This is a genomic window from Novosphingobium chloroacetimidivorans (assembly GCF_014204535.1).
Lineage (GTDB): Bacteria > Pseudomonadota > Alphaproteobacteria > Sphingomonadales > Sphingomonadaceae > Novosphingobium > Novosphingobium chloroacetimidivorans.
Window position 1 is genome coordinate 56,836 of sequence record NZ_JACHLR010000015.1, and the last position, 55,215, is coordinate 112,050.

At 66.3% G+C, this 55,215-nt stretch carries 58 protein-coding genes and 2 tRNA genes (1 of these 60 only partly in view); 43 read left to right on the plus strand and 17 right to left on the minus strand.

What is annotated here, in order from left to right:
• The 5 genes from rplK to HNO88_RS15970 form a co-directional block, all read left to right on the plus strand.
• Positions 1-91, plus strand: the 3' end of a protein-coding gene (gene rplK, locus HNO88_RS15950; protein WP_184247716.1) for a 50S ribosomal protein L11. 341 nt of this gene lie to the left of the window's left edge; only the last 91 of its 432 coding nucleotides appear in the window; its start codon lies beyond the left edge, outside the window; the stop codon is at positions 89-91.
• A gap of 4 nt (positions 92-95) precedes the next feature.
• Positions 96-797, plus strand: coding sequence for a 50S ribosomal protein L1 (gene rplA / locus HNO88_RS15955; protein WP_184247719.1), 702 nt, complete (start codon positions 96-98; stop codon positions 795-797).
• A 215-nt stretch (positions 798-1,012) separates the two neighbouring features.
• On the plus strand, positions 1,013-1,684 hold the full coding sequence (locus HNO88_RS15960) for a murein L,D-transpeptidase catalytic domain family protein (protein WP_246381882.1): 672 nt from the start codon (positions 1,013-1,015) through the stop codon (positions 1,682-1,684).
• Positions 1,685-1,801: 117 nt separating this feature from the next.
• On the plus strand, positions 1,802-2,869 hold the full coding sequence (locus tag HNO88_RS15965) for a L,D-transpeptidase family protein (RefSeq protein ID WP_376768780.1): 1,068 nt from the start codon (positions 1,802-1,804) through the stop codon (positions 2,867-2,869).
• Between the two features lie 136 nt (positions 2,870-3,005).
• A complete protein-coding gene (locus tag HNO88_RS15970; protein WP_184247722.1) occupies positions 3,006-3,854 on the plus strand; it encodes a TauD/TfdA dioxygenase family protein in 849 nt (282 codons plus the stop codon).
• 438 nt (positions 3,855-4,292) lie between these two features.
• Here the strand turns inward: HNO88_RS15970 and HNO88_RS15975 are convergent, their stop codons facing one another.
• The 6 genes from HNO88_RS15975 to thyA all read right to left on the minus strand — a co-directional run bounded on the left by HNO88_RS15975 (position 4,293) and on the right by thyA (position 10,628).
• Positions 4,293-4,841: a chorismate--pyruvate lyase family protein gene (locus HNO88_RS15975; protein WP_184247725.1), complete on the minus strand. Its 549-nt coding sequence runs from the start codon at positions 4,839-4,841 to the stop codon at positions 4,293-4,295.
• Between the two features lie 149 nt (positions 4,842-4,990).
• On the minus strand, positions 4,991-5,752 hold the full coding sequence (locus HNO88_RS15980; RefSeq protein WP_184247728.1) for a competence/damage-inducible protein A: 762 nt from the start codon (positions 5,750-5,752) through the stop codon (positions 4,991-4,993).
• Positions 5,753-5,852: 100 nt separating this feature from the next.
• The gene (locus HNO88_RS15985; RefSeq protein ID WP_184247732.1) at positions 5,853-7,232 is read right to left on the minus strand and encodes a dihydrolipoamide acetyltransferase family protein; all 1,380 of its coding nucleotides are present in this window, start codon (positions 7,230-7,232) and stop codon (positions 5,853-5,855) included.
• Between the two features lie 4 nt (positions 7,233-7,236).
• Entirely contained in the window at positions 7,237-8,289 is a 1,053-nt protein-coding gene (locus HNO88_RS15990) for an alpha-ketoacid dehydrogenase subunit beta (RefSeq protein WP_184247735.1), read from the minus strand.
• On the minus strand, positions 8,286-9,605 hold the full coding sequence (locus HNO88_RS15995) for a 3-methyl-2-oxobutanoate dehydrogenase (2-methylpropanoyl-transferring) subunit alpha (RefSeq protein ID WP_184247738.1): 1,320 nt from the start codon (positions 9,603-9,605) through the stop codon (positions 8,286-8,288). Before HNO88_RS15995 ends, HNO88_RS15990 begins: the two co-directional genes overlap by 4 nt.
• 90 nt (positions 9,606-9,695) lie before the next feature.
• Positions 9,696-10,628 (minus strand): thymidylate synthase, encoded by a 933-nt coding sequence (gene thyA, locus HNO88_RS16000; protein ID WP_184247741.1) that lies wholly within the window; start codon positions 10,626-10,628, stop codon positions 9,696-9,698.
• A 169-nt stretch (positions 10,629-10,797) separates the two neighbouring features.
• Between thyA and HNO88_RS16005 the strand changes: the two genes are divergently transcribed.
• Both HNO88_RS16005 and HNO88_RS16010 read left to right on the plus strand, forming a co-directional pair.
• Positions 10,798-10,874 (plus strand) — tRNA-Pro (locus HNO88_RS16005).
• A gap of 148 nt (positions 10,875-11,022) precedes the next feature.
• Complete coding sequence (locus HNO88_RS16010) at positions 11,023-12,219, plus strand: diguanylate cyclase (protein WP_184247744.1); 1,197 nt, start codon at positions 11,023-11,025, stop codon at positions 12,217-12,219.
• 29 nt (positions 12,220-12,248) lie between these two features.
• On the opposite strand, the gene recG is transcribed toward HNO88_RS16010, so the two are convergent.
• Positions 12,249-14,318, minus strand: a complete 2,070-nt coding sequence (recG, locus tag HNO88_RS16015) for an ATP-dependent DNA helicase RecG (RefSeq protein WP_184247747.1) — start codon at positions 14,316-14,318, stop codon at positions 12,249-12,251.
• A gap of 104 nt (positions 14,319-14,422) precedes the next feature.
• On the opposite strand from recG, the gene HNO88_RS16020 reads away from it, so the two are divergent.
• From HNO88_RS16020 to HNO88_RS16035, 4 genes are all read left to right on the plus strand, one after another.
• Positions 14,423-14,845 (plus strand): host attachment family protein, encoded by a 423-nt coding sequence (locus HNO88_RS16020; RefSeq protein WP_184247750.1) that lies wholly within the window; start codon positions 14,423-14,425, stop codon positions 14,843-14,845.
• A 216-nt stretch (positions 14,846-15,061) separates the two neighbouring features.
• Entirely contained in the window at positions 15,062-15,349 is a 288-nt protein-coding gene (locus tag HNO88_RS16025) for a succinate dehydrogenase assembly factor 2 (RefSeq protein WP_184247892.1), read from the plus strand.
• Between the two features lie 253 nt (positions 15,350-15,602).
• The gene (gene mfd / locus HNO88_RS16030; protein ID WP_184247754.1) at positions 15,603-19,082 is read left to right on the plus strand and encodes a transcription-repair coupling factor; all 3,480 of its coding nucleotides are present in this window, start codon (positions 15,603-15,605) and stop codon (positions 19,080-19,082) included.
• Between the two features lie 268 nt (positions 19,083-19,350).
• A complete protein-coding gene (locus HNO88_RS16035) occupies positions 19,351-20,883 on the plus strand; it encodes an ArnT family glycosyltransferase (protein ID WP_184247756.1) in 1,533 nt (510 codons plus the stop codon).
• 15 nt (positions 20,884-20,898) lie between these two features.
• Here HNO88_RS16035 and HNO88_RS16040 read toward each other — a convergent pair whose 3' ends face one another.
• Positions 20,899-22,269 carry a bifunctional diguanylate cyclase/phosphodiesterase gene (locus HNO88_RS16040; protein ID WP_184247759.1) on the minus strand — a complete coding sequence of 457 codons (1,371 nt, stop codon included), beginning with the start codon at positions 22,267-22,269 and terminating at the stop codon, positions 20,899-20,901.
• A gap of 98 nt (positions 22,270-22,367) precedes the next feature.
• On the opposite strand from HNO88_RS16040, the gene HNO88_RS16045 reads away from it, so the two are divergent.
• Both HNO88_RS16045 and HNO88_RS16050 read left to right on the plus strand, forming a co-directional pair.
• On the plus strand, positions 22,368-23,150 hold the full coding sequence (locus tag HNO88_RS16045; RefSeq protein ID WP_184247762.1) for an NAD kinase: 783 nt from the start codon (positions 22,368-22,370) through the stop codon (positions 23,148-23,150).
• A gap of 84 nt (positions 23,151-23,234) precedes the next feature.
• Positions 23,235-23,309 (plus strand) — tRNA-Asn (locus HNO88_RS16050).
• Between the two features lie 68 nt (positions 23,310-23,377).
• Here HNO88_RS16050 and HNO88_RS16055 read toward each other — a convergent pair.
• A complete protein-coding gene (locus tag HNO88_RS16055; RefSeq protein WP_184247765.1) occupies positions 23,378-23,800 on the minus strand; it encodes a PaaI family thioesterase in 423 nt (140 codons plus the stop codon).
• Positions 23,801-23,818: 18 nt separating this feature from the next.
• Positions 23,819-25,504 (minus strand): FAD-binding protein, encoded by a 1,686-nt coding sequence (locus HNO88_RS16060; protein ID WP_184247768.1) that lies wholly within the window; start codon positions 25,502-25,504, stop codon positions 23,819-23,821.
• Between the two features lie 170 nt (positions 25,505-25,674).
• Between HNO88_RS16060 and HNO88_RS16065 the strand changes: the two genes are divergently transcribed.
• A complete protein-coding gene (locus HNO88_RS16065; protein WP_184247771.1) occupies positions 25,675-26,484 on the plus strand; it encodes an enoyl-CoA hydratase/isomerase family protein in 810 nt (269 codons plus the stop codon).
• 126 nt (positions 26,485-26,610) lie between these two features.
• A complete protein-coding gene (gene chrA, locus HNO88_RS16070; RefSeq protein WP_312857096.1) occupies positions 26,611-27,834 on the plus strand; it encodes a chromate efflux transporter in 1,224 nt (407 codons plus the stop codon).
• 61 nt (positions 27,835-27,895) lie between these two features.
• On the opposite strand, the gene HNO88_RS16075 is transcribed toward chrA, so the two are convergent.
• Positions 27,896-28,102: a hypothetical protein gene (locus HNO88_RS16075; protein ID WP_184247773.1), complete on the minus strand. Its 207-nt coding sequence runs from the start codon at positions 28,100-28,102 to the stop codon at positions 27,896-27,898.
• 172 nt (positions 28,103-28,274) lie between these two features.
• Here HNO88_RS16075 and HNO88_RS16080 point away from each other — a divergent pair, with 172 nt between their 5' ends.
• Both HNO88_RS16080 and HNO88_RS16085 read left to right on the plus strand, forming a co-directional pair.
• Positions 28,275-29,468: an MFS transporter gene (locus HNO88_RS16080; protein WP_221420058.1), complete on the plus strand. Its 1,194-nt coding sequence runs from the start codon at positions 28,275-28,277 to the stop codon at positions 29,466-29,468.
• Between the two features lie 190 nt (positions 29,469-29,658).
• Positions 29,659-31,485: a putative bifunctional diguanylate cyclase/phosphodiesterase gene (locus HNO88_RS16085; protein ID WP_184247779.1), complete on the plus strand. Its 1,827-nt coding sequence runs from the start codon at positions 29,659-29,661 to the stop codon at positions 31,483-31,485.
• A 53-nt stretch (positions 31,486-31,538) separates the two neighbouring features.
• On the opposite strand, the gene HNO88_RS16090 is transcribed toward HNO88_RS16085, so the two are convergent.
• Both HNO88_RS16090 and HNO88_RS16095 read right to left on the minus strand, forming a co-directional pair.
• Complete coding sequence (locus HNO88_RS16090) at positions 31,539-31,724, minus strand: hypothetical protein (RefSeq protein ID WP_184247781.1); 186 nt, start codon at positions 31,722-31,724, stop codon at positions 31,539-31,541.
• A gap of 43 nt (positions 31,725-31,767) precedes the next feature.
• The gene (locus tag HNO88_RS16095) at positions 31,768-32,103 is read right to left on the minus strand and encodes a DUF4286 family protein (RefSeq protein ID WP_184247784.1); all 336 of its coding nucleotides are present in this window, start codon (positions 32,101-32,103) and stop codon (positions 31,768-31,770) included.
• A 181-nt stretch (positions 32,104-32,284) separates the two neighbouring features.
• On the opposite strand from HNO88_RS16095, the gene HNO88_RS16100 reads away from it, so the two are divergent.
• Positions 32,285-32,887, plus strand: a complete 603-nt coding sequence (locus HNO88_RS16100; protein ID WP_184247788.1) for a response regulator transcription factor — start codon at positions 32,285-32,287, stop codon at positions 32,885-32,887.
• Positions 32,888-32,947: 60 nt separating this feature from the next.
• Here the strand turns inward: HNO88_RS16100 and HNO88_RS16105 are convergent, their stop codons facing one another.
• Complete coding sequence (locus HNO88_RS16105) at positions 32,948-33,469, minus strand: MarR family transcriptional regulator (RefSeq protein WP_184247791.1); 522 nt, start codon at positions 33,467-33,469, stop codon at positions 32,948-32,950.
• A 134-nt stretch (positions 33,470-33,603) separates the two neighbouring features.
• A complete protein-coding gene (locus tag HNO88_RS16110) occupies positions 33,604-35,292 on the minus strand; it encodes a putative glycosyltransferase family protein (protein ID WP_221420059.1) in 1,689 nt (562 codons plus the stop codon).
• Positions 35,293-35,763: 471 nt separating this feature from the next.
• Between HNO88_RS16110 and rpsL the strand changes: the two genes are divergently transcribed.
• The 25 genes from rpsL to HNO88_RS16235 all read left to right on the plus strand — a co-directional run bounded on the left by rpsL (position 35,764) and on the right by HNO88_RS16235 (position 50,781).
• Positions 35,764-36,135 carry a 30S ribosomal protein S12 gene (gene rpsL, locus HNO88_RS16115; RefSeq protein ID WP_159870488.1) on the plus strand — a complete coding sequence of 124 codons (372 nt, stop codon included), beginning with the start codon at positions 35,764-35,766 and terminating at the stop codon, positions 36,133-36,135.
• Positions 36,136-36,282: 147 nt separating this feature from the next.
• Positions 36,283-36,753 carry a 30S ribosomal protein S7 gene (rpsG, locus tag HNO88_RS16120; RefSeq protein WP_159870491.1) on the plus strand — a complete coding sequence of 157 codons (471 nt, stop codon included), beginning with the start codon at positions 36,283-36,285 and terminating at the stop codon, positions 36,751-36,753.
• 141 nt (positions 36,754-36,894) lie between these two features.
• Entirely contained in the window at positions 36,895-38,979 is a 2,085-nt protein-coding gene (gene fusA / locus HNO88_RS16125; RefSeq protein WP_184247797.1) for an elongation factor G, read from the plus strand.
• A gap of 91 nt (positions 38,980-39,070) precedes the next feature.
• Complete coding sequence (gene tuf, locus HNO88_RS16130; RefSeq protein ID WP_184247800.1) at positions 39,071-40,261, plus strand: elongation factor Tu; 1,191 nt, start codon at positions 39,071-39,073, stop codon at positions 40,259-40,261.
• A gap of 204 nt (positions 40,262-40,465) precedes the next feature.
• Positions 40,466-40,777 (plus strand): 30S ribosomal protein S10, encoded by a 312-nt coding sequence (gene rpsJ, locus HNO88_RS16135; protein ID WP_159870500.1) that lies wholly within the window; start codon positions 40,466-40,468, stop codon positions 40,775-40,777.
• Between the two features lie 293 nt (positions 40,778-41,070).
• Positions 41,071-41,826, plus strand: coding sequence for a 50S ribosomal protein L3 (gene rplC, locus HNO88_RS16140; protein WP_184247803.1), 756 nt, complete (start codon positions 41,071-41,073; stop codon positions 41,824-41,826).
• A gap of 4 nt (positions 41,827-41,830) precedes the next feature.
• Positions 41,831-42,475, plus strand: coding sequence for a 50S ribosomal protein L4 (gene rplD, locus HNO88_RS16145; RefSeq protein ID WP_184247808.1), 645 nt, complete (start codon positions 41,831-41,833; stop codon positions 42,473-42,475).
• Positions 42,475-42,789: a 50S ribosomal protein L23 gene (locus HNO88_RS16150; RefSeq protein ID WP_058737546.1), complete on the plus strand. Its 315-nt coding sequence runs from the start codon at positions 42,475-42,477 to the stop codon at positions 42,787-42,789. The genes rplD and HNO88_RS16150 overlap by 1 nt, the downstream gene beginning before the upstream one ends.
• Positions 42,790-42,793: 4 nt before the next feature.
• Positions 42,794-43,630: a 50S ribosomal protein L2 gene (gene rplB / locus HNO88_RS16155; RefSeq protein ID WP_184247811.1), complete on the plus strand. Its 837-nt coding sequence runs from the start codon at positions 42,794-42,796 to the stop codon at positions 43,628-43,630.
• Positions 43,631-43,636: 6 nt separating this feature from the next.
• Positions 43,637-43,915, plus strand: a complete 279-nt coding sequence (gene rpsS, locus HNO88_RS16160; protein ID WP_058737548.1) for a 30S ribosomal protein S19 — start codon at positions 43,637-43,639, stop codon at positions 43,913-43,915.
• The gene (gene rplV / locus HNO88_RS16165) at positions 43,915-44,292 is read left to right on the plus strand and encodes a 50S ribosomal protein L22 (RefSeq protein ID WP_159870531.1); all 378 of its coding nucleotides are present in this window, start codon (positions 43,915-43,917) and stop codon (positions 44,290-44,292) included. The genes rpsS and rplV overlap by 1 nt, the downstream gene beginning before the upstream one ends.
• A gap of 3 nt (positions 44,293-44,295) precedes the next feature.
• The gene (gene rpsC, locus HNO88_RS16170; protein ID WP_184247814.1) at positions 44,296-44,991 is read left to right on the plus strand and encodes a 30S ribosomal protein S3; all 696 of its coding nucleotides are present in this window, start codon (positions 44,296-44,298) and stop codon (positions 44,989-44,991) included.
• A gap of 35 nt (positions 44,992-45,026) precedes the next feature.
• On the plus strand, positions 45,027-45,461 hold the full coding sequence (gene rplP / locus HNO88_RS16175) for a 50S ribosomal protein L16 (RefSeq protein WP_159870537.1): 435 nt from the start codon (positions 45,027-45,029) through the stop codon (positions 45,459-45,461).
• Positions 45,461-45,664 (plus strand): 50S ribosomal protein L29, encoded by a 204-nt coding sequence (gene rpmC / locus HNO88_RS16180; RefSeq protein ID WP_184247817.1) that lies wholly within the window; start codon positions 45,461-45,463, stop codon positions 45,662-45,664. Before rplP ends, rpmC begins: the two co-directional genes overlap by 1 nt.
• An 11-nt stretch (positions 45,665-45,675) precedes the next feature.
• Positions 45,676-45,963: a 30S ribosomal protein S17 gene (gene rpsQ / locus HNO88_RS16185; RefSeq protein ID WP_159870543.1), complete on the plus strand. Its 288-nt coding sequence runs from the start codon at positions 45,676-45,678 to the stop codon at positions 45,961-45,963.
• A 112-nt stretch (positions 45,964-46,075) separates the two neighbouring features.
• Entirely contained in the window at positions 46,076-46,444 is a 369-nt protein-coding gene (gene rplN / locus HNO88_RS16190; protein ID WP_159870546.1) for a 50S ribosomal protein L14, read from the plus strand.
• On the plus strand, positions 46,444-46,764 hold the full coding sequence (gene rplX / locus HNO88_RS16195) for a 50S ribosomal protein L24 (protein WP_184247820.1): 321 nt from the start codon (positions 46,444-46,446) through the stop codon (positions 46,762-46,764). The genes rplN and rplX overlap by 1 nt, the downstream gene beginning before the upstream one ends.
• Positions 46,757-47,344 carry a 50S ribosomal protein L5 gene (rplE, locus tag HNO88_RS16200; RefSeq protein WP_184247823.1) on the plus strand — a complete coding sequence of 196 codons (588 nt, stop codon included), beginning with the start codon at positions 46,757-46,759 and terminating at the stop codon, positions 47,342-47,344. Before rplX ends, rplE begins: the two co-directional genes overlap by 8 nt.
• Positions 47,345-47,372: 28 nt before the next feature.
• The gene (gene rpsN, locus HNO88_RS16205) at positions 47,373-47,678 is read left to right on the plus strand and encodes a 30S ribosomal protein S14 (protein ID WP_184247826.1); all 306 of its coding nucleotides are present in this window, start codon (positions 47,373-47,375) and stop codon (positions 47,676-47,678) included.
• Positions 47,679-47,690: 12 nt separating this feature from the next.
• Positions 47,691-48,086, plus strand: a complete 396-nt coding sequence (gene rpsH, locus HNO88_RS16210) for a 30S ribosomal protein S8 (protein WP_159870558.1) — start codon at positions 47,691-47,693, stop codon at positions 48,084-48,086.
• Positions 48,086-48,619 (plus strand): 50S ribosomal protein L6, encoded by a 534-nt coding sequence (rplF, locus tag HNO88_RS16215; RefSeq protein WP_184247829.1) that lies wholly within the window; start codon positions 48,086-48,088, stop codon positions 48,617-48,619. Before rpsH ends, rplF begins: the two co-directional genes overlap by 1 nt.
• Positions 48,619-48,957, plus strand: a complete 339-nt coding sequence (rplR, locus tag HNO88_RS16220; protein WP_159870564.1) for a 50S ribosomal protein L18 — start codon at positions 48,619-48,621, stop codon at positions 48,955-48,957. Before rplF ends, rplR begins: the two co-directional genes overlap by 1 nt.
• Positions 48,958-48,959: 2 nt before the next feature.
• The gene (rpsE, locus tag HNO88_RS16225; RefSeq protein ID WP_184247832.1) at positions 48,960-49,727 is read left to right on the plus strand and encodes a 30S ribosomal protein S5; all 768 of its coding nucleotides are present in this window, start codon (positions 48,960-48,962) and stop codon (positions 49,725-49,727) included.
• 6 nt (positions 49,728-49,733) lie between these two features.
• Positions 49,734-49,910 (plus strand): 50S ribosomal protein L30, encoded by a 177-nt coding sequence (gene rpmD / locus HNO88_RS16230; protein WP_184247835.1) that lies wholly within the window; start codon positions 49,734-49,736, stop codon positions 49,908-49,910.
• Between the two features lie 412 nt (positions 49,911-50,322).
• Entirely contained in the window at positions 50,323-50,781 is a 459-nt protein-coding gene (locus HNO88_RS16235) for a hypothetical protein (protein WP_184247838.1), read from the plus strand.
• A 200-nt stretch (positions 50,782-50,981) separates the two neighbouring features.
• Here the strand turns inward: HNO88_RS16235 and HNO88_RS16240 are convergent, their stop codons facing one another.
• Complete coding sequence (locus tag HNO88_RS16240; RefSeq protein WP_184247841.1) at positions 50,982-52,433, minus strand: aromatic ring-hydroxylating oxygenase subunit alpha; 1,452 nt, start codon at positions 52,431-52,433, stop codon at positions 50,982-50,984.
• 209 nt (positions 52,434-52,642) lie between these two features.
• Positions 52,643-55,159: a PhoX family protein gene (locus tag HNO88_RS16245; RefSeq protein ID WP_184247845.1), complete on the minus strand. Its 2,517-nt coding sequence runs from the start codon at positions 55,157-55,159 to the stop codon at positions 52,643-52,645.
• Positions 55,160-55,215 lie beyond the last annotated feature (56 nt).

Consider the following 55,215-nt stretch of genomic DNA (forward strand, 5'->3'; position numbering starts at 1 on the left):
GGCCGACCTCAACGCGAACGACATCGACCAGGCAACCAAGATCATCGAAGGCTCCGCGCGTTCGATGGGCCTTGAAGTGGTGGAGGGCTGATCCGATGGCCAAGCAGACCAAGAAGCAGCAAGCCCTCGCCACCAAGCTGGGCGACAACCAGCAGCTCTATCCCGTCACCGACGCGATCACCCTGCTGCGTGACCTGGGCACCGCCAAGTTCGACCAGACTCTCGAAGTCGCGCTGAACCTGGGCGTCGATCCGCGCCACGCCGACCAGATGGTCCGTGGCATGGTCTCGCTGCCCGCGGGCACCGGCAAGACCGTGCGCGTCGCCGTGTTCGCCAAGGGCGACAAGGCTGCCGAGGCCGCTGCCGCGGGTGCCGACAAGGTGGGCGCCGAAGACCTGATGGAAGACATGCAGGCCGGCAACCTCGACTACGATCGCGTGATCGCGACCCCGGACATGATGGGCGTCGTCGGTCGTCTGGGTAAGCTGTTGGGTCCCAAGGGCCTGATGCCGAACCCGAAGCTGGGCACCGTGACGCCGAACGTTACCCAGGCGGTCAAGGACGCCAAGGGCGGCCAGATCGAGTTCCGCGTCGAGAAGCAGGGCATCATCCATGCCGGTCTCGGCAAGCTCTCGTTCTCGGACGCCGACCTGAAGACGAACTTCGACGCTTTCGTCGACGCCATCGTCAAGGCCAAGCCGTCGGGTTCCAAGGGCAAGTACGTGAAGAAGATCACGCTCTCGTCGTCGATGGGCCCGGGCCTGAAGATCGACACGACGGAAATCGCCGGCGCCTGACGCCAGCGCTTCCTAGCTGACAAGAGCAGGCCGGCGGGAGCGATCCCGCCGGCCTTTCTCGTCTTGGTTCCAGCAGCTTGGCGTTTCAAAGTGCAATTCGTCGCTACTATCCCGCATGCTGGCGCAAATAGCGGCTGCCGCGCGGCCCATCGGCAATCCGGGACTCCCGGAGCAGGCGAAAACGCCTTATATTCAAGGCAATGCTACACTCCCTTATGATCGGACGACGTGGGCTGGTGATGTCCGGCGCGGCTGCTGCCGTGAGCGCGCTCGCGGGCTCGTCGAAGCACTTGGTGGCTCCGGCAGCCAAGCCGACGGCTGCGCCTCAGGCGCCTTCATTGGCGCAGGCCCGCCCTGCAATGGTTCCCGCGGCACCGACACCCGAGCCACAGATCGTACGCGAGGCGCTCGCGGCGCTTGACGGGCACGGACGCCGGGTGCCGCATCATGACCGCATTGCCGTCGTGGACTTTTCCGTGCCCTCGGCGCAGCCGCGCATGAAGGTCATTGATATCGCCTCGGGCAAGGCGAAGGATTTCCTCGTGGCGCATGGCTCCGGATCGGACCCCGGGCACACCGGCTATCTGCACAAGTTCTCGAACGTGCCCGATTCAAACGCGTCCAGCCAGGGCGCCTTCGTGACCGCGGACTACTACGTGGGCAAGCACGGACGCTCGCAGCGCCTGCTCGGGCTGGATCCGACAAACAACAATGCGTTGGAGCGTGCGATCGTGGTGCACGGCGCCTGGTACGCCAACGCGGACATGATCCCCGCGCACGGCAAGCTGGGCCGCAGCCAGGGCTGCTTCGCCGTCGGCGAGACCGAACTTGCGGCACTGTTCGAACATCTCGGCCCCGGGCGGATGATCTACTCGGCCAAGGCCTGAGCCCGCGCGCTCCGCAGAGCCCGCTTCGGAACAGGGGTTTACCCCCGAGCGTTAAGCACCTGGAATCACGGGAGCAGGCGCTTGAGACATCACTTACTTCTGACGTGTGCGGCGTTGATCGGCCTGTCTGCGTGCAACCAGGTCGCTCCTGGCGGGGACAATGGCAAAGACGGCCAGCAGGCGGCCGCACCCGCAGCGGCGAACCAGAACGCGGACCAGTACAAAGGCTTCGTATTCACAGACGCGCCTGAGGCTGGACAGCCGTTCCAGGCACCGGCCAACATGGCGATCGAAGTGGCGCTGGATCGGCTCGGCTTCTCGTCCGGCGTGATCGACGGCAAGGCGACCCGGCTGGACACCGCGGCATTGAAGGGCTTCCAGCTCGCCAACAACCTGCCCGAGACGGGCAAGCTGGACGATGCGACCAAGCAGGCGCTGGGCGCTGCGGCTCAACTGCCCGCGACACGGATGGTGACCATTCCGGAGGAGTTCGCGCGCGGACCGTTCAAGCCGGACCTGCCGAAGGAAACGGGAAAGCAGGCCGGCTTTGACCACCTGTCCTACCGCAACCTCAGCGAAGCGCTGGCCGAACGCTTCCATACGACGCCCGAGATGCTGGCCGCGCTGAACGGCGGTCCGGGTGCGAAAATCGGAGCGGGCACGGCGATCCGCGTTCCCAATGTGGCGGACGCGGATGTGACGAAGCTGGGCAAGGATGAGCGCGGCTGGAACCAGACGCTGCTGACGCTCGGCGTCTCGCCCGAGCAACCGCAGGCCGACCGGGTCGAGGTCTCCAAGTCCGCCGGGACGCTGCGGGCCTACGACGCCTCGGGCAAGCTATTGGTGCAGTTCCCGGTCACGACCGGCAGCAAGCACGATCCTCTGCCGCTGGGGGACTGGAAGATCCTGGGTGTCAGCAAGAACCCGGACTTCCATTACAATCCCAAGCTGTTCTGGGACGTGAGCGATTCCAAGAAGGACGCGCTGCTCAAGCCCGGTCCGAACGGGCCGGTCGGCGTAGTCTGGCTCGATCTGTCGAAGGAGCACTACGGCATCCACGGCACCGGCGAGCCCGCCTCGATCGGGCAGAGCGAAAGCCATGGCTGCGTACGCCTGACCAACTGGGATGCGGCGCGGCTTGCGCAGATGGTCAAGGCCGGCACCAAGGTCGTGTTCAAGGCCTGAGGTGGCATCGCGCGGCGTGGCGGCCGCGCGATCCTCCCGCAACGGCCGGAGTAGCCGCCCCATTTACGACATGCGCGAACCGGTGTACTCGCAGTGCTGTACACCTGTACAGCACAAGTTCCGGGAGCTGCGGCTGATGGCCATTCACTTCGAAAATATAAAGCAATTCATCGGCTCGCGTGTGTCGTGGGACGATCGCGCCGACGTGTTCACGCCCGACGCGGCAGACGCGATTCGCCAGAAGGTGGAAGAGCGGACTGTCCTTGTCTTCCCGCAGATCGACCTGACCGACGAAGAGCAGCTCAAGATCACCGACCTCATGGGCGGCAAGGTCCGCCTGACCGGCCGGTTCAACAAGCAGGACAACGACGAGGACGTCTACCAGGTCACGCTGGACGAAAAGATCAACCCTCAACCGGAATATGTGCTGGGCACCTTCTTCTGGCACATGGATGGCATCACGGTCGACATGCCGCCGCCGTTCGCGACGCTGCTGTCCTGCCGGATCGCGCCCGACAAAGGTGGCGAAACCGAGTTCGCGAGCACGTACGCGGCCTATGAAGGCCTGCCCGACGAGGAGAAGGATGCGCTCGAGGGGCTGAAGGCGGTCCACTCGGTTCGCGCCAGCCTCTCGCCGATCGCGGACGCCATACCCGAGAAGCACCGCGAGAAGGTTCTGGGCATCGGCCTGATCAAGGAGCACCCGGTGATCTGGACCCATGCTTCGGGTCGCAAGTCGATGGTGATCGGCACCACCGCAGACCATATCGTCGGCATGGATATACCAGCCGGCCGCGCGCTGCTGATCCGACTGCAAGAGTGGGCGGCCCAGCCGGCCTTCTCGCTGCGCCACAAGTGGACCAAGGGCGACTTCGTAATCTGGGACAACACCGGCGCGATGCACCGGGCGATCCCTTACGACAAGTCGACGGGCCGCATGATGCACCGCACGTCGATCGCCGGCACCGAGGCCGTGGCAGCCTGATCATGACGTCGTCCCGGGCTTGACCCGGGACCGGTTTCGGCAGTGATGAACCTGTCGGCGAGATGCTGGCGATGGGGGCATGGACGGACGACGCCGCGGACGGTGGTGGCCGGGGTGTAACCCTATGGTCGCGCACTCCGCCGATGGTGACACCCTCCGTCAGTCCTGCGGACTGCCACCTCCCCTTGCAGGGGAGGATCTGATGGTGCTTAGCGTCCGGGCTTCGGAGGGAACTGCTTGGGCAGCGAATGGCGGTGGGATTTGGCGTCCGATCGCCAGTCCATATCTTCGCCGGCAACCTCTCGTCAGGCCGAGACTCCCCTCCACCACCTTCGGTGGTCCCCCTCCCCGTACCGGGGAGGACAGCAAGGGTTCTTGCTTGGAATGGCGGATCGGATATCCGCTGTTCTGGCTTGCCGCGGAAGCGCGGGGGCCGGCTCAGTTCGCCGCGAGGTTTGCTGCGGTGTAGCACTCGATGACGTACGCCAGCGGCTTGCCGTCGGGCAGCAGCAGCCGTGCGCGGTGGGTTGAGATCGTGCCGGCGGGACAGGTGTCTGCCCGGCCCGGGACCGTCGGCAAAGGAACCCGGCGGAAGGCGAGCGCTGCCACCACTTTGCCGAACGGCGTGTCGGTGGTGCGCAGCGCATCGCGCATCTCAGGCGTGAGGCGTGCGGGAACGTACCAGTTCCAGGCGATCGAAAGCGCCTTGTCGCCACAGGACAAGCGCACGTGGCGGATCGCCACTGCATCCCTGGCATCGACACCGAGCCGCTTGCGCACCTGCGCCGAAGCTCGGCCGGTCGACGTGCCCAGACTTTGCGCCCGGATGATCGCCGGCGTGGCGATGCGGCGGCGCCCGCACCACTCCTCGAGCGCGCGGGTCGCGCTGTCGTGACGGGCCAGGACCGCTTCGAAGGTCGCAAGAGGAACCGTGGACGGGTTCGCGGCCAAGGCGGTGGCAACCCCGACGGTAGCAGTCATGAGCATGCCCGGCAGCGCCTTTCGTCCAGCTATTCATGACCCCTAGCAACTTGGGCTTGATCCCCGCTTCCGCTCGACCTTCGTCCGACTACCGCCGCCGAGCCGCGGTAGGAGAGATAACGAAGGGTTCCTGAGCCGGGCCCGTGAACAGAGCGCTAGATGCCGCCGACGACGGCAGCCTTGTCGATCGCAGCCAATCCCTCGGCCAGGGCCCGGGTACAGGCGGCGAGCTGATCGGCCTCGGTCGAGCGGACGACGAAGTTGGCGCCCGTGCGGCCCTCCCGCCAGAAGGGATAGCTGCCGATCTGGCAGCCGGCATGCGCCTTCTCGGTCTGGCGCAGCAGGTCGGCGACCTCGCTTTCCGCGACCCACGAACCGATCGTCTCGGTCAGCAGAGGCGCGCCACCCTCCAGCGTGCCGGTGAGCGCCTCCAGCATGCCGGCCGTGATCTGTGGCACTCCCGCCATGATGAACAGGTTCTGGAACTTGATGCCCGGTGCGCCGGTGTAGCGATTGGGGATCAGCTCGGCGCCCTCGGGCACGCGCGCCATGCGCAGGCGTGCATCGTTGAGGCCGCCGCGCGTCTGGTAGTACTCTTCCAGGATCGCGCGCGCTTCGGGATGGACGATGACGGGCACGCCCACCGCCTCGGCGATCGCATCGACGGTGATGTCGTCGTGCGTCGGCCCGATGCCGCCGGTGGTGAAGACGTAGTCGTTGCGCGCCCGCAAGGTGTTCACCGCCTCTATGATCGCGCCGGTCACGTCCGCCACGACCCGCACTTCGGAGAGGCGGATGTTCTGCACGCCCAGCCAGCCGGCGATCTGCGCGATGTTCTTGTCATGCGTGCGTCCGGAGAGGATCTCATCGCCGATCACGATCAGCGCTGCGGTGTAGATGCGGGAAGATTCGGCCATGGGAGCAAGGCCTAGGACAATTGGCGTTCGCCTGCCACCCGCACGCGCAACATCTGGCGGGCTGCCATCGTCGTCTTGCTTGCCCGCGGCGGGATCGCCATCAGCCCGCCAGCAGCACTGCCGGAGCCTCGATCAGCTTCTTCAACGCCTGGGCGAAGCTCGCCGCGTCCCAGCCGTCGACCACGCGATGGTCGCAGCTCATGGAGATGTTCATCAGCTTGCGCTTCTCCACCCGCTCGTGCCCGTCGGGCCCGGCCACGTACATCGGCCGCTCGACGATGCGGTTGGGGCCGATGATCGCCACCTCCGGACGGTTGATGACCGGCGTGGTCGCGACGCCGCCCATCGGTCCCAGCGAAGTGACGGTAATGGTCGAGCCGGACAGCTCGGCGGACTTGGCGCTGCCGTCGCGCGCGGCTTGCGCCAGGCGGCCGATCTCGGCGGCGAGCTGCCACAGGTTGCGATCCTGCGCGTCGCGGATCACCGGCACCATCAGGCCCGCCGGCGTCTGCGCGGCGAGCCCCAGGTGCACCGCGCCATAGCGCGTCACCACGCCCGCCTCGTCGTCGTAGTGCGCGTTGAGCATCGGGAACTCGGGGATCAGGCGGCAGATCGCGGTGATCAGGAAGGGCAGCATGGTCAGCTTCGGGCGATCTCCGCGGCTGGCGTTGAGCTGCGCCCTCGCCTCTTCCAGCATGGTGACATCGTACTCCTCCACATAGGAGAAGTGCGGGATGTTGCGCTTGGACGCGGCCATGTTCTCGGCGATGCGGCGGCGCAGCCCGATGACGCGGACCTGCTCGTCCCGCCCCTTGCGACCGGCCGGCTGGAACCCACCTGCGGCGTTGTAGGCGAGGAACTGGTCGAGGTCGGCATGGCGCACGCGGCCATCCTCTGCGGGGCGCACTTCGCCAAGATCGATGCCGAGGTCCTGCGCCCGCTTGCGCACGGCAGGGCTGGCGAGAACCTTGGCCGCAACCTTTGTGCGCGGGCTCACCTCCCTCTCCTCTGAAGGGGAGAGGGTCGGGGAGAGGGGCTTTTTCTCCACGGCGGGGCGCGGTGCCGGCCCCTCTCCCAACCCTCTCCCCTTCAGAGGAGAGGGCTCAGGATCGGCCTGGATCGCCCTGTCGGCATCGCCCGCATCCGGGTTCTCGGCCTCGATACGCTCTGCGATCACCTCCGCCTTGGGTGCGGGCGCTGTCGCGGCGGAAGGATCGCTTGCGCCCTCCTCGTCCTCGCCCTCGGTTTCGATCACCACCAGCGGCGATCCGATGGCGATCACGTCGCCCTCCGCGCCGGCGACCTCGATCACCTTGCCCGAAACCGGGCTTTCCATTTCGACCGTCGCCTTGTCGGTCATCATATCGGCGACGCGGTCGTCTTCCTCGACCATGTCGCCCACCTTGACGTGCCAGGCGACGATCTCGGCCTCGGCGATGCCCTCGCCGATGTCGGGCAGGCGGAATGTGTAGCGGCCCATCGGATCAATCCTTCAAGAGCCGATCGACCGCCTCGCCGATGCGGACGGGACCGGGGAAATAGGCCCACTCAAGGCTGTGCGGGTAGGGAGTGTCGAAGCCGGTCACGCGCTCCACCGGCGCTTCCAGGTGGTAGAAGCAGCGCTCCTGCACCAACGCCGAGAGCTCCGCGCCGAAGCCGGACGTGCGGGTCGCCTCATGTATCACCAGACATTTGCCGGTCTTTTCCACAGAGGCTTGCACAGTCTCGATGTCGAGCGGCACCAGCGTGCGCAGGTCGATGATCTCGGCGTCGACGCCCTTTTGCGCCAGCACGGCCTCGGCGACGTGGATCATGGTGCCGTAGGCGAGCACCGTCATCGCCGAACCCTCGCGCACCACGCGCGCCTTGCCGAGCGGGATCTTGTAGTATCCCTCCGGCACCTGGCCGCCGGGATGCGCCTTCCAGGTTTTCGAGGGGTTGTCGTAGTAGCCGTCGAACGGACCGTTGTAGATGCGCTTGGGCTCGAAGAAGATGACCGGATCGTTGTCCTCGATCGCGGCGATCAGCAGCCCCTTGGCGTCGTGCGGGGTGGACGGGATGACGGTCTTGAGGCCGGCGACATGGGTGAACAGCGCTTCGGGGCTCTGGCTGTGGGTCTGACCGCCGAAGATGCCGCCACCGAATGGCGAGCGGATGGTCATCGATGCGGTGAACTCGCCAGCAGAGCGGTACCGCATGCGGGCCGCCTCTGACACGAGCTGGTCGAGCCCGGGATAGATGTAGTCCGCGAACTGGATCTCGGGCACCGGGCGCAAACCATAGGCCGCCATGCCCACCGCCGCGCCGACGATGCCGCACTCGTTGATCGGCGAATCGAACACCCGGTGCTTGCCGTATTTCTTCTGCAGACCGGCGGTCGCCCGGAACACGCCGCCGAAGTAGCCGACGTCCTCGCCCAGGATCACCACGTCGGGATCGCGTGCCATGGTGATGTCGAGCGCCTCGTTGATCGCCTCGATCATGTTCAGCGCGCGTGCGGGCGCGTCCGCCAGGCTGACGGGCTCTTCCTCGATCATGAGCGCGACTCCGGCACTTCGGGCTTCCAGTCGGGGAACTTGGTCCGGCGCTCGCGGATGGCCTGATCGGCCTGCTCTTCCAGGTGCCAGGGCAGTTCCTCAAACACGTCCTCGAACATGGTGTGGAACGGGTGGTGCATGCCGTGTCCCAGGATGCCGTTCTTCTCGGCCTGCTTGGTCGCGGCCTTGACCTCTTCGGCGACTTCGCGGTCCATGGCGGCGTGCTGGTCCTCGGACCATTCGCCCAGAGCGATCAGGTGGCGCATCAGGCGGGTGATGGGGTCGCCGAGCGGCCATTCCTCCCGCTCCTGCACCGAGCGATAGGCGCTGGGATCGTCGGAGGTGGAATGCCCCTCCGCGCGATAGGTAAAGTGCTCGATCAGCGTCGGCCCGCCGTTGGCGCGGGCACGGTCGGCGGCCCACTGCATCGCCGCATAGACCGCCAGGATATCGTTGCCGTCGACGCGCAGGCCGGCGATGCCATAGCCCTCGGCCCGCGCCGCGAACGTCGCCCGCTCGGCTCCGGCGAACCCGGAGAAGCTGGAGATCGCCCACTGATTGTTGACGATGTTGAGCACCACCGGCGCATTGTAGACGGCCGCGAATGTCATCGCAGCGTGGAAGTCCCCTTCCGCGCTCGAGCCTTCGCCGACGAAGGCGGTGGCGATGCGCGTGTCGCCCTTGATCGCACTCGCCATCGCCCAACCGACCGCTTGCGGATACTGCGTCGCGAGATTGCCCGAGATGGTGAAGAAGCCGTAATCGCGCGCCGAGTACATCACCGGCAGCTGCCGGCCTTTCAGCTTGTCGGCCCGATTCGAGTAGATCTGGTTGACCATCTCGACCAGCGGATAGCCGCGCGCGATCAGGATCCCCTGCTGGCGATAGCTGGGAAACACCATGTCCTCGCGGTCCAGCGCAAAGGCGGTTGCGATCGAGATCGCCTCCTCGCCGGTGGACTTCATGTAGAAGCTGGTCTTGCCCTGGCGCTGGCTGCGGTAGAGCCGATCGTCGAAGGCGCGCGTCAGCGCCATCGACCGCAGCATCCGGCGCAGCGTCTCGGGATCGAGCTTGGGATCCCAGGGGCCCACCGCGCGGTGCTCGTCATCCAGCACGCGGATCAAGTCGACGCACAGCGGCTTGGTTTCGATCGGATCGCAGGTCTCGTCGGGACGGGTCTGGGCGCCCGCTGGCGGCACCACGATGTGCGAGTAGTCGACCTGGTCGCCGGGGCGGAACCGAGGCTCGGGAACGTGCAGCTGCAACGGCGGCAGGTTGCCGCGAGATCGCGCAGGTGCAGAGCCGCTATCGGCCATCGTCGTCTCCCTAGTCGCGAAGCCCCACATTCGCTGGTGAAGCTTTATTCCAAGTGGGCGTCATAATATTTCGTGCCAGCGCAATGTCAATCAGACCGCGACCGGTGCCGCGATGTGCGCCTGGGGTGCATATCCCCTCACCTCCAGGTCCTCGATCCGATAGTCGAACATGGACGCAGGACGACGGGTGAAGCGCAGCGTGGCGGAGCCCTCCGGCGTTCGGGCAAGCTGCTGTTCGACGAGCGGCGCATGGTTGAGGTACAAGTGCACATCGGCTCCAGTCCAAACGACCTCGCCCGGCTCAAGGTTGCACTGCTGCGCCAGCATGCGGGTCAGCAACGCCAGCGACCACATGTTGAAGGCGAAACCGAGGCCAAGGTCGCAGCTCCTCTGGAACAGCATGCCCGAAAGACGGCCGTTCGCGACATGGAACTGGTAGGTCTTGTGGCACGGCGGCAACGCCATGGCGTCCAGCTCAGCGACGTTCCAGCCTTCGATGATGTGGCGGCGGCTGCCGGGATTGCGCGTCAGGCTATCCACCACTTGCGCGACCTGGTTGATGCCCGGACCGCGGCGGAACAGCCCGTCCCCCTCAGCCTGATAGGTGGGCCAGTCGACCCACTGCTTGCCATAGACGGGCCCGAGATCGCCCCAACGCGCAGCAAACGCCTCGTCCTCGACGATCCGGCGCGAGAACGCGGCGCAGTCGATCTCGTCGCCAGTCTCGCGCCGATAGCGATCGAGCGGCCAGTCGGTCCAGATCTCCACCCCTTGCGCGCACAGCGGGCGGATGTTGGTTTCGCCGGTGAGGAACCACAGCAGTTCCCTGCTGGCGGTCTTCCAGTAGACGCGCTTGGTGGTGAGCAGCGGCATGGCGCCGTGGGCAAGATCGAAGCGGATCGTCTCGCCGAACAGCGACCGCGTGCCGACACCGGTGCGGTCGACCCGCTCGTCGCCATGTTCCCAGATGCGGCGCATCAGATCGAGGTACTGCCACTCCCAGTGGCGCGTGGGCTGGTTCATGCAGGACTGGTTAGGCCCGTGTGGCGACGGTGCCAAGCGGGCCGAGTGCTCCCGTGATCGCGCCTGGAGCGACGATGAACATATTCCACCAACCCGCTTGCCCTGCCCGGATTCGCTCTCTATAGGCGCGCTCCTGCCTCGAGCCGGTGCAAGCCGGATTTCGATCGGTCGGGGAGTAGCTCAGCCTGGTAGAGCACTGTCTTCGGGAGGCAGGGGCCGGAGGTTCGAATCCTCTCTCCCCGACCATTTCACCACCATTTTGCTGAATGCCGTCGCGACGCATGCGCGATCCCCCCGTTGGGGCGCATGCCGCATCGCGCCTCGTGGCCTGGTTAACCTGCTTCTAAGCATTCCCCTGTACGTCGTGGCTTCCGGGCCGGGAAGGGGTGCGCGCATGGGTTTGTCGGACTGGCTGATACGGAAGGTCGATCAACTGCACGGCAAGGCGCACTACTTCGTCGCCTCGATCGCGCTGATGGGAACGCTGCTGGTCGGCTCCTCGCTGATCGCCTGGCGATCGAGCGAGGAGCAGCGCCATCTCGCGACCGCCTATACCCAGACCTTGCGGGTGCTACGCGCCGCCAACGAGGTGAAGATCGGCACGCTCAATACATTGCGCGGCGAAGGCGGCTTTCTGCTCACCGGTGAGGGAAGCGAACTGGAATTCTACTTTTCCGGTCGCCGCCGATTGGCGCAGAGCCTCGACGAACTCGACCGCTACGCCGTCGGGGGGGAGGAGCAGAAATCCATCAACAGGCTGCGCCACGAAGTCGGGACGTTCCTGATGAGCGTGGACGAGGTCGTGCGCATCGCCCGTGCCGGGCGCATGAACGAGGCCCGATCCGCGGTCGGTCCCGCCGGCATCCGCAGCGGGATTGCGGCCATCGATAGAACGGCGGACGGCATTCTCGAGAACGAGCGAAGCCGGCTCTTCGATCTGCGCTCGCATGTCGAGCGCGTCACCCGCACGCTGCTGCGGTTCTTCTACCTCATGTCGTTCGCCGGGCTTTGCCTGCTGGTGCTGGCGGTGCTTTCGGCGGTGGCCCTGCGCCGCTCCTTCGCCCGCGAACGCAGCTACCAGGCCGAATTGCGCAAGCGCGCGGAAACGGACGAGCTCACCGGTGTCGCCAACCGGCGCGAGATCCTGGCCTACCTCGACAAGCGCATCGCCGAGGCACGGCGGCTCAACACGCCACTCTCTTTCGCCATGTTCGACATCGACAACTTCAAGCGCGTCAACGACACCCACGGTCACGCGGTCGGGGACGAGGCGATCCGCCACGTCGTCAGCCATGCGCAGGGGGCCACCCGCATCAACGATCGCATCGGCCGCATGGGCGGCGAGGAGTTCGGCGTCGTCCTGCCCAAGTCATCGGAAGACAACGCCTATGTCGTGTGCGAGCGCATGCTGAACCGCCTGCGCGCCAATCCTTTCGCGGCCGGCGACGACCTCCAGCTGATGGTGACGATCAGCACCGGCATCGCCAGCCTTACCGACGAGGACGACGCCGCCAGCCTGATCGAGCGCGCGGACAAAGCGTTGTACGAGGCGAAGCGAAGCGGGCGCGATCAGGTGCGGATGGCGGCCTGACGCTGCTCTGAGTATCTGCCCCTGCCTCTTCACCCGCCTCGCAACAGCTGCACGCCCCAGTCCCGCTCGAACAGGTAGAGCAGCAACCGCGCCGCCTCTCCGCGTTCGCCGGCGAGGCCCCCATCGCGCTCGATCAGCAGGCGCGCATCGTCGTGGGCGATCGGCAGCAGCTTCTGGATCTGCTCCAGCGTCGCGACCCGGAACGGCGTGTCGCCCGACTGGCGCGTGCCCAGCAGTTCGCCGCCGCCGCGCAGTTCCAGGTCCTCCTCGGCGAGGCGGAAGCCATCCTGCGTCTCGCGCATGAGGGCGAGGCGCTTGCGGCCCGTCTCGGAGAGTTCGGCGCCACGCAGCAGCAGGCAGACCGACGCCGCCTGTCCGCGTCCCACGCGCCCGCGAAGCTGGTGAAGCTGCGCCAATCCGAAGCGCTCCGCCTGCTCGATGACCATCAGAGTCGCATTGGGCACGTCCACGCCCACCTCGATCACGGTGGTGGCGACCAGCAGCTTCGCCCCGCCGGAGGCGAAGCGCTCCATCGCTGCGTCCTTCTGCTCGGGCCGCAGCTGGCCATGCACCATGACGACATCGTCGCCGAACCGCGCCTTCAGCCCGGCGTAGCGCGCCTCGGCCGCGGCGATGTCGTCCGCTCCCTGGTCGCCGCCGCCCTCGCGCACCATCGGACAGACCCAATAGGCCTGGCCGCCGCCCTCCAGGTGCCTGGCCAGCGCGCCGAGCACATCGTCCATCCGCTCGACCGAGACCACCCGCGTGTCGATCGCCTGGCGTCCGGGCGGCAGCTCGTCGAGGCGCGAGACGTCCATCTCGCCGTATTGCGCCAGGGTCAGCGTGCGGGGGATCGGCGTCGCCGTCATCGCCAGGAAGTGCGGCGTGCGCCGGCCCTTCTTGGCCAGCAGCAATCGCTGGCTGACTCCGAAGCGGTGCTGCTCGTCGATCACCGCCAGCGCCAGGTTCTTGTAGGCCACCGCCTCCTGGAAGATCGCATGGGTACCGACCAGGATGTCGATCGAACCATCCAGCAGCCCCATCAGGATCGACTCGCGTGCCCGGCCCTTGTCGCGGCCGGTCAGCAGTGCGATCTCCACTCCGGTGCCCTGCGCCATGCGCATCAGCGTCTCGTGGTGCTGGCGCGCCAGGATCTCGGTCGGCGCCAGCATCGCGGCTTGCGCGCCCGATTCCACCGCGATCAGCATCGCCGAAAGCGCCACGACCGTCTTGCCCGATCCGACGTCGCCCTGCAGCAGCCGCAGCATCGGCGCGGCTTGCGCAAGGTCGCCCTCGATCTCGGCGATGGAGCGCGCTTGCGCGCCGGTGAGCGCGAACGGCAGCTTCAGCTTGGCTCGCAAAGCCCCGTCACCCACCAGCGGCGTGCCCTTCTGCGAGCGGTTGCTCATCCGCACCAGCATCAGCGCCAGCGCGTTCGCCAGCAGCTCGTCGTAGGCCAGGCGATCGCGCGCGAGCGGGTCCATGCGGCGGTGCGCCGTCTCCAGCGCCTCGCGCCAGCGCGGCCAGCCCATGCGTTCGACCAGCCCCGGCTCGCACCACTCGGGCAGCTCGGGCGCCACCTTCAGCGCCTGTTGCACAAGGCCGGTGATCCGCCCCAGCGTCATGCCTTCCGACAGGCCGTAGACCGGCTCACGCACTTGTCCAGCGAGCCCCGAGGCGCTTTCCGCCACGTGATCCGGATGCACGATCTGCAGCATCTGCCCGTACTGGTCGAGCCGCCCGGCCACCCAGCGCTGCTCGCCCACCGGCAGTGCCTTCTTGCCCGAGTACGCCGCGCGGCCGAAGTAGCTGATCGCGCAGACGTTGCCGCGCGCATCCTCCGCCAGGACACGGAACGGCCCGCGCCCTGCGGATGAGCGATGTTCCCGCACGGTCAGCGCGACGATGATGTTCTCGCCCACTGTCGCCTCGTCGAGATCGGCCACCGCGTGGCGCTCCACGAAGCGTTCGGGCAAGTGGTAGGCGAGGTCGCGCACCCGGGTGAGGCCGAGCTTTTCCAGCGGGCGCATCAGCTTGGGGCCGACGCCGTCCAGCGTCTCGGTCTCTCGGAACAGGGGGTTGAGCGCTTCGGGCCGCATGCGCGCCTCTTAGCCCGTGTGCGGAGCGTTTCGCCAGAGCGCAAGGGAACGACACGCCAGGCCAGCTCTTCTTCACATGCATCAAGAGAGACAAAGGAGGCCCCATGCTCTTGCCCCACGGAACGTCGATCGCCGTCGCCGACGGAACCAAGTTCGAACTCTTCCGCAACACCGGCACCGAAGCGGAGCCCAAGCTCACCGCGCAGGACACGCCTCAGCTGGAGCTGACGAACTTCAGCGCCGGCGCGCACCGTTCCGACACCAGCGAGGGCTTTTCCGCCCGCACCGGAAACGGCGCCAACGATCAGCTGGACGAGAGCGCGCATGCGATCGCCGTGGCCGACTGGCTCAACCATCAGGTGCTGACCCATAAGATCGACAAGCTCGTGGTGATCGCCGACCCCAAGTCGCTGGGCGAGATGCGCAAGCGCTATCACAAGCAGCTTGAAGGCGTGCTCATCAAGGAACTGTCCAAGACGATGACCGGCCGTCCGGTGGCCGAGATCGTCACGGCCTTGAAGGGCTGAGGAGGAAGCTTTACGCCTCGCCGCCCTGACCTCGTCATCCCCGCGAAGGCGGGGATCCATCTCCTGACCTCGCGTCACTGGAAAGACCTGGAGATGGATTCCCGCCTTCGCGGGAATGACGAAGATGAGGAGCGGCGGGACGAACGGGATAATGATCCCGGTGGCCTACTGACAGCACCGCTTGCCCACCCCCTAAAGACGCCCTACTTCGCGGCCATGTCTTCACCCAATCCCGGCCCGGAACTCACTCCCCGCCTCGCCCGCATGCGCTTTCGCGCCTGGCACCGCGGCACGCGCGAGGCCGACTACATGATCGGCTGCTACTTCGATCGCTTCCACACCGAGTGGAGCGACGAGGACGTGCAGTGGTTCGAGGACCTGATCGAGGAAGACGACGTCGAGATCATGGCCTGGGCGCTGAAAACCGAAGCGGTGCCCGAACGCTTCGCCGGCGCGCAGATGACTCGGATGCAGGTCCTGGATTACGTCGACATCCCGCGGTGATGCAGACGTAGCGCCATTGCCCCTCCACCACCGCCTACGGCGGCGGTCCCCCTCCCCGAGACAAGCTCGGGGAGGATCTGGAACGGACTGAAGTCCTCCCCGAGCTTGTCTCGGGGAGGGGGACCGCTCGCGCAGCGAGTGGTGGAGGGGGAATTCGCACAATCCCCGCACCAACCGGAACACTTGCCGAACGCAGCCCACCACCCTATCGGGCACCGGAACCTCTAGCGCCGAAGCCCAGTTCCCCACCCACATGCCCGATCTCAACCGGATCCTGTCCGCCAAGTCCCCGCTGACCCTGTCCTCCGTCGTGCGCGGGGCGCAGCCCCTGGTCATGGCGGACCTGGCGCGAGCGGTCGGCACCAAGGCCCGCGCGGTGTTCGTCGCCACGGCCGAGGCGGAGATGCGCGCGGTCGCCGACGCGGCGGTGTACTTCGCGCCCGAGCTGGAGGTGATCGAGTTCCCGGCCTGGGATTGCCTGCCCTACGACCGCGCCAGCCCGGCCCTGTCGGTCAGCGCGCGGCGGTTGTCCGCGCTGCACCGTCTTCAGGCCAAGCGAGAGGGCCCGCAGCTCCTCGTCACGACCGTCAACGCCCTGCTCCAGCGCGTGCTGACGCCGTTCCGCATCCGCGAGTCCGTCAAGCTGCTGATGCCGGGGCTGGAGATCGGCCACGAGAGCCTGATCGCGCTGCTGCGCCGCCAGGGCTACCAGCGCAGCGACACCGCGATCGACGCGGGCGAGTTCGCCGTGCGCGGCTCGATCTTCGACATCGTGCCCTCCGGCCTCGAACAGGGTCTCCGGCTCGACTTCTTCGGCGACGAGCTGGAAACGCTGCGCCTGTTCGACACCTCGACCCAGCGCTCCACCGGGCCGGTCGACGGCCACCTGCTGCTCCCCGCCAGCGAAGCGCTGATGGACGAGGACACGGTGAAGCGCTTCCGGGCGCGGTATCGTGAGATGTTCGGGGCCAACGCGACGGCCGACCCGCTCTACCAGGCAATTACCGACGGCCGCCGCCTCGCCGGCATGGAGCACTGGCTGCCCTTGTTCGAGGAGCGGCTGACGACGCTGTTCGACCACCTGGGCAAGGGCGACCTCATCGTCTTCGACAATGCCGCGCAGGCGGCCGGCGAAGAGCGGCTGAAGGATATCGAGGACTACCATAAGTCACGCCTCGAAACCTCCGGGCAGAAGGCCGGCAGCTACCGCCCGCTCGCGCCCGAAGCGCTCTACCTGACGCAGGCCGAGCTCGACACTTGCGCCGCCAACTGGCCGGTGCACCGCGCCGATCCCTTCGCCCAGCCCGAGAGCGCCAAGGTGCTCGACTTCGGCTTCGGCAACGCGCGCGACTTCGCACCCGAACGCGCGCGTGGCGACAACGTCTACGAAGCGGCCGCCCAGCACCTCCACAAGGTCGCCAAGTCGGGCAAGAAGGCGCTGTTCGCCGCCTACTCGAAAGGCAGCCGCGCACGCATCGTCTCGATCCTGGGCGAAGCGGTGGCGCCCGAGCCGGGCCTCGCCGAAAGCTGGCAGGACGCGCTCGGCAAGGCGAGCAAGAGCCGACCAGCGGCGCTGGTGCTGCCGCTGGAGACCGGGTTCGTCAACGACGAGCTGGAGATCGTCACCGAGCAGGACATCCTGGGTGACCGCCTCGTCCGCCGCAAGAAGAAGCGCAAGGACGCCGACGCCTTCCTGGCCGAACTGGCGGCGCTGACACCGGGCGACCTCGTGGTCCACATGGATCACGGCATCGGCCGCTACGAAGGCCTGCAGTCGATCCCCGTCGGCAAGAGCCCGCACGACTGCGTGATGCTGACCTACGGCGGCGGCGACAAGCTCTACATCCCGGTCGAGAACCTCGACGTGCTCTCGCGCTATGGCTCCGAGAGCGAGGGCGTCGTGCTCGACAAGCTGGGCGGCGAAGGCTGGCAGCGGCGCAAGGCGCGCCTCAAGGAGCGCATCCGCGAGATCGCCGGCGCGCTGATGAAGACCGCCGCCGAGCGCGCCCTGCGCCAGTCGCCGGTGATGGAGCCGGACAGCTCCTCGTACAACCAGTTCGCCGACGGCTTCCCCTGGCAGGAAACCGACGACCAGGAGCGCGCGATCGACGATGTGCTGGGCGATCTCTCCGCCGGCAAGCCGATGGACCGCCTGGTCTGCGGCGACGTCGGCTTCGGCAAGACCGAAGTCGCGCTGCGCGCCGCGTTCGTCGCCGCCATGTCCGGTTACCAGGTGGCCGTGGTCGCGCCGACGACGCTGCTGGCGCGCCAGCATTTCTCCGGCTTTTCCGAGCGGTTCTCCGGCTTCCCGCTGCAGGTCGGCCGCCTCTCGCGCCTGGTGGGCGACAAGGAGATGAAGGCGACGCGCGAAGGCCTGGCGAACGGCACCGTCGACATCGTCGTCGGCACCCATGCGCTGCTGTCCAAGTCGGTCACGTTCAAGCGCCTCGGCCTCGTCATCGTCGACGAGGAGCAGCGCTTCGGCGTCACCCACAAGGAGAAGCTGAAGCAGCTGCGCACGGACGTGCACATGCTGACGCTGACCGCCACGCCGATCCCGCGCACGCTGCAGATGGCGATGAGCGGACTGCGCGAACTCTCGACCATCCAGACCCCGCCGGTCGATCGCCTGGCCGTCCGCACTTACGTCATGGAGTGGGACGAGATGGTGATGCGCGAGGCCCTGCTGCGCGAGCATCACCGCGGCGGCCAGAGCTTCATCGTCGTGCCCCGCATCTCCGACATGGCCGAGATCGAGGAATGGCTCGCCAAGGCCGTCCCCGAGATCAAGGCGATCTCCGCCCACGGCCAGATGAGCGCGGGCGAAGTGGAAGAGCGGATGAGCGCCTTCTACGAGGGCAAGTACGAGGTGCTGCTTTCCACCACCATCGTCGAAAGCGGCATCGACATCCCGCGCGCCAACACCATCATCATCCACCGCGCCGACCGCTTCGGCCTCGCTCAGCTCTACCAGCTGCGCGGGCGGGTCGGCCGATCGAAGCTGCGCGCCTATGCCTACCTGACGACGCCCGCCAACATGGCGCTGAACGAGGTCGCCGAGAAGCGCCTCAAAGTGCTGGGCGATCTCGACAGCCTGGGCGCGGGCTTCCAGCTCGCCAGCCACGACCTCGACATTCGCGGCGCCGGCAACCTTCTGGGCGACGAGCAGTCCGGCCACATCCGCGAAGTCGGTTTCGAACTCTACCAGTCGATGCTGGAGGACGCGATCCTGATGGCGCGCGCGGGCGGCAATGCGCTGGAAAAGAGCAACGCCGGCCTCAGCCCGCAAATCACCGTCGAGGCGCCGATCCTCATCCCCGAGGACTACGTGCCCGATCTGGCCGTTCGCATGGCGCTCTATCGCCGCCTCAACGACGCCGAGAGCACTGCCGAGATCGAGGCGATGTCCGCCGAGATGATCGACCGCTTCGGCCCGCTGCCGCAGCCGACCGCCAACCTCGTGCGCCTGATCGAGATCAAGCGCCAGGCGATCGACGCGCATATCGCCAAGATCGACGTCGGCGCGCGCGGCTCGCTGGTCAGCTTCCACAACGATGCGTTCCCCAACCCCGCCGGCCTGATCGCCTACGCCGAGCGGCTGGAAGGCACGATCAAGCTGCGGCCCGACAACAAGCTGGTGATCACGCGCGTCTGGGGCGATCCCAAGGCGCGTCTGAACGGATTGTACCAGCTGACCAAGGGGCTGAGCCAGGTTGCGAAGAAGGCGGCGTAGGGCTCGCCGTCGTCCCTCACCCCTCTTCCTTCGTCATTCCCGCGAACGCGGGAATCCATCTCCGGCCCCATCCGCAAGCGCGACGGTGCCGACAAGACGAGCCGGGACGCGGAACTCACAAGTTTACTTCCACCGCCGAGGCCGCTTGAACTGCAAGCTCGGAAGATGGATTCCCGCGTTCGCGGGAATGACGAAGTTGTGGGATCGTTCCTTTAGACAGCTGCGCCGGGCTTACCCAATCGCAAGCATTCTCGCGTAACTCAGCGCCATGGGCACGCTCGCTTCCTCCACCCAGCCGACCTCCGCAGCGGACGGAGCGCGAAACATCACCCTGCCCACCCCCGCAGCGTTGGCCATCATCGCCGCAACCACGCTGCTGTTCCGCCTCGGCAGCCTGTTCCCCGAGCAGATCGACTGGGACGAGTGGAGCTTCATCCTGATGGGCGCGGACGTCGCCAGCGGCCACCTGCCCTTCGTCCACCAGTTCGATCTCAAGCCGCCGCTGATCTTCTTCCTGTTCGGCGCGACGATTGCGCTGTTCGGCAAGAGCCTGCTCGCCATCCGCCTGCTCGGAAGCCTGTGCGTCGTGGCGGCGGCAAGCCTGGTGTTCCTGACCGGCAAGCGGCTCGCCGGACCGTGGCCCGCGCTGGCCGGGGCGCTGGTCTGCGCCGTGCTCGCCTCGGCCCCGTTCGGCCTCGCTACCAGCTCCGAGCTGCCCGCGATCGCCTTCCTCGGCGGCGCCGTGTGGCGCCTCGGCCGCGCGCCGCTGAGCAACCGCGATGCCGCGCTGGGCGGGCTGTTCGTCGCTCTGGCCGTGCTCACCCGCACAAATCTCGCGCTCGTCGCGCTGGTGGTGGGAGCGGTGCTGATGGCTGCCGCAGTGCTGAAGCGCGCGCAAGTATCCCGTACGGCATGGCTCGCCTACGCCGTCGCCGGCCTGCTGCCGCCGACGCTGCTGGTGCTCGCCTACGCCATCGCCGGAGAGCTGGCGACGCTCAAGCTGGCGATGATCGACGTGCCGCTCGCCTACTCGGGCCAGCTCACGGCCATGCAGGTGGCGCGCGACCATGCCATGCAGCTTTACTACACCGCTCAAGCCGCACCGCTGCTTTACGGCCCGCCGGTGCTGCTGACCCTCGCCGGAGCGGTGTTCGCAGGACTGCGGATCGTCAGGCGCGAGGGCGAGACCTGGCCGCTCGTCCTGCTCTGCGCCACGAGCGCGGCGGTCATGGGCTCGCTGCTGATCGGCGGCGCCGCCTATCCTCACTACTGGCTGCAGCTGATGCCCTTCGCGGGTCTGTTCGCGGCCCTGGGTGCCGAAGGGCTGACCCGGACCGCGGCGCCCTTGCGGTTCGTCGCCGCGGCGCTGGTCGCACTACCGGCCGCTGTCGCACTCGTCACTGCCCTGCCCGCCGCGCGCGAGGCATATGGTGCGCCTCGCCCGATTGCGCAGGCGGCCGCATACATCCGCGAGAGCGGCGGGCCGGCACCGCAAGTCTGGGCTTTGCACAAGCACCTGGTGCACTGGTACCTCGACGCACCCCAGCTCTCGCGTGCCGGCGTCCACCCGGACAACCTGGCCCGCCGGGCGATCATCGATACCCTGGCGGCGCATGGCTATGTCGGCCCCGACGAGGTCGGCCGCCTCATGACATTGCGACCCGAGTTCGTCGTCACCGATGCCGGGGGCAAGGGCCTCGCCTGGGTGCGCGCGGACGGCAAGCCGGTGGATGCCTGGCTCGCCGCATCCTACCGCGAGGACGCGCAGTTCGGCGATGTCCTGATCTACCGGCGGCGCTAGTCTGACCGGCACACTCTACGCGGAAATGGCGACCAGCTTGGCGAACATCTCGGCGCTCATCGGCTGCGCCCGCACGAAGCCTTGGTAATACGCACAGCCTTCGGCCGCGACGCGCGTGCGCTGGGCCTCGCTTTCGATCCCCTCGGCGATGACCTCCAGGTCAAGCGCCTTGGCCATCGCCACGATCGCGCGCAGCACCGCCCGGTCGCGCCGGTCGCGGTTGATCCCGTCTACCATCGAGCGGTCTAGCTTGATGTAGTGGAGTGGCAGCAGCTTGAGGTAGCGGAAGTTGCAGAATCCCGCGCCGAAGTCGTCCAGTGCCAGGCGGATGCCGTTGGCGGCGAACTCGGCCATGATCTGCGCCGCCAGCCCGACATCGACGATCAGCGACTGCTCGGTGATCTCCAGCGTCAGCCGATTGGGGGGGAAGCCGGTTTCCCGCAGCTTGTCGAGCAACTGGCGCGCATAGCTGCCGAATGCCAGATCAGCGGCCGTCACGTTGAGCGACAGGCGCAGCTGCGCCGGCCAGGACTGCGCCAGGTCGAGCGACTTGCGGGCGATGTGGCGCGAGAGCGGCACGATATGATCGGTTCGTTCGGCGATGGCGAAAAGCGCGCTGGCGCCGATGCGACCGAGCTCCGGATGATTCCACCGCGCGAGCGCTTCTGCCCCAACCAGCCGATCGTCGGGCAGGCTGAACTGCGGCTGGAACAGCACCTCGATCTCGTCGCGCTCGATCGCCGCGAGCAGATCAGCTTCCAGCTGCGCCGAGGAACGGCCATGCGGCGTCGCCTCGCCATTGGCCCAGACGATGCGCGCGCCTTGCTTGAGGGTCGCCTGGCTCAGCGCCTGGCCCAGCCGATCGAGCATGAGGTCGACCGCTTCGCCCTCCAGCATGCGCACCAGCGCCAGACGCGGCGACAGACGCAATGCGCCCGATGGCATCGCAATCGGCCGCGCCACCACTTCGGCCAGCTCGTCGGCGACCAGCTGCCAGCGCTCGCGGCTGCAGGGCTCGGCCGCCAGCAGCAGGAACGAGCCGCCCCCGGCGCGCGAAACCAGCCAGCGCCCTTCGAGCTCGCCCGCGGCGAAGTTGCTCATCCGCGCGGCGACTTCCTCCAGCGCCTCGTCGCCGGCAGCCTCGCCGTAGGCGAGGTTCACCGCGTCGAACCGGCGCAGGCCGACGAGCATGGCGTGCAGGTGGGCGCTGCCCTCGTCCAGCCCTTCGCTGGCCAGCCATTCGCCGATGCGGTCGCGCGCGCTTTCCAGCCCGGAACTGCCGAAGAAGCGCTCGCGCGGCGCGGGCGCGTCGAACACGCCCTCGCCCACGTGCTCACCTGTCGGCAGCCCATCGCTTGTCTGTTGTGCCTGCCGGTCCGCGCGCATGGGCTCTCATAACGCGAAAGCCCTTGCCAAACACGTCTAAATTGGACAGCCCTTGCGCCCCTAAGCGGGACACGACGGGTCCGCGATGAGGATCGTCGATGAGCGTGGAACCCCGGCTGGCCCTGATCGTGTCCGACAGCCCGCGCGCGCAGGCGGGCGCCGAGGCGCTGCGCCGCTCGCACGACTGGGTCCCGCCCACCGAGGCGGACGTGCTGGTCGTGGTCGGCGGCGACGGGTTCCTGCTTCATGTGCTGCACGAGATGCTCGACTGGGACCACGTGCTGCCGTGCTATGGGGTGAACCTGGGCACGGTCGGCTTCCTCATGAATGGGCCGCACGATGCCCTGCATCCGATCGGCCAGCGCGTGGCGCAGGCGCATGCCGTGTCGGTCCGCCCGCTGGAGATGCATGTCGTCGACCAGCACGGCAAGGCGTTCTGCTATTACGCCATCAACGAGGTGTCGCTGCTGCGCGAGACGCGGCAGACCGCCAAGCTGGAAGTGCGCATCAACGGCAAGGTGCGGATGGAGGAACTGGCGGGCGACGGCATCCTCGTCTCCACCCCGGCCGGCTCCACCGCCTACAACCTCTCGGCCGGCGGGCCGATCCTGCCGCTTGGCTCGCGCATGCTGGCACTCACCCCGCTCAGTCCGTTCCGCCCGCGGCGCTGGAAAGGCGCGATCCTGCCCGAAAGCGCGGAAGTGGAGTTCCGCATCCTAGAACCCAAAAAGCGCCCGGTCGCGGCCGTGGCGGACCAGAAGGAAGTGCGCCAGGTGCGCGACGTGAAGATCGTCGCCTGTCAGCGCAAGGAGTTGACGCTGCTGTTCGATCCGGGCGAGAGCCTCGAGGAGCGGATTTTCGCCGAGCAGTTCCAGGTCTGACCTTCACCGCGCAAACACGCTTGCCAAACGAATCCACCCTGTTATACGCGCACCCCTGCCCGACGGTGGAGACACCCGGGCTGCTCCCCGATAGCTCAGCGGTAGAGCATTCGACTGTTAATCGAATGGCCGTAGGTTCGAATCCTACTCGGGGAGCCAAGTTCTCACCATCGTGACAAGCGAGAACCCAGCGTCATCGGGGCGCTCGGGATAGCGTGCCGGTGCGTTCAGCCGGCTCTCGGCTCGAAAACATTGAAGATCGCGTCTGCCGATCCGACCGTCTCCTCACCCACGCGGAACAGACCGCGCGTGAAGACCATGCGGCGAGTTCTGCGCACCACCTCGGGTGCGCAAACCAGCAGGCTGCCGACCTTCACACCGGCTGCGAAATTGTAATGCAATTGCGCGGTCGAGCAGTTCGGCGCTCCGATCGCGTCGACCACGGCGAGCCCGAGCGCGATGTCGGCAAACGTCATCAGCGCGCCGCCGTGCACCATTCCCATGTGGTCGTTCGCCACGGCATCGCTGCATGCCAGGCAGACCTCGCGGGCTCCCGGCTCGCCCCGCGCCCAGATCGGGCCGATCGCGGCCGAGAAGGCGCGCGTCGGCAGCGCCGACCAGCCTTGCGCCGCAAAGTCCGCCTGGCCCATGGCGACCGTCGCGCTGCCTCAGACCTGGTTGCCCAGCCCCGCTGCGTGCTTGGCGGCGATCCAGCCGAAGGTCATCGACGGGCCGACGCTGGCACCGGCGCCGGGATAGACCTTGCCCATCGGCGAGGCGGTCGCGACGCCACAGGCATAGAGCCCCTCGATCGGATTGCCCTCGGCGGTGAGCACCCGTGAGTCGCTGTCGCACACGACGCCGCCGTACGTGCCGACGTCACCCGGCACCACCGGGATCGCATAGAACGGGCCCTTCTCGATCGTGCCCATGCATTGGTTGGGACCGTCCTTGAAGAACGGATCGCCCAGCCAGTTGTCGTAGGCGCGCTCGCCGCGGTGGAAGTCTTCGTCCTTGCCGCTGCGCACGAAGCCGTTCCAGCGATCGACCGTCCCTTTCAGCGCCGCCGGGGGAACCTTGATCGCCTCGGCCAGGCCTTCGATGCTGTCGGCGCGGCGCATCCAGCCGGACTGCAGCCACTTGGCCATGTTCTTCTTGGCCGTGCCAATACCGGCAACGCCGTATTCATCCATGAACTGCTGGTCCATGATCGCCCAGCTCGGGATCGCCGGCACCGTCCGATTACGGATCAGCATGTTCTCGCAGAACTCTTCGTACGAGCCACCTTCGTTCATGTAGCGCACGCCCGACTGATCGACCTGGATCGCGTGCGGCTTGCCGGTGGTGCCCTGCGTGCCCGGCTTGACGTAGGCGGTGTCCCAGCCGGGCGCCTCGCTCATCTGGAAGCCGACCATCTGGTCCATCTGGCCCAGCGCGGCGCCCTTGCGCTCCAGTTCGATGTGCATGTCGCCGTGGTCGGTCTCGATCCCGTTCGACCACTCCTTGCGGGTGCCGGGCATGTACTTGTCGCGCATGGCCTGATTCTGCGAGAAGCCTCCGGCGTTGATCAGCACCCCCAGGTTCGCGCCGATGCGCCAGGGCTTGCCGTCCTTCACCGTCACGACGCCGAGCGCCTTGCCGTTCTCGATGATCACTTCGTTGACCGGCGAGTTCACGCGGATGTCGGCGGCGTTCTTGTCCAGCACCGCCTTCAGCATCCGGCCCTGCAGCGCGGCGCCGGCGGTGACCCAGTGCTTGCCGGTCAGCTTGCCGAGCACCAGCTTGAATGCGATCTTGAAGAAGATCTTCTTGATCTCCCACGAGTGTTTCATAAACGGCAGCCTCATGCCGTCGTCCAGCCGAGCGGGCACTTCGAGGAAGCCCTTGCGCAATTTGGACTCCCAGGCCCCCAGTTCCTTCTTGTCGAAGGGCAGCGCGGTGACCGTGCGGCTGGTCTTCACGCCGCCGGGCACCTCGTCGTAATAATCAGGCCAATAAGTCGATCCACGCTCCAGCTGCACGCCCTGGCCGACGATGAAGTCTACCATGCGCCGCGCCTGATTGACGTAGGCGCGGCGGCGCTGCGGGCTGGTGCCGGGCGTGTCGGGCGCATCGCCGACCAGGTTGTCGAGGTACTCGACGCCCTTCTCCACGCTGTCCTCGCCCGGGTCCATGAAGCGGTTGGCCGGGATCCACATGACTCCGCCCGACTTGCAGGTGGTGCCGCCGACCCATTCCGCCTTTTCCAGGATCACGACCGACTTGCCCGCCTGCTTCATCAGCAAGGCAGAGCTCATCGACCCTGCGCCGCTGCCGACCACCACCCAGTCGAACGTCTCGTCGAATTGCGCCATGAACATCTCTCCGCGTGGCCTGTCCGGCCCTGTGCTGCGCGACTGTTCAGCACGATCGCCTCCGCTGCGCAATGGCACGCATAGCGCCACGGCGATGCGCGCGCACAGATTGCAGTGGCCCTGTGCGCGAGCGTGGCTATGACAGCCCCCATCGAGAGGGAGAGACGCCGATGACCGACACCGCCCCGGAGCTGCCGAAGCTCGAGACGATCGTCCTGGCGCGCGAGGGGCGCCTGCTGCGGATCACGCTCAATCGTCCCGAGGCGATGAACGCGGTCAACCTGAAGCTCCATGACGAATTGGCCGAAGCGCTGTGGTTCGCGCAGGGCGATACCGGTTCCGACGTGATCGTGCTGACCGGCGCCGGCCGCGCCTTCTCGGCCGGAGGCGACCTCGACCACATCGAGCACAATGCAAGGCACCCGCACCTGTTCGACCACGAGGCGCGGATCGCCAAGCGGATCGTTTCCACGCTGCTCGACATCGACAAGGTGGTGGTCTGCCGCCTGAATGGCCATGCCGTCGGCCTGGGCGCCACGCTTGCGCTATTATGCGACGTGATCTTCGCGGCCGAGAACGCCAAGATCGGCGATCCGCACGTCGGTCTGGGCCTTGTTGCCGGCGATGGTGGCGCGGTGATCTGGGCGCAGCGCATCGGCCTCACCCGCGCCAAGGAGTACCTGCTGACAGGCGACCTGCTCCCCGCCAGCAAGGCGGCAGAGATCGGCCTGATCAACCACGCGGTCCCGCTGGACGAGCTGGATTCGCGGGTCGATGCCTTCTGCGACAAGCTGCTCAAGGGCGCGATGGTCGCGATCCGGGCGACGAAGGTCCTGACCAACCTGGAGCTCAAGCGGCTGGCTACCGCCTTGATGGACGCCGGCATCGCCTACGAATCGGTCAGCGTCCGCAGCGCCGATCACCTGGAGGGCATCCAGGCGCTCAAGGAAAAGCGCGCGCCCAACTTCATCGGTCGCTGAGGTCTTGACCCGTCCAGGCGACTGAGGCGATAGCGTCGACCCATCGGGCTTGAAGCGGACGCCCGTTCAGACGGTCATCGTCCAAGTCCGCTCCAGACGCTGCGTTTGCGGCGAAGGAGCGCGTGTGTGACGAACCAAGATGCCGGTCTGCGTGGCGAGTCTCTGCCGGATGGCGGAGCCGTCCCTCCCATCGCCCTGCCCGCCTTGTTCCTGAAGTTCCTGCGCTTCGGCGCGCTCGCCTTTGGCGGGCCGGTCGCCCAGATCGCGATGCTGCGCCAGGCCCTGGTCGAGGAGGAACGCTGGATCGACAAGCCGCGCTTCAACCGGCTGCTGGCGGTGCTGCAAGTTCTGCCCGGCCCCGAGGCCCACGAGTTGTGCGTTCACCTGGGCATGATCGCCCGAGGACGCGCCGGGGGCTTGCTGGCGGGGCTCGGCTTCATGCTGCCGGGCTTCGTGCTCATGCTCCTCGCCGGGTGGGCCTACGTGACCTGGGTAGCGGGGCGCGCGGGTTGGTCCGGCATCCTCCTGGGCGTGCAGATCGTCGTGCTGGCGGTGATCCTGCGCTCGGTGGTGCGGATCGGTCAGCACATCATCGAGAACCGACTGCTTGGACTGATCGCGTTTGCCAGTCTGGCCGCCACGCTCCTGGGCGCGCCGTTCTGGATACCGCTGCTCGCCGGTGGGCTCGCCTATGCGCTGGCGAAGCGGCCTGCCCTGGTGATGCTGGTGGTTGCGGTCGCGGTCGGCCTTGCGGTCGCAGCCAGCCTTCTAGGCGTCCCGGTGGTGCAGCCCATCCCCCTGGCACACACGTCGGCGGGTGCCGGCGCCCTGTTCCTTGCAGGGCTCAAGGGCGGCTTGCTGACGTTCGGCGGCGCCTACACGGCGATCCCCTATGTGCGCGCCGACACCGTGGGGCGTGGCTGGATCGGCGACGCGGCCTTTCTGGACGGGATCGCTCTGGCCGGCGTGCTGCCCGCGCCTCTGGTGATCTTCGCGACTTTCGTGGGCTACGTGGCCGGCGGCCTGGAAGGCGCGCTGATGATCACCGCAGGCATGTTCCTTCCCGCGTTCGCCTTCTCGCTCATCTTCTTCGAGCGGCTCGAGGCGGTGATCGAGCACCCGGCGCTGCACCGCGTGCTGGAGGGCGTGGCGGCGGCGGTCGTCGGCGTGATCGCCGCGACTTTCGTGCACCTGGCCCAGGCGACCGCAGGCCGAGTGATGGTGCCGGTCCTGGCGCTCGTCCTGTTCGCAGCCGCCCTTGCCGCGGCCTGGCGTCTCAAGGGAGCCTGGGTCACGCCCGCCATCATGCTGGCAGGCGCCCTCGTGGGCTGGTGGCTGTTGACGACTTAGCTTTCGATCGACGCAGGTGGATGCGGCACCCGATCCAGCTTTGCTGGATCAGCGACGAACGTCAGTCCTTCGGCTTGAGCGTCACCCAGATGTCCACCGGCGCCACGAACTTGCCCGGCGCGGGCTTGCCCACGTCGATCCTCTCGGCCGTGACCAGTTCGCCGGTCTCGAGATTGAAGCTGACCCAGGGCTTGGGCATGCGCCCGAACGTCATCTTCTGGATGGGGCGGCCGGTTACGGTGTTCATGATGGTGGCTACGATGCTCATCGCGGCCCGATAGCCATGTGCGCGGGCCGCCGTCCACCGCGCGCACGTCGCTATCGACAGACTTGCATCCGGAGGCATGCTCCTCGCGCAAAACGCATCCGTCGCCCCATTGACGGTGTGCACTGCAGCATCCCATGTCCCGCGCTCACCCGAGCCGGAGATGCCGACGCCGATGACCCAGGCCCGATCCGCCGCGCACCCCGCGCTCGTCACCCTCGCGCTCGCCGTCGGCGCCTTCGCGATCGGCACCGCCGAGTTTGCGGCCATGAGCCTGGTGCCGTTCTTCGCCGCCGACCTCAAGATCGACGAACCCGCCGCTGGCCATGCGATCAGCGCCTATGCCCTTGGCGTGGTGGTCGGCGCACCGGTGATCGCGGTCCTGGCCGCGCGGATCGCCAGGCGAACCCTGCTGATCGGACTGATGGCTGTGTTCGCGCTCGGCAATGCCTTGAGCGCGGTCGCGCCCAGCTACCATGCGCTGCTGCTGTTCCGCTTCCTGGCCGGCTTGCCGCACGGCGCCTACTTCGGCGTGGCCGCGCTTGTCGCCGCCGCGCTGGTCCCCGCCGACAAGCGCGCGCTCTCGGTCGCCCGCGTGATGACCGGGCTGACCGTCGCCACGATCATCGGCGTGCCGATGGCGAACTGGCTCGGGCAGGCGTTCGGCTGGAGGACCGGCTTCATCCTGGTGGCAGTGCTCGCCATAGTGACGATGGCCTTGGTCGCACTCTACGCGCCGGTCGGCGAACCCAGCCGCGAGGCGAGCCCCTTGCGCGAACTGGGAGCCCTGCGCCGCCCGCAGGTGCTGTTGACGCTGCTGACCGGCGCGGTCGGCTTCGGCGGGTTCTTTGCCGTCTATACCTACATCGCCTCGACCCTGATCTCGGTCACGCGCGTGTCGGAGATCTGGGTCCCGGTGGTGCTCGCGGTGTTCGGCGTCGGCATGACCATCGGCAATCTCGGCGCTGGCTGGGCGGCCGGCTTCGGCCTCAACCGCACCGCCATCGCCATCATGGTATGGACCGCCGCGGCGCTGGCGTTCTTCACCACGTCCACCGGCAATCTGTGGACGATGACGCTCGCGGTGTTCCTGATCGGCCTTGGCGGCGGGCTCGGTTCCGTGCTGCAAACGCGGCTGATGGACGTCGCGGGCGATGCCCAGGCGCTGGCGGCGGCAGCGCATCACAGCGCCTTCAACATCGCCAATGCGCTGGGCCCGTGGCTTGGGGGGCTGGCGATCTCGGCAGGCTATGGCTTTCCATCGACAGGCTGGATCGGCGTGGCGCTGTCGCTTGGCGGCCTGGCGATCTTTCTCTTCGCCCTTGCGCTCGAACGGCGCTCGTCAACACCGGAAGTCCGATCGGCGTAGAGGCGAAGTCGCCCCTTACAGCGACCTAAGAAGCAAAGTTCGGACCGTCGACGCCACTGGCGTCGTTCTTGGCATTGCCCACCTGGAGCGATCGGCACGGGTGCGGCAACTTCATGATGCCCCGCCTCCATCAATCCTTAACTACTTGGAAGCACACCGGCTGGCGACTGATCTGCATTCCGAGGGAACGATGATCGACTTGCAGAACGTCATCCTGGAGATGATCGCGAAGGGCGAGTCGCTGAGCGACACCGCCGAACGCCTGTGCCGCGAAGTCGAGCGCCTCATCCCCGATGCGATCTGTTCGATCTTGACGGTCGATGCCGAGGGCAGGCTGGAGTCGCTTGCTGCCCCGAGCCTGCCGCAGACATACGCCGATGCGATTGCCGGGATCGCGATCGGCCCTCACGTCGGCACATGCGGCGCGGCAGCCTTTCACGGCCGGGACATGGTCAGCGAGGACATCCGCAACGACCCATCGTGGGACGGCTATCGTGATCTGGTGGTCCCCGCCGGATTCCTGGCGTGCTGGTCCCATCCGATCTTCGACGCGCAAGACCGGGTGATCGCCACCTTCGCCTTCTACTATCGCGAGCATCGCGGACCCAGCGAGCGCGAGCGCGCGATGGCAGAGCAATGCGCGCGCCTGTGCACCATCGCGCTCGACCGCCATCGTCGCGTCCTGGAACACCATCGCCGGGCGACCATCGACGATCTCACCGGACTGCTCAACCGGTCGGCCTTCGACGCCGCGCTGACCCGGCTCGACTGCGCGATCCCGGGTGCCTGGGCACTGGCGGTTATCGACCTGGACAACCTCAAGGTCGTGAACGACACCTTCGGGCACGCTGCGGGCGACACCTTGCTGCAACACGTCGCCGCTCGGCTCGAGCGAGCGGCACGGCCCGAAAGCGTCTACCGGCTTGGGGGCGACGAGTTCGCAGTGATCCTGACGCATGAGAGTTCGTTGCACGACCTCGACGCGACCGTGACCGCGTATCTGGCAGCGCTGAGCCCCAACGCCGATTGCGGCGGCAACGTCATCGGGCCGCGCGCGACGATCGGCCTCGCCGTGCTTGCCTCGGGCGACAGGACGGCCGAACGCGTGCGCCAGAACGCCGACTTCGCGCTCTACCATGCCAAGGAGACCGGGCGTGGCGGCTACGTTCGCTACTGGCCCGGAATCGGCACGCGCATGACACGCCGGCTGACGGCGGTCCGCGAAGTCGATGCGGCCCTGCGCGAAGATCGGATCGAAGCCCACTACCAGCCGATTATCCGAATCGAGACCGGCGAAATCGTCGGGCTGGAGGCGCTGTGCCGCATGCGCCTGGGTCAGAATCTCGTGACGGCCGCGGCCTTCCACGAAGCGACGACCGATGCGCAGATCGCCAGCGCGCTGACGGAGCGGATGATGCAGCTTGTGGCCGCCGACCTCAGATCGTGGTTGAACGCCGGCATCCCGTTCCAACATGTCAGCGTCAACGTCTCGTCGGCCGACTTTCATGGCCTCACGATACTCCCCACGGTGCTGGAGACGTTCGGGCGTGAGAACGTGCCGCTGAAGCATGTCATCCTGGAAGTGACCGAACTGGTCTACATGGCGGACGATGCCGGCGTCGTGCAGAAGGCGGTGGCCAGATTGCGCAAGGCCGGGCTCGAGGTTGCGCTGGACGATTTCGGCACCGGCTATGCCTCGCTCACCCACTTGATGACGGTGCCGGTCGACTACATCAAGATCGACAAGACTTTCGTCGACCGCATCGTCGATCACATGCCGAGCATCGCCATCGTCGAGGGCATGATTGGCATCGCCCACAAGCTGGGGATCCGCGTCGTCGCCGAAGGGGTGGAGACATCCGAACAGGCGCGCCAGTTGCTCGCACTGGGCTGCACCATGGCGCAAGGCTTCTTCTATTCGCCCGCGGTCAGCGCGATCGAAGCGGGCGCGATGATGCTGGCTTCGGCCGAGGGTGTTGCGGAGCCGCTCCCCAACGCGAAGTGGCGGGTCGTCTAGGGAATGATGCCGCGCCCGATGCATCTCTGCGGGTCAGATGGCCGGACCAGCCGTCACCGCCCCTGAGACGCTCGGATCGTGGCGACGACGAGCACGGTGGTGGACAGCAGGATGCCGCCGACCAGGCCGGCAATACCGAGCAGACCGGCGGGGGTCACGTCCACTTCGGCTTTCAAGATCACGCGCTTGCCGATGCGGACAAGCGAGCGGGCGGTCTGGCGTTCGGCAAGCGGGCTCATGCCGGTGACAACGTTCCCGCTCGCCTAAGGTTCTCGCCCTTGCTCAGCTTGGCAGCACCGGATCGCCGAGCGCCTGGAACACGGCGGTGTAGCAGGTGCCGAAATCCTGCGCGTCGCTTTGCGTCAGCTTGCCGCTTTGTGCGGCTTCGCCCATCTGGCCCAGGAACGCCATCGGATCCTCGGCTTCCCACTCGTAGATGGCGAGATAGGGATTGGTGTCGGAGCCCATCAGCTTGGCGACCAGTTCCCACCGGCTTGCCTGCGCGAAGCCAAACTGGTTGACCAGCTCCGGCAAGTGGCAGTTGTTGTACCAGTCGTGGAATTCCTGCTCGCGGCCCGGCTTGGGCGTGGTGAGCGCGATCATCCTCATCTTGACCATTCTTGCGGCCTCCTCTCGATTGCGGCGGCACCATCGGCAATGCGACCGCCGCTGGCAAGCACCGCGGACGCGAGATCGTGCGGGCGTCGGCGCCGATCGGGTCATATCGGCGGCAATACGCGTGTCACTTTGAACACGTCTTCGCTTCACCCGTCACGCAAAACCACGTAGTTCTACGAGGATGAAGCGGTACAAGACGATATCCCTGATCGACGCCGACTTCCGTCGCCGCGCAGAGCACTCGAAAGCGCTCGCCGGCAGTCGCTTTCACATCGAACCCTACGAAAGCGTGGCGGAGTTCCGTCATCAAGGCAGGGCCGACACACTGATCCTGCTTCACGACGAAGGCACCGCGCTGGAAGACATCCTGCGCGATATGCGAGAGCGCGACTATTGGGCCCCCGTGCTCGGCTATGGCCAGGTGCTGGACCCGGTGCGCTGTTCGCAAGTCATCCTGCGGGGCCTTGTCGGCTACCTGCCCAACCCGTTCGATCGCTACGACATCGAGGCATTGCTGGACGGCGCCGGCGAGCAGCTGACCAAGCTGATCGACTTGCGCTTCGGTGCGGCGGATGCCCGGCAGAAGATCAAGACGCTGACCAAGCGCGAGGCGCAAGTGCTGGAAAGGCTGCAGGCCGGCCTCACCAACCGCGAGATCGCGGACTCGCTGGAGATCAGCCCCCGCACGGTGGAGATCCACCGCGCCAACATGCTGCGCAAGATGGACACCAAGTCCGCGCTCATGGCTATCCGGATGAGCGTGCAAGCCTCGATCACCGAGTGACCTGCGCCCTGGCGGCTCAGGAGTGAACGGCGGACGGCCCGAAGCCGAACCCTTGGCGATCTACCCCGGCGCTGCCGTCGCATGGATCGGCACGCGGAGTTCGCCGCCGAACGCCTCCAGCGCCAGGGTGAGCTTGCGCAACCCCTGCTCGCTCAGCCTGAGGTAGGTGCGGCGCCTGTCGTGTATGTCGCGAATGCGCTCGACAAGACCGCAGCGCACCAGCTCGTCGATCTGCCGCAGCGCGGTGGAGTGCGACGTGCCCGAAGCGACGCATGCACTGCTCACCGGAACGCCCATGCCCTTGGCTTCCATGACGAAAAGATCGAGCAGGATGTCCCAAGCGGGCTCGCCGAAGATCGGGCCGAACAGGCGATCGCGCTGCCGGCGGCAGCGGTAGATCCCCTCGGCAAGCTCGCCCCATCGCCCCAGCGCCTGGTTGCGTGCGCGCTCCGCAGCCGGAACGGGTGGGGCGATCCTGCCATCGCCGGAGCCCCGATCTTCGCGATAGCTGTACTCTCGCCGCATCTGCTCGGCTATCGCGATCAGTTCTGCGGTCAACCTCTCCAGTTTTTCGCTAGGCATCGTCTCGCGCCCGCTTTGTTGCCGCCCCGCAAACCTTTCCTTCTGCTTGCGCCGCCGAAAACGGACCGGCGCTTGATGATCATTACGCGCAGGTGCTCTGCCTGTTCCTGGTACCTAGGGCGATTGCGTAAGTATCACGCGAGAGTGGCTCGATCCCATCGATGCCGCGCACCGTGGCGGCGGCCAAGGACCAGGCCGGCGATGACAAGCACCAGTCCCGCCATGGCTGCGAGCCAGGCCGCGCGTTCCAGTCCGGTCGCCTCGAGCCGGGCCTCCACTCTGTGCCGGCCTTCGGGCACCGTGCAAGTTGCCATGGCCGAAGGTCGCGGCGAATGGGCCGGCTCGATCCATGGCCCGCCATCGGTGCGGCAAGACCAGCCCGTGAAGCTGAACTGGTGCAGCGCCACCACCACCGGCGAACGCGCGTCGACGATCATGCGTACATTGCGGTAGCCGAGGCGATAGCTTCGCACCTCGCCGGCGCCCCTCAGGATGGCCCCGTCGATCGGGCCAGGCAGACCGAGGTATGGCCCCAGCACGTATTCCGAGCTGTCACCCGGCTCGGCCAGGATCTCGGCAATGCCCGGCAAGTCCTTGCTCGCCTGGCGCAGCGCCTGAACCCCGACCAGACCCAGGTCGACCAGCAACAAGGCCGGTATCAAGCCCCACAGCAGCCAAGCGCTTCGCGGCTTGCGCTTGGCAATCTCGGTCGCGGCGATCGCCACCAGTCCCGCGAGGACGATCGTCTGCACCCCGAACAGGCGGAATGGAAACTGGATGCGGCTCAACGGAGTCTGCAAGCGCCAGAACCAGCGCGACGCCTCGGTATTGAGAACGGCGACGAGGATACATGCGCCCAGCAGTATCGCCGCCTCGCGCCTGTGCTTCGAAGCCGTGGCGCGCGCCACGGGCACATAGAGCAGCACGCCCAGGCCGGTGCCAAGCAGAACCAGAACGATCGTCATCTGGTACATGGCCGGATCGACCCAGGGCCTGCCGGAGAACAGCAACCAGTTCAGGGGATTGTTCCGCTCGCTGAACTCGGGCGTGTGCAGCAGGCCGAGCAGGCCCAGCGCCGTGGCGACACAAGGCGCTCCGATCATCAGCCCCACGAGCGAGGCACCCACGCCGCGCGCCAGCAGCCGGGCATCGCGCGGCCAGGCGGCGATCGCGAGCCACGCGCTGGATAACAGCAGCCCGATCAATGCGCTGGGCACATGGCAGTAGAGGATCGTGCCCACGCTCAGCGCATAGCCGGCGAAGCCGCCACGGCGACGGTCGCGCAGCCACGTCGCGAACATCAGCAGCCAGGGCATCAGGCTGATCCCGGCAAGCTCGGCCAGAGCGGCGCGCTGGTAAAAGTCGAAGAACGCGCGATATGGCCACAGCACGAAGACGGCGGCTCCGAGCGCCGCCAGCCTGGCTTCCAGTCGGTGCGCCCGCAGCCATCCGAAGCAGCCCACGGCACCCAGCGAGGCAATGAGCCAGACCGACAGGACGAGTCGCTGCGGCGCCTGGGTCGGGTCGGGCAGGATCGGCAGGAACAGGGCGCCGCCCCATTGCAGCAACGGCGGATAGTAGAAGAACGAGGGAGAGCCCATCGCGCCGTTCATGGTGGGCAGCCAGCGCGGGAACGGCTCGCCCCGCCACACCAGCGGCGCGAACTGAGCCTGCCAGCGCAAGTGGACCGCTGCGTCGCCGACCATGCCCCACACCCCGCACAGCGCCGGCAGGGTCATGACGAACGCAAGTGCGCAGAGCGCCAGGCACGCACGCGTACGACCCAGTGCGCAGCCTTGCGTGTAGCCGGGGCCTTGGCCCACCGTTCTCATTGCACGTCCCCGGAAATACCCATGCGCCACCCTCGCATGTCTACCCGGCTCTTGCATCGCAGCCCTTGCCACTGCAAGTCCGGCTTGCGATGGTCGAGCGCCGCTGCCTGTACCTTGACCCGTGGCGAGACTCCGTTTAAGGGCGCCCATCCCTGTGGGTCCGCTCGCACGGGATTGGAAAGACATAGAGCTGAACATTGCCGCGTGCGGGAGGGGTCCTCCGGTCGCATCGGCAAAGTAATCCGGCGGGTGCGTCGGGTGGAGCGTTTTCGGCTCACGTGTTGGCGAATTCATGCGACATGGCGCTTGTGCCGGGTCGCGTCGCCGCTCGTGACATCCGGCATTCTCTTCCCTCCCTCCTCGCCACACCAGTGGACCGGGGTGCGACGGGTCCGTTCCGCGCTACCTCTCGTGAGATGCGCGGACCGGATCCATCGCACTCCCTTCAGGAAGAAGAGATCAATGCCCACTATCAACCAGCTGATCCGCAAGGGTCGCGAGCCGCAGAAGGCCAAGTCGAAGGTTCCTGCGATGGAGCAGAACCCGCAGAAGCGTGGCGTCTGCACCCGCGTCTACACCACGACCCCGAAGAAGCCGAACTCGGCGCTTCGCAAGGTCGCCAAGGTGCGCCTCACCAACCAGCGCGAAGTCATCACCTACATCCCGGGTGAAGGCCACAACCTGCAGGAGCACTCGGTGGTCCTGATCCGCGGCGGCCGCGTTCGCGACCTTCCCGGCGTGCGCTACCACATCCTGCGCGGCGTGCTCGATACGCAGGGCGTCAAGGACCGCAAGCAGAGCCGCTCGAAGTACGGCGCCAAGCGTCCGAAGTAAGGTTTCATCGCGCTGAGGCCGGCACCGGCCCGCTCCTCCACCCAAACACCCGTACTTGGGTTTTTGTGGGAGGCCGGGTGGGGGAGCGGGCCGGTGCCGCAAGGCAAACCCGGATGGGTTTGCCGCACTCCGAAGGAGTTCAATCAAATGTCACGTCGTCGTCGTCCCGAGAAGCGGGAAATCCTGCCCGATCCCAAGTTCGGTGATCTCATCCTGTCCAAGTTCATGAACAACCTCATGTATGACGGCAAGAAGTCGGTCGCCGAGGCGATCGTCTATGGCGCCATGGAGACCATGGAAACCCGCGCCAAGGCCGATCCGGTGCAGCTGTTCCACTCGGCCCTCACCAACGTCGCGCCGCAGATCGAGGTCCGCAGCCGCCGCGTCGGCGGTGCGACCTACCAGGTCCCGGTCGAGGTTCGCCCCGAGCGCGCCCAGGCCCTCGCCATCCGCTGGCTGATCACGGCGGCGCGCAACCGCCCCGAGACGACCATGTCGGCGCGCCTGTCGGGCGAGCTGCTCGACGCCGCCAACAACCGCGGCAACGCGGTCAAGAAGCGCGAAGACACGCACCGCATGGCCGACGCCAACCGCGCCTTCTCGCACTACCGCTGGTAATCGGCGCTGGTAAGCTGCGACGGCCGGGCATGATGCTCGGCCGGGCTGCGCTCGTCATCGCGGCGTCACACTTTTAATCGAGGGGTCGGGAACCTATCTTACGCGTGGTTCCTCTCCCCCGCACACCCAAGGACTAAGATCATGGCACGCAGCCATCCGCTTTCGATGTACCGTAACATCGGCATCATGGCGCACATCGACGCCGGCAAGACGACCACCACCGAGCGCATCCTTTACTACACCGGCAAGTCCTACAAGATCGGCGAAGTCCACGACGGCGCCGCGACCATGGACTGGATGGAGCAGGAGCAGGAGCGCGGGATCACCATCACCTCGGCTGCCACCACCTGCTTCTGGACCTCCGAGGGCCAGGAATACCGCATCAACATCATCGACACCCCCGGCCACGTCGACTTCACCATCGAAGTCGAGCGTTCGCTGCGCGTGCTCGACGGTGCCGTGGCGTGCTTCGACGGCGTTGCCGGAGTTGAGCCGCAGTCCGAGACGGTGTGGCGCCAGGCCGACAAGTACGGCGTGCCGCGCATGTGCTTCATCAACAAGCTCGACCGCACCGGCGCCAACTTCAAGTACTGCGTGCAGTCGATCATCGACCGCCTGGGTGCGACCCCTGCGGTGCTGTATCTCCCGATCGGCATGGAAGCCGACCTCAAGGGTCTGGTCGACCTGGTGAACAACCGCGCGATCATCTGGAAGGACGAAGCGCTGGGCGCCGAGTTCTTCTTCGAAGAGATTCCCGCCGACATGGCCGACGAGGCTGCCGAGTACCGCACCAAGCTCATCGAGCTGGCGGTCGAGCAGGACGACGATGCCATGGAGAAGTACCTCGAAGGCGAAGAGCCCGACGCGGCGACGCTCAAGGCGCTGATCCGCAAGGGTACGCTGGCGCACGCGTTCGTGCCCGTGGTCTGCGGCTCGGCGTTCAAGAACAAGGGCGTGCAGCCCCTGCTCGACGCCGTGGTCGACTACCTGCCCTCGCCGCTCGACATTCCCGACGTCCAGGGCGTCAAGATGGACAGCGACGAGAAGGACAGCCGTCCGCCCGAAGACGGCGCGCCGTTCTCGGCCCTCGCCTTCAAGGTCATGAACGATCCGTTCGTCGGCTCGCTCACCTTCATCCGCATCTACTCGGGCACGCTCACCAAGGGTGGCTACCTGAACTCGGTGAAGGACAAGAAGGAGAAGGTCGGCCGTATCCTCGAGATGCACGCCAACGACCGCAAGGACATCGACGAGGCCTTCGCGGGCGACATCGTTGCTCTCGCGGGCATGAAGGAGACCACCACCGGCGACACCCTGTGCGCCGAGCGGTCGCCGATCGTGCTGGAGCGTATGGAGTTCCCCGAGCCCGTCATCGAGCTGTCGGTGGAGCCCAAGACCAAGGCCGACCAGGAGAAGATGGGCGTCGCGCTCAATCGTCTCTCGGCCGAGGATCCCTCGTTCCGCGTCTCGACCGACCACGAATCGGGCCAGACGATCATCAAGGGCATGGGCGAACTTCACCTCGACATCATCGTCGACCGCATGCGTCGCGAGTTCAAGGTCGAGGCCAACGTGGGTGCGCCGCAGGTGGCTTATCGCGAGTACCTCGCGAAGCCGGTCGACGTCGACTACACCCACAAGAAGCAGTCAGGCGGTACCGGTCAGTTCGGCCGCGTGAAGGTCAAGGTCACGCCGGGCGAGCGCGGTTCGGGCATCACCTTCACCGACGAGATCAAGGGCGGTAACATTCCGAAGGAATACATCCCCGCGATCGAGAAGGGCATGCGCGAGACGGCAGCCTCGGGTCAGCTGGTCGGCTTCCCGATCATCGACTTCGACATCAACCTCTATGACGGTTCGTACCACGACGTCGACTCGTCGGCTCTCGCCTTCGAAATCGCCGGTCGCGGTGCAATGCGCGAAGTGGCGTCGAAGGCGGGCATCAAGCTGCTCGAGCCGATCATGAAGGTCGAAGTCGTCACCCCGGAAGAGTACCTGGGCGACGTCATCGGTGACATGAACAGCCGTCGCGGCCAGATCCAGGGCACAGACACCCGCGGCAACGCGCAGGTGGTCGAGGCCATGGTCCCGCTCGCCAACATGTTCGGCTACGTGAACCAGCTGCGCTCGTTCACGCAGGGCCGTGCGAACTACTCGATGTTCTTCTCCCACTACGACGAGGTCCCGGCGAACGTCGCGGCCGAGGTCAAGGAGAAGCTTGCCTAAGCGGCGAGATCATTCTAGGGGCGGCGCCTGTTTCAGTGGGCGTCGCTCATTTCCCACAGAACCAAAATCAAGCGAACAGAAGGTTTGAACAATGGCGAAGGCTAAATTCGAGCGGAACAAGCCGCACTGCAACATCGGCACCATCGGTCACGTCGATCACGGCAAGACCACGCTGACGGCTGCCATCACCAAGGTCATGGCCGAAGCATTCGGCGGTGAAGCGGTTGACTTCGCCAACATCGACAAGGCTCCCGAAGAGCGCGAGCGCGGCATCACGATCTCGACCGCGCACGTAGAGTACGAGACCGAAGCGCGCCACTACGCGCACGTCGACTGCCCGGGCCACGCCGACTACGTGAAGAACATGATCACCGGTGCTGCCCAGATGGACGGCGCGATCCTGGTCGTGAACGCAGCTGACGGCCCGATGCCGCAGACCCGCGAGCACATCCTGCTCGCCCGCCAGGTCGGCGTGCCGCAGCTTGTCGTGTTCATGAACAAGGTCGACCAGGTCGATGACGCCGAGCTGCTCGAGCTCGTCGAGCTTGAAGTGCGCGAGCTGCTCTCGTCGTATGACTTCGATGGCGACAACATCCCCATCGTCATGGGTTCGGCCCTGGCCGCTCTGGAAGGCCGCGACGAGAACATCGGCAAGGAGAAGATCCTCGAGCTGATGAAGGCTGTCGACGATTTCATCCCGCAGCCGCCCCGTCCGACCGACAAGCCCTTCCTGATGCCGGTCGAGGACGTGTTCTCGATCTCGGGTCGTGGTACGGTCGTCACCGGCCGCGTCGAGACCGGCATCGTCAAGGTTGGCGAGGAAGTCGAAGTCGTCGGCATCCGCAACACCCAGAAGACCGTCGTCACCGGCGTCGAGATGTTCCGCAAGCTGCTCGACCAGGGTGAAGCCGGCGACAACATCGGCGCGCTGGTCCGTGGCCTGAAGCGTGAAGACGTTGAGCGCGGCCAGGTTCTGGCGAAGCCCGGCACCGTGACCCCGCACACCGACTTCGACGCCGAAGTCTACGTGCTGTCGAAGGAAGAAGGCGGCCGTCACACGCCGTTCTTCGCGAACTACCGTCCGCAGTTCTACTTCCGCACCACCGACGTGACCGGCGAAGTGATCCTCCCCGAGGGCACCGAGATGGTCATGCCCGGCGACAACGTCACGATCTCGGTAAAGCTGATCGCGCCGATCGCCATGGACGACGGCCTGCGCTTCGCCATTCGCGAAGGCGGCCGCACCGTGGGTTCGGGCGTGGTTGCCAAGATCACGAAGTAAGCTTCACAGCTCTTCGGGTCTGACCTGAACAAGAGGCCCGGCTTCCGAAAGGAGGCCGGGCTTTTTGGTGTGAGCCCTCCTCTCCCCGTCGGGGAGAGGATATTCTCCCAATCACCCCTTGCGCGAATCCTCTCACACACGTAAAGGCGCGCTTCGAATTTCTCCGGGGCACAGGCCCCTTTGCTCTTTCTCATCGGTAGGGACATGGAAGCTCAGAACATCCGCATCCGCCTCAAGGCGTTCGATCATCGCGTGCTCGACCAGGCGACCGGCGAGATCGCCGACACCGCCCGCCGCACCGGCGCCCTGATCCGTGGCCCCATTCCCCTGCCGACGAAGATCGAGAAGTTCACGGTCAACCGTGGTCCTCACGTCGACAAGAAGTCGCGTGAGCAGTTCGAGGTCCGTACCTACAAGCGCCTGCTCGACATCGTGCAGCCGAACGCCGCCACCGTGGACGCGCTGATGAAGCTCGACCTGGCCGCCGGCGTGAACGTCGAGATCAAGCTCGCGTAATTCGCGACTAGCCGACGCAAGAGTTTTGGTCTAACGGCCACATTCCTTCCGGACTCCTCGAGTCCGGCTCTGGCAACCCAGTTGCTACGAGACAGAGCCACGGCGACCTAGCCGCCGCGGACACAAGGGATACCTCCGGGAGCACGTCTCTCGGGAATGCGTCCCCCGTCTCGCTTCCGTACGGCCCTTCGGGTTTGTCAGGGAGCACCCAGCCCGGACGGGGGCACGCATCGCACCAGGGCTGGACACGCCTGTCGGGATGGTCTCGGCAGGCCTCTGTGAGGAGACTGGTCATGCGCACCGGCGTGATCGCAAAGAAAGTCGGGATGACCCGGCTGTTCCAGGAAGACGGCAGGCACGTGCCCGTTACCGTCCTGGCACTCGAAGACAATCAGGTCGTTTCTGTCCGCACCACCGATGTCGACGGCTACGTCGCCGTCCAGCTGGGTGCTGGTGAAGCGAAGCAGAAGAACGTTGCCAAGCCGCAGCGCGAACACTTCGCCAAGGCGCAGGTCTCGCTCAAGCAGCGTGTCGCCGAGTTCCGCGTCGCCGACGACGCCGTCCTCGAAGTCGGCGCCACCATCGCCGCCTCGCACTTCGTGCCCGGCCAGCTGGTCGACGTTGCCGGCCACACCCAGGGCAAGGGCTTCCAGGGCGCCATGAAGCGCTGGGGCTTCGGCGGCATGCGCGCCACCCACGGCGTGTCCATCTCGCACCGTGCCCACGGTTCGACCGGCAACCGCCAGGATCCGGGCAAGGTCTTCAAGAACAAGAAGATGGCCGGCCACATGGGCGACCGTCAGCGTACCCAGCAGAACCTCGAGATCGTCCGCGTCGACGACGAGCGCGGGCTGATCTTCGTGAAGGGCTCGGTGCCCGGCTCGAAGAACGCCTGGCTGACCGTCTCGGACGCCGTCAAGGTCGCTCGCCATGCGGAAGCGCCCTACCCCGCCGGCCTCAAGCAGGCCGCCAACAGCAATGACTCGGCTGCCGAGACGCCCGCGGACGTGACCGCGGCGCCTGAGGCGACCGAAGGTCAGGAGGGCTGATCAAGTGAAGGTACAGGTCCTCAATCTCGATGGTTCGACCGGCAACGGCGAAGTCGAGCTCTCGGATGACGTGTTCGGCCTCGCGCCGCGCGCCGACATCCTCCACCGCGTTGTCACCTGGCAGCTCGAGAAGCGCCGTGGCATCGCCCGCGCCACCCGCGAGCGTTCGGACGTGGCCCGCACCGGCAAGAAGTTCGGCAACCAGAAGGGCGGCGGCACCGCCCGTCACGGCGATCGCGCTGCCCCGGTGTTCATCGGCGGTGGTAAGGCTCACGGCGCCCGTCGCCGCGAGTTCAACCCCTCGCTGAACAAGAAGGTCCGCGCACTCGGCCTGAAGATGGCGCTCTCGGCCAAGGCCCAGAACGGGCTGATCGTGGTCGACACGCTCGACGTCACCGATGCCAAGACCAAGACCCTCGCCGGTCAGTTCGCCAATGCGGGCTGGGGCAAGAAGGTCCTGGTGATCGACGGCGAGGCCGTGAACGAGACCTTCGCGCGCGCCGCCGGCAACCTCGTCGGCGTCAACGTGCTCCCGGCTCTCGGCGCCAACGTCTACGACATCCTGAAGCATGACACGCTGGTGCTGACCCGCGCCGCTGTCGAGAAGCTGGAGGCGCGCTTCGCCGCCCCCGCGGGAGTGGCTGAATAATGGCTAAGAACCAGCAAGTGGATGTCCGTCACTACGACGTGATCCTCTCGCCCCACATCACCGAGAAGTCGACGATGCTCTCCGAGCACAACGCCGTCGTCTTCAAGGTGGCGGACAAGGCAAGCAAGCCCGAGATCAAGGCTGCGGTCGAAGCGCTGTTCTCCGTCAAGGTGACCGGCGTCAACACGATCGTCGTCAAGGGCAAGACCAAGCGCTGGCGCGGTAAGGAATACCGTCGCAGCGACGTGAAGAAGGCGATTGTCACGCTGGCCGAGGGCCAGTCGATCGACATCACCGAAGGCGTACGGGGCTGATCCGATGGCACTCAAGCAATACAACCCGACGAGCCCCGCCCGCCGCGGCCTGGTCCTCGTCGACAAGTCGAGCCTGCACAAGGGCAAGCCTGTCAAGGCGCTGACCGAAGGCAAGCACAAGACCGGCGGCCGCAACAACAAGGGTCACGTGACCTCGCGCGGCATCGCCGGCGGCCACAAGCAGAAGTACCGCTACATCGACTTCAAGCGTCGTAAGTGGGATGCGCCGGCAACCGTCGAGCGGCTCGAGTACGATCCCAACCGCACGGCGTTCATCGCCCTCGTCAAGTACGAGGACGGCGAGCTGGCCTACATCCTGGCGCCGCAGCGCCTGGCCGTGGGCGACCAGGTCGTCGCCGGCGAGAAGACCGACGTGAAGCCGGGCAACGCGATGCTCCTATCGCAGATGCCGGTCGGCACGATCTGCCACAACGTCGAGATGAAGCCCGGCAAGGGCGGCCAGATCGCCCGTTCGGCAGGCACCTACGTGCAGGTCGTCGGTCGTGACCGCGGCATGGTCATCGTCCGCCTGAACTCGGGCGAGCAGCGCTACCTGCGCGGCGATTGCATGGGCACGGTGGGTGCGGTGTCGAACCCCGACAACGCCAACCAGACCCTCGCCAAGGCCGGTCGCAAGCGCTGGATGGGCCGTCGCCCGCTTACCCGCGGTGTCGCCAAGAACCCGGTCGATCACCCGCACGGTGGTGGCGAAGGCCGGACCTCGGGTGGTCGTCACCCGGTTACGCCTTGGGGCAAGCCGACCAAGGGTGCTCGCACTCGCCACAACAAGCAGACGGACAAGATGATCATCCGTTCGCGTCACGCCAAGAAGAAGAGGTAAGTCACGATGGCACGTTCCGTCTGGAAAGGCCCCTTCGTCGACCTCTACCTTCTCAAGAAGGCCGAAGTCGCGCAGGATGCCGGCACCCGCGCTGGTCCGATCAAGACCTGGTCGCGTCGCTCCACCATTCTCCCGCAGTTCGTGGGCCTGACGTTCCAGGTCTACAACGGTCACAAGTTCATCCCCGTCGCGGTGAACGAGGACATGGTCGGCCACAAGCTCGGTGAGTTCGCGCCCACCCGCAGCTTCCCCGGCCACGCTGCCGACAAGAAGGGCAAGCGCTGATGAGCAAGCAAGCTGCACCCCGTCGCGTCGGCGACAAGGAGGCTCTGGCCGTCAACACCACGATCCGTGGTTCGGCCCAGAAGCTCAACCTCGTTGCCGGCCTGATCCGCGGCCGCCGCGCCGAGGACGCCATGAACATCCTGGCGTTTTCGAAGAAGGGCATGGCCGACGAGGCTCGCAAGGTTCTCGCTTCGGCGATCGCCAACGCCGAGAACAACCACAACCTGGACGTCGACGCGCTCGTCGTGGCCGAGGCTTCGGTTGGCAAGTCGATCGTCATGAAGCGTTTCCACGCTCGTGGCCGCGGCAAGTCGACCCGGATCCTGAAGCCGTTCTCGCGCCTTCGGATCGTCGTTCGCGAAGTCGAGGAGGCCTGAGCCATGGGTCACAAGTCCAATCCCATCGGTCTGCGCCTGCAGATCAACCGCACCTGGGACAGCCGCTGGTTCGCCGAAGGCGAAGGCTACCGCACGCTGCTTGAGGAAGACCTCAAGATGCGCAAGTTCATCATCGAGACCCTGCCCCAGGCAGCGATCTCCAAGGTGGTGATCGAGCGTCCGGCAAAGCTGTGCCGCGTGTCGATCTATGCCGCCCGTCCGGGCGTCATCATCGGCAAGAAGGGCGCCGACATCGAGAAGCTGCGCAAGCAGCTCGCCGCGATGACCAAGAGCGACGTGAAGCTGAACATCGTCGAGATCCGCAAGCCGGAAGTCGATGCCAAGCTGATCGCCCAGGGCATTGCCGATCAGCTGATCCGCCGTGTCGCGTTCCGCCGCGCCATGAAGCGCGCGATGCAGTCCGCGATGCGCCTTGGCGCAGAGGGCGTGAAGGTGATGTGCTCGGGCCGTCTCGGCGGCGCTGAGATCGCCCGCGTCGAGCAGTACCGCGAAGGTCGCGTGCCGCTTCACACGCTGCGTGCGCACATCGACTACGCCGACGCCGAAGCGCTGACCGCATACGGCATCATCGGCATCAAGGTCTGGGTCTTCAAGGGCGAGATCCTGGGCCACGATCCGACGGCGCAGGAACGCCTGATGATGGAGGCTCAAACCTCCGGCGTCCGCCCTGCCCGTTGATTTGGGCCAGCTGAGCTTAGGATAGAGTTAGCACCATGCTGCAACCGAAAAAGACCAAGTTCCGGAAGGCCTTCAAGGGCCGCATTCACGGACTCGCCAAGGGCGGCACCGATCTGAACTTCGGTTCCTACGGCCTCAAGGCCCTGGAACCGGAGCGGATCACCGCTCGCCAGATCGAAGCGGCTCGCCGCGCGATCACCCGCCATATCAAGCGTCAGGGACGTCTGTGGATCCGCGTGTTCCCCGACGTGCCGGTTTCGAAGAAGCCCGCCGAAGTCCGCCAGGGCAAGGGCAAGGGTGCCAACGAATACTGGGCCGCCCGCGTCAAGCCGGGCCGGATCCTGTTCGAGCTGGACGGCGTTGCCGGTCCCCTCGCCGCCGAGGCCTTCAGCCGCGCCGCGATGAAGCTGCCGATCAAGACCAAGGTTGTCGCTCGCCTCGGCGACACGACCCACCTGGGAGGCGAGTGATGGCCAAGTTCGAAGACCTGTCCACCAAGACCGACGACCAGCTCAAGGATGAGCTGTCCGATCTGAAGCGCGAGCAGTTCAACCTGCGTTTCCAGGCCGCCACGAGCCAGCTCGAGCGTCCGGCCCGGATCAAGGAAGTGCGTCGCGACATCGCCCGGATCAAGACGCTGCAGACGCAGCGCTCTGCCGACGCGGCGAAGTAAGGAGACCAACGATGCCCAAGCGTATCCTGACGGGGACCGTGGTTTCCGACAAGACCGACAAGACCGTGACCGTGCTCGTCGAGCGCAAGGTGAAGCACCCGCTCTACGGGAAGATCATCCGCCGCTCGAAGAAGTACCATGCCCACGACGAAGAGAACGCCTACCAGACCGGTGAGCGCGTTCGCATCGAGGAGACCAAGCCGATCTCCAAGACCAAGTCGTGGAAGGTGCTCGATCGCCTGCAGGCGAGCAAGGGCACCGCGATCGAGGCGAACCTCGACGTGGACAACGCCCGCTAAAGTGGGTATGGGCGCCGATCCCTCGGCGCCCTGCCCTCGTTTTGCAGGTCACGAGAGATTTTTTGGAACTGCCGGACTGGTTCCGGCAAGCCGTTGAGAAGGAACCGGATCGATGATCCAGATGCAATCCAATCTCGACGTCGCGGACAACAGCGGCGCTAAGCGCGTCCAGTGCATCAAGGTGCTGGGTGGCTCTAAGCGTCGTACCGCAGGCGTCGGCGACATCATCGTGGTGTCGATCAAGGAGGCGCAGCCGCGCGCTCGCGTCAAGAAGGGCGACGTTCACCGCGCGGTGATCGTGCGTACCCGCAAGGACGTGCGTCGCGCCGATGGCAGCGTGATCCGCTTCGACAGCAATGCTGCCGTGCTGATCAACAAGAACGAGGAGCCGATCGGCACTCGTATCTTCGGCCCCGTGGTCCGCGAGCTGCGCGGCCGTGGCTTCATGAAGATCATCAGCCTTGCGCCGGAGGTGCTGTAATGGCCGCCGCTAAGATCAAGAAGGGCGACAGCGTCGTCGTTCGCTCGGGCAAGGACAAGGGCCGCACCGGCACCGTGATCCAGGTCATGCCGAAGGATGGCAAGGTCGTGGTCGAGGGCGTCAACGTTATGACCCGTCACCGCAAGCCGAGCCAGACCAACCCGCAGGGCGGCATCGACCGCCTGCCGGCGCCGATGGCGATCAGCAAGGTCGGCCTCGCCGATCCCAAGGACGGCAAGGCGACCCGCGTGCGGTTCGAGACCAAGGACGGCAAGAAGGTCCGCGTGGCCGTGAAGTCCGGAGAGACGATCGATGGCTGACAAGTACACCCCGCGTCTTCGTAGCAAGTACGAGGCCGAGATCGCGAAGGCGATGACCGAGAAGTTCGGTTACAAGAACGTGATGGAAGTCCCCAAGATCGATAAGATCACGCTCAACATGGGCGTGGGCGAGGCGAGCCAGGACAAGAAGAAGGTCCAGACCGCCGCTGCCGAGATGGAGGCGATCGCAGGCCAGAAGCCCGTGATCACCAAGGCTCGTAAGTCGATCGCGCAGTTCAAGCTGCGTGAGGGCATGCCGATCGGTTGCAAGGTGACCCTGCGCCGCGAGCGCATGTACGAGTTCCTCGACCGTCTCGTCACGATCGCGATGCCCCGCATCCGCGACTTCCGTGGCCTGAACCCCAAGTCGTTCGACGGCCGTGGCAACTATGCCATGGGCCTGAAGGAGCAGATCATCTTCCCGGAGATCAGCTACGACAAGATCGACAAGGTGCGTGGCATGGACATCATCGTCACCACCACGGCGAAGACCGACGACGAAGCGCGCGAGCTGCTGCGTTTGTTCGGTTTTCCGTTCCCGGCCCCCGAAGCGGCCGCAGAAGAGAAGCAGGCCGCGTGAGCGGTCTTAGGTAAGAGAGCTTAAGTCCATGGCGAAACTGAGTTCCGTGAACAAGAACGAGCGTCGTAAGAAGCTCGTCAAGAAGTATGCCGGCAAGTACGCCGCCCTCAAGGCGGTTGCCGACGATGAGTCGCTCGACGAGACGGAGCGTCTGATCGCCCGCCTCAAGCTGGCCGAGATCCCGCGCAACGCCAACCCGACCCGGGTTCGCAACCGTTGCGCCACGACCGGCCGTCCGCGCGGCTTCTACCGCAAGTTCGGGATCAACCGTATTGAGATCAGGAACCTTGGCAACAAGGGCATGATCCCCGGTCTGGTCAAGTCGAGCTGGTAAGGATTATCTGAAATGGCTTTGACCGATCCCCTGGGTGATATGCTCACCCGCATCCGTAACGGCCAGCAGGCGAAGAAGGACTCCGTCCTGTCGCCGGCCTCGAAGCTGCGTTCGCGCGTGCTCGAGGTGCTGCAGCGCGAAGGTTACATCCGCGGCTTCAGCGATGACGCCACCGGTGCCCACCCGCAGCTGCGCATTGAGCTGAAGTATTTCGAGGGCGAGCCTGCGATCAAGCACATCGCTCGTGTTTCCAAGCCTGGCCGCCGCGTCTATTCGGGTTCCAAGGAACTGCCGATCGTGCGCAACGGCCTTGGCATCACCATCGTCTCGACGCCGCGCGGCGTGCTCTCGGATGCCGAAGCACGCAGCCAGAACGTCGGCGGCGAAGTGCTCGCGGAGGTCTTCTGATGAGCCGCATCGGCAAGCGTCCGGTTGCCATCCCGAGCGGCGTCACCGCCGACATCAAGGATGGCATCCTCTCGGTGAAGGGCCCCAAGGGCACCCTCACCCTCACCATGCGTGACGAGATCAGCTACACGCTCGACGACGGCGGCATCCTGGTGAAGCCGGCCAACGACACCAAGGAAGCACGGGCTTTCTGGGGCATGCAGCGCACGCTCGTGTCGAACCTGGTCGAAGGCGTCACCACGGGCTTCACCAAGACGCTCGAGATTACCGGTGTCGGCTACCGCGCGAACGCCCAGGGCAAGACCCTGAAGCTGCAGCTCGGCTACTCGCACGACGTCGACATCGCGGTGCCCGAGGGCATCGAGATCAAGACGCCGGACAACACCACGATCGAGATCTCCGGCAACGACAAGCAGAAGGTCGGCCAGATCGCGGCCGAGATCCGCCGCTGGCGCAAGCCCGAGCCTTACAAGGGCAAGGGCATCAAGTACCGTGGCGAGTACATCTTCCGCAAGGAAGGGAAGAAGAAGTAATGGCCAAGCTCAACCTCTTCGATCGCCGCAAGCGCCGCGTCCGCACGTCGCTGCGCGCGCGTTCGGGCAGCCGCCCTCGCCTGTCGGTGCACCGCACCGGTCGTCACATCTACGCGCAGATCATCGACGACGCGCAGGGCCGCACGCTCGCAGCTGCCAACACGCTTGGCGCCAAGGGCACCGACATGGAAGCCGCGACCCGCGTGGGCCAGCAGCTGGCCGAGAAGGCCAAGGCTGCCGGCGTCACCGCTGTCGTGTTCGACCGCGGCGGTTTCCTCTTCCACGGCCGCGTCAAGGCGCTGGCCGAAGCCGCCCGTGAAGGCGGGCTGGAGTTCTGATCATGGCAGACGAGAACAACAACGAGCAGCCCATCGCGGCTGAGGCACCCCAGGGTGTTGACAATGCTCCGGCCGCCGGTGGCGGCTACCAGGGCCAGGGTGGCGGCCGCGGCGGACGTGGTCCGGGCGGCGGCAACCGTGGCCGTGGCGGCAACGACCGTGGCGGTCGTGGCGGCAACGATCGCGGTGGTCGTCGTGACGACCGTCGTGGGCGCGGCGGCGACGATGAAGGTGGCGAGGAGCTGATCGAGAAGCTCGTCCACATTAACCGCGTCTCCAAGACGGTGAAGGGCGGCAAGCGCTTCGGCTTCGCGGCGCTGGTCGTAGTGGGCGACGGCAAGGGCCGCGTCGGCTTCGGTCACTCCAAGGCGCGCGAAGTGCCCGAGGCGATCACCAAGGCGACCGCATCGGCCAAGAAGAAGATGGTTCGCGTTCCGCTCAAGGAAGGCCGCACCCTGCACCACGACGGCAAGGGCCATTTCGGCGCCGGCAAGGTCAACGTGCGCACCGCGCCTGCGGGTACCGGCATCATCGCCGGTGGTCCGATGCGCGCCGTGTTCGAGAGCCTGGGCGTGCACGACGTGGTGACCAAGTCGGTCGGCACCTCCAACCCCTACAACATGATCCGCGCCACGTTCGACGCGCTGACCAACCAGACTTCGCCGAAGTCGGTCGCTCAGCGTCGCGGCAAGAAGGTCGCCGACCTGCTTGGCCGCGGTGGCGCTTCTGAGGTGGAGGCCGAGGCCGCTGCCGAAGCCATCGCGGAGTAATCGATCATGGCTACCATCAAGATCAAGCAGATCGGCTCGCCGATCCGTCGCCCGGAAGCTCAGAGGAAGATTCTGATCGGCCTAGGCCTGGGCAAGATGCATCGCGTCGTCGAGCTCCAGGACACCGCGGAAGTGCGTGGCGCCATCGCCCGCCTGCCGCACATGGTGCAGATCGTCGACTGATCACACGATCCGCCGATGTGAACGAAATAGCCCCGGCCGCAAGGTCGGGGTTTTTTCGTTCAGCTTTATGCTGCCGCAACGGTCCCTATCGCGCGTCCACCCTGATCGACCTGCATGAAAGCGGGAGCCGAACGATATGTGGAAGCTGGGGGCGACTGCTGGCGCTCAAAGGCATCACGCAGGTCAAGGTCTGCTCCTTCCACGAACCCATTGCCACTGGAGAACTGACGCAAGCGCGTCTGGACGGCCGCTGCATGCCGAGCAGCACGCGAGCTGCCAAAGTCCTATTGCCCCGCAGTCGCGACCTTTCTGCGACCTTCCTGCTCCCCGTAGGAGTACGCAGGCGCGACTTCGCGCTTCGTCAGCCTTGGGCCGCTACGGCTTACTTCAGGAAGACTGAGGACGATGACGCATGCCAGAGCGGAATAGCGGGATGCTCGCGCACGGCGAGTGGCTCGACGCCTTGCGCGACCTGTCGCTGTGCTGCGCCGTCAGCGAAGGCGACGAGGCTCAGGATCGCGTGCGCGAGATCAACGCGTTGCTGCTGGTGGCACCGGCCCGGTCACTGATCGATGGACTGCGGCCGATCGGCGTTGCCAGGGTCGAAGCGCTGATCGACGCCGGCGCTTGCGAAACGGCGATCATGACGATGCTGGAGGCAGGTGCGGGATTCCTGCTGTCCCGCGGCAGCGACGGGCAGAGCCTTGCCACCGTCGCTCTTCCCGGCAGTGCGCACGAGGCGTCCGGCGCGGGCGCCTCTCCCACGCTTGCACTGGTCGGCGCCTTGGCCGATGCGCTGGCAAGCACCGCGTCATACGAGCGGACGACGGGACGTCCAAGAGCTCTCGGCCGGCGTCATGCGCTGCATTGAAATCGGGCGAGTTGCGGGTCTTCCCTTGCCCCGGATGGAGCGAGGATACGCAGGCTTGGAAAGCTTGCTTCCTGGGCGGCGTTGGCGAGGAGCGCGTGGCCTTGGAGCATCAAAGCCCCCCCCTCCAAGCTGCGCTAATCCCCGGCGGGACAAGCTTCGCTCTCCTCTCCCCACGAGGGGAGAGGGCAAACGAGAGAGGCTCAGTCTAGCTGCGTCCGGTTGCCGATCAGGCTTGGTGCCCCTCGCCCTTCCATGAACTCCGCCAGATTGCGGTGAAGGTTGATGACCTTCTGCTCCTGATGCGGGTTCGGCAGCGGGCCGCGGAAGCCGGACGACTTCATGCCCTTCTGCACGAACTCCATGTTGGAAAAGTCCTGCGCCAGGACCGCCCCCCAGTTCTCACCGGTGGGTTCGGCATAGACCCACTGCGTCTCCGGCGCCTCGCCCTCGGGGAAGCGCTCCAGCGCATAGCTTTCGAACACGCACTTGTTGGGATCGTCGCCGTAAGGCCGGACGCGATAGCACAGCGCGAAAGTCTCGCCGTGGAGGATGTTCTGATTGGGGAACAGACCCCAGGCGAGGCCGCCTTCCTTCTTGATCTCTGGCGGCACCTCGGGCCAGATCACGCCACGCGCGGCATCGTCCGCCTTTGCCGACTTGATCCAGTGCGCGATGCACTCCTGCGGCGTAGCGGTTTCGGGCAGTTCGTCCTTGAGGCGGCTCGCGGCATTCACCAGCGTCTCCGTCGAGGCGGAGTAGTTCACCGTCTCGTAGTTTTCGCGGATCAACTCGTAGGTGGAGACGCGCGGATCGTCGCCCTTGCCGGCGCGCGTCGTGCCCGCGCTCTCGCTCATCTGGAACTTGGAGTCGCGCGTGTCGTAGCTCGACACCGAGTGCAGGCCATACTGCTTGGACAAGGCGTAATAATCACCATAGGCGAGCAGCTGCGTGTGCGTGCCGGCGACATGGTAGGGTTCCAGGAACGCCTCGATCGCGGTCTTCCAGTTGCACTCGTAGATCGCCCACTGGCGCCACTTGTACTGCATGCCAGCCAGGTCGAAGTGCGACAGGATCTCGCCCGCGCGGCCCATCCAGTCCTTCAGCGAAGGCGCGTCCGGGTCCATGTTGATGTAGATGTAGCCCTGCCAGGTATCGACCTGAACTTCGGAGAGGCAGGTCATCTCGGGCGTCAGCTTGTTGCCCCAGTCCTGAGGGTCGAGGATGTAGGTGTTCTCCCCCTCCAGGTTGAAGGTCCAGCCGTGGAAGCCGCAGATGAAGTTCTTGCGGTTAGAGCCGCGCACGTCGTGAACCGGCGTCTTGTGCGCGCTCGTGGCGCTGGGCAGGAAGTCAGGGACGCTGACGAGCTGGCGGCCGCGGTGCGGGCACACGTTGTGGAACGCCTTGAGCGTACCATCGTCCTTGCGCAGGACGATGATCGACTCCTCGGCCACGTTGTAGGTCAGCCAGTCGCCCGGGTTCGGCAAGTCGCTCTCGCGCTCGACCATCTGCCATATCTTGGGCCAGAGCAGGCGCTTCTCCGCCTCGACATAATCCTTCGAGAGGAACGCCTCGGTCGGGTAGGTGACCAGGCGCTCCGCATCCATGTCCTGCGCGGTGATGTTCGGCACGGCGAACGTCTCGGGCTTGTTCATTGGCATCTCCCATGCAGGCCGCGCAGGCGCTCTTGTGTCGAGCGCTTCTGAACGCGGACAATCCGCTATTCAACACACCTGTTTATTAAGGGTGTTTGAGGGCGATTGCCAGCGAGGATTTCAGCCAAGGGGACGATGGCCTGCCGCACAAGCGCGAAAAGGGCGGGCGACCATGGCCGCCCGCCCTTCCCTGTCACTGCATGATGCGCTCAGAGGGCGATCACACCGCCATCGTCCTTGGTGATCGCGACCACCGCCGAGCGCGGCCGCACCGTCGCGCCGACCGCAGGGTTGCCCTGCGAGTCGGGCCAGTGGCTCGAAGGAGCGGACGGCGTGCCGTCTTCACCCGGGTGCTGGATGCCGACGAACAGCGTCCGGCCATCCGGCGTCGAGTCGATGCCGGTGATCTCGCACTGGCTCGGTCCGACCAGGAAGCGGCGCAGCGTCGCACTGCTCGCCGCCGCGCCGGCGATCGTCGCCTGGGTGGCGGTTGCGCCCGTCGAGTCGCGGTTGGTGATCGTCTTGGCGCCGCCGTCGCCGACGCTGCCGGGGAGAGCCGCCAGCATCTGGTTGTTGGTGCGATCGGTGAAGGCGCCATCGTCGGTCTGGATCCACAGCACGGGCTTTACGCCCCCGGCTGCGTTGCTGGTGCGCGAGAAGAACAGGCCGTCGGGGCTGGAGAAGTCGTTGTCCGCGGTCAGGCCCGAGATGTTCACGTTGGCATCGGCCTGCGCCGAGTCCGCACCGAAGAGGTAGATGTCCCAGCGGAACGTCAGCGACGCGGTATCGTCGCCCGCCTCGCGGATGCGGATGATGTGGCCGTTGGGGTTGCCGAACTGGTTGGTCGGCTGCGGCGGGGTCGCCGGATCGGGCACCGGCGCCGTGGAGCCCTTGGGATCGTTGTAGTGGCGCGGATTGGCGGCATCGGTCCGGTTGAGCGGACGGCTGGCGGCGTTGGTGTTGGTGAGCGTCAGGTAGATCTCACCGGTGTTCGGATTGCCCTCGGTCCATTCCGGCCGGTCCATCGGCGTGGCGCCGAGCGCGTCGGCGGCCAGGCGGGTGTTGATGAGGATGTCGGCCTGATCCACGAACGTGTAGGCCGGCGTGCTGCCCGAAGCCGGACGGGCCGGAACCTGGCCGAACACCAGCGGCAGCCACTGCCCGGTGCCGTCGGCATTGAACTTGGCGACGTAGAGCGTGCCCGCGTCGAAGTACTTGTCTCCCATCGCCAGCCGGTTGGTCGCGCCGGCGTCGGCGGAGGCGTAGGTCGCATTCGAGACGAACTTGTAGAGGTATTCGTTGCGCGCGTCGTCACCCATGTAGACGCCGACCTTCTTGCCCGACACGGCGCGGACGAACGCGCCTTCGTGGCCGAAGCGGCCCAGCGCGGTGCGCTTGCGCGGGGTGGAGGCGGGATCGTACGGATCGATCTCTACCACCCAGCCGAACTGGTTGGGCTCGTTGCGGAAGTCCTGCAGGGCGCTGTCGGCGGTCGCGGTGGCGTTCCACCGGGTGTAGAGCGTGTCGGTCGTCGCTACGAAGGACCAGCGATAGCTGCCGCTCGTGCTGGTGACACCGAAGCGGGCCAGCGACGTGATCTCGCGCGCGGTGCGCTTGCTGGTGGCGGGCGCGATGTCGCCGGCGTCGCGGCGGAAGTAGCCCGCCCAGTTCTCTTCGGCGGTCAGGTTGGTGGCCCAGGGCGTGAAGCCGTTGGCGCAGTTGTTGATGGTGCCGCGACCGCGCGTGCCGTCCGGCGAGTAGACCGTGCGCAGCTGCGCGTTGCCGGCGGCGGGGCCGCTGAACTGCATGACCGTGGCTGGCGTGATGCGGCGATTGAAGCTGCTGGTGGGCACGTAGCTCCACTTGCGCCCGCCGGCATCGACGTATTCGGCGACACTGACGCCATGCGCCATCATCTCCTTCAGCGCCTCGGCTTGCGGCCGCGCGCCGCTGGTCACGTTGGTGGGGCCGTTCGGGTGCAGGTACTGCACGTTCAGGTTCTCGTGGTTCTGGACCATGAGACCGCGCGTGTTGCTGTTGTCGTCGCGCGCACCGGCGCTGCTCAGGCCGAAGAAGTGGAGCGCGTCGCCATGGTCGCCGATGCGCTTGTCGAAGTCACCGTCGGTGCCGTTGTTGGCATAGGCCGAGACGCCGCTGGCGAGAGGGTCGCCCAGGCGCGTCATCACGGTGACGGTGTAGCCGGCCGGCACCGTCACGACGTCGTTGAGGTTCTTGGGCACGGCGGCGAAGCCGAGGACCGCCGGGTTGACGCGCACGGTGCTGCTGGCGGTCGCGGTGCCGCCGCGCTGCGTGGGCGCATTGTAGGTGAACACCAGGTCGGTCGCGGCCGCGACAGCCGGTGCGATGAAGGTGGCGGTGGTCCTGTCCACCGTGGTCAGCGTGACCGAGGGACCGCTGGTCTGGGTCCAGGTGCCCGGGAGGACGTCGGCGGCGGTGGTGGTGGTCAGCGTGACGATGCGGCCGGCGCTGGTCGCCGCGACCGAACCGGGGGTGACCACCGGGCTCTGGTCGACATCGTCGCTGCCGCCGCAAGCCGAGAGCATCGTGGTGCCGAATACGGCCATGCCGGTGGCGCCCAAGCCGCCCATCAGCGTCTTGCGGCGAGAGTAACGTTCGGCTGCAAGGCTCTCGAGCGAGGGAACCAGGCTCGTGTTGGTGTCGACATCACCGTCTGTGTAGCCGGTGATCAAATAGCGGTCGGTCATGGTGTCCCCCTTCGATGGTGATCTCGGGGCGGACTCTTATGGCCGATCCATGACAG

Coding starts and splice junctions, on each gene's coding strand:
- rplA (WP_184247719.1), top strand. CDS start 96: ATGGCCAAGCAGACCAAGAAGCAGCAAGCCCTCGCCACCAAGCTGGGC.
- HNO88_RS15960 (WP_246381882.1), top strand. CDS start 1,013: ATGATCGGACGACGTGGGCTGGTGATGTCCGGCGCGGCTGCTGCCGTG.
- HNO88_RS15970 (WP_184247722.1), top strand. CDS start 3,006: ATGGCCATTCACTTCGAAAATATAAAGCAATTCATCGGCTCGCGTGTG.
- HNO88_RS15975 (WP_184247725.1), bottom strand. CDS start 4,841: ATGCTCATGACTGCTACCGTCGGGGTTGCCACCGCCTTGGCCGCGAAC.
- HNO88_RS15980 (WP_184247728.1), bottom strand. CDS start 5,752: ATGGCCGAATCTTCCCGCATCTACACCGCAGCGCTGATCGTGATCGGC.
- HNO88_RS15985 (WP_184247732.1), bottom strand. CDS start 7,232: ATGGGCCGCTACACATTCCGCCTGCCCGACATCGGCGAGGGCATCGCC.
- HNO88_RS15990 (WP_184247735.1), bottom strand. CDS start 8,289: ATGATCGAGGAAGAGCCCGTCAGCCTGGCGGACGCGCCCGCACGCGCG.
- HNO88_RS15995 (WP_184247738.1), bottom strand. CDS start 9,605: ATGGCCGATAGCGGCTCTGCACCTGCGCGATCTCGCGGCAACCTGCCG.
- thyA (WP_184247741.1), bottom strand. CDS start 10,628: ATGAACCAGCCCACGCGCCACTGGGAGTGGCAGTACCTCGATCTGATG.
- HNO88_RS16010 (WP_184247744.1), top strand. CDS start 11,023: ATGGGTTTGTCGGACTGGCTGATACGGAAGGTCGATCAACTGCACGGC.
- recG (WP_184247747.1), bottom strand. CDS start 14,318: ATGCGGCCCGAAGCGCTCAACCCCCTGTTCCGAGAGACCGAGACGCTG.
- HNO88_RS16020 (WP_184247750.1), top strand. CDS start 14,423: ATGCTCTTGCCCCACGGAACGTCGATCGCCGTCGCCGACGGAACCAAG.
- HNO88_RS16025 (WP_184247892.1), top strand. CDS start 15,062: ATGTCTTCACCCAATCCCGGCCCGGAACTCACTCCCCGCCTCGCCCGC.
- mfd (WP_184247754.1), top strand. CDS start 15,603: ATGCCCGATCTCAACCGGATCCTGTCCGCCAAGTCCCCGCTGACCCTG.
- HNO88_RS16035 (WP_184247756.1), top strand. CDS start 19,351: ATGGGCACGCTCGCTTCCTCCACCCAGCCGACCTCCGCAGCGGACGGA.
- HNO88_RS16040 (WP_184247759.1), bottom strand. CDS start 22,269: ATGCGCGCGGACCGGCAGGCACAACAGACAAGCGATGGGCTGCCGACA.
- HNO88_RS16045 (WP_184247762.1), top strand. CDS start 22,368: ATGAGCGTGGAACCCCGGCTGGCCCTGATCGTGTCCGACAGCCCGCGC.
- HNO88_RS16055 (WP_184247765.1), bottom strand. CDS start 23,800: ATGGGCCAGGCGGACTTTGCGGCGCAAGGCTGGTCGGCGCTGCCGACG.
- HNO88_RS16060 (WP_184247768.1), bottom strand. CDS start 25,504: ATGGCGCAATTCGACGAGACGTTCGACTGGGTGGTGGTCGGCAGCGGC.
- HNO88_RS16065 (WP_184247771.1), top strand. CDS start 25,675: ATGACCGACACCGCCCCGGAGCTGCCGAAGCTCGAGACGATCGTCCTG.
- HNO88_RS16075 (WP_184247773.1), bottom strand. CDS start 28,102: ATGAGCATCGTAGCCACCATCATGAACACCGTAACCGGCCGCCCCATC.
- HNO88_RS16080 (WP_221420058.1), top strand. CDS start 28,275: ATGACCCAGGCCCGATCCGCCGCGCACCCCGCGCTCGTCACCCTCGCG.
- HNO88_RS16085 (WP_184247779.1), top strand. CDS start 29,659: ATGATCGACTTGCAGAACGTCATCCTGGAGATGATCGCGAAGGGCGAG.
- HNO88_RS16090 (WP_184247781.1), bottom strand. CDS start 31,724: ATGAGCCCGCTTGCCGAACGCCAGACCGCCCGCTCGCTTGTCCGCATC.
- HNO88_RS16095 (WP_184247784.1), bottom strand. CDS start 32,103: ATGGTCAAGATGAGGATGATCGCGCTCACCACGCCCAAGCCGGGCCGC.
- HNO88_RS16100 (WP_184247788.1), top strand. CDS start 32,285: ATGAAGCGGTACAAGACGATATCCCTGATCGACGCCGACTTCCGTCGC.
- HNO88_RS16105 (WP_184247791.1), bottom strand. CDS start 33,469: ATGCCTAGCGAAAAACTGGAGAGGTTGACCGCAGAACTGATCGCGATA.
- rpsL (WP_159870488.1), top strand. CDS start 35,764: ATGCCCACTATCAACCAGCTGATCCGCAAGGGTCGCGAGCCGCAGAAG.
- rpsG (WP_159870491.1), top strand. CDS start 36,283: ATGTCACGTCGTCGTCGTCCCGAGAAGCGGGAAATCCTGCCCGATCCC.
- fusA (WP_184247797.1), top strand. CDS start 36,895: ATGGCACGCAGCCATCCGCTTTCGATGTACCGTAACATCGGCATCATG.
- tuf (WP_184247800.1), top strand. CDS start 39,071: ATGGCGAAGGCTAAATTCGAGCGGAACAAGCCGCACTGCAACATCGGC.
- rpsJ (WP_159870500.1), top strand. CDS start 40,466: ATGGAAGCTCAGAACATCCGCATCCGCCTCAAGGCGTTCGATCATCGC.
- rplC (WP_184247803.1), top strand. CDS start 41,071: ATGCGCACCGGCGTGATCGCAAAGAAAGTCGGGATGACCCGGCTGTTC.
- HNO88_RS16150 (WP_058737546.1), top strand. CDS start 42,475: ATGGCTAAGAACCAGCAAGTGGATGTCCGTCACTACGACGTGATCCTC.
- rplB (WP_184247811.1), top strand. CDS start 42,794: ATGGCACTCAAGCAATACAACCCGACGAGCCCCGCCCGCCGCGGCCTG.
- rpsS (WP_058737548.1), top strand. CDS start 43,637: ATGGCACGTTCCGTCTGGAAAGGCCCCTTCGTCGACCTCTACCTTCTC.
- rplV (WP_159870531.1), top strand. CDS start 43,915: ATGAGCAAGCAAGCTGCACCCCGTCGCGTCGGCGACAAGGAGGCTCTG.
- rpsC (WP_184247814.1), top strand. CDS start 44,296: ATGGGTCACAAGTCCAATCCCATCGGTCTGCGCCTGCAGATCAACCGC.
- rplP (WP_159870537.1), top strand. CDS start 45,027: ATGCTGCAACCGAAAAAGACCAAGTTCCGGAAGGCCTTCAAGGGCCGC.
- rpmC (WP_184247817.1), top strand. CDS start 45,461: ATGGCCAAGTTCGAAGACCTGTCCACCAAGACCGACGACCAGCTCAAG.
- rpsQ (WP_159870543.1), top strand. CDS start 45,676: ATGCCCAAGCGTATCCTGACGGGGACCGTGGTTTCCGACAAGACCGAC.
- rplN (WP_159870546.1), top strand. CDS start 46,076: ATGATCCAGATGCAATCCAATCTCGACGTCGCGGACAACAGCGGCGCT.
- rplX (WP_184247820.1), top strand. CDS start 46,444: ATGGCCGCCGCTAAGATCAAGAAGGGCGACAGCGTCGTCGTTCGCTCG.
- rplE (WP_184247823.1), top strand. CDS start 46,757: ATGGCTGACAAGTACACCCCGCGTCTTCGTAGCAAGTACGAGGCCGAG.
- rpsN (WP_184247826.1), top strand. CDS start 47,373: ATGGCGAAACTGAGTTCCGTGAACAAGAACGAGCGTCGTAAGAAGCTC.
- rpsH (WP_159870558.1), top strand. CDS start 47,691: ATGGCTTTGACCGATCCCCTGGGTGATATGCTCACCCGCATCCGTAAC.
- rplF (WP_184247829.1), top strand. CDS start 48,086: ATGAGCCGCATCGGCAAGCGTCCGGTTGCCATCCCGAGCGGCGTCACC.
- rplR (WP_159870564.1), top strand. CDS start 48,619: ATGGCCAAGCTCAACCTCTTCGATCGCCGCAAGCGCCGCGTCCGCACG.
- rpsE (WP_184247832.1), top strand. CDS start 48,960: ATGGCAGACGAGAACAACAACGAGCAGCCCATCGCGGCTGAGGCACCC.
- rpmD (WP_184247835.1), top strand. CDS start 49,734: ATGGCTACCATCAAGATCAAGCAGATCGGCTCGCCGATCCGTCGCCCG.
- HNO88_RS16235 (WP_184247838.1), top strand. CDS start 50,323: ATGCCAGAGCGGAATAGCGGGATGCTCGCGCACGGCGAGTGGCTCGAC.
- HNO88_RS16240 (WP_184247841.1), bottom strand. CDS start 52,433: ATGAACAAGCCCGAGACGTTCGCCGTGCCGAACATCACCGCGCAGGAC.
- HNO88_RS16245 (WP_184247845.1), bottom strand. CDS start 55,159: ATGACCGACCGCTATTTGATCACCGGCTACACAGACGGTGATGTCGAC.